Source organism: Acidipropionibacterium virtanenii (genome assembly GCF_003325455.1).
In the GTDB taxonomy this organism is placed as follows: Bacteria; Actinomycetota; Actinomycetes; order Propionibacteriales; family Propionibacteriaceae; genus Acidipropionibacterium; species Acidipropionibacterium virtanenii.
In genome coordinates this window covers 2919646-2977316 of the sequence record NZ_CP025198.1, presented here as the reverse complement: position 1 = coordinate 2977316, position 57671 = coordinate 2919646, and the positions used below count along the sequence as shown (strand labels likewise).

Below are 57671 nucleotides of genomic sequence, written 5' to 3'. Positions count from 1 at the left end.
TGTGACAGTGATCTCGAGGCGCCGGGCCCCGGCGATGGAGGTGACGACGCCCAGCGGACGGCCGGCGGCCTCCAACTCCGGGCCCTGCTCGATATGGGCCTCCAGATAGCCGACGACGCCGCGCGGGCCGGCATCGGCACTGGGCCCGGGCTCCGCGGCGACGCGCGCCGCATCACCGACCCGCGCCGGATCCAGTCCGAAGTCGGTGAAGGCCCGACGCAGCGAGACCCCGTCGGCGTCGCGCAGACTCCACAGGTCGTCGGTCCAGGTGCCGGCCAGCGCCCGGGAGCACAGCAGGGTGGCGCCGAAGCGGACCCCCTCCTCCTCGGCGAAGGCGTAGGTCTCCAGGGCGAAGGGGAGATGACGTCCCGACTCTGCGATCCGCCTGGCGACCTCGATGGCCAGCAGGACGCCGAGCGGCCCGTCGTAGCGCCCGGCGTCGGGGACGGTGTCGAGATGGGAGCCGAGGATCAGCGCCGGCAACCCGGGGCGCTCACCCTCCAACCGCCCGACCCGCGCCCCGGAGGCGTCCTGCCAGGTGGTCAGCCCGGCCTCGCGCATCCAGCCGGCGGCCAGGGCGTCCACCTCGGCGTGCTCGGGGCTCAGGTAGGTCCGTTCGATGCCGCCCTCCATGGCGGAGTGGCGCGCCAGTTCGTCGGCCCGCTCCATGATTCGCCGGGCGGCCGTCATATCGCGCTGGACGTCGGCGCGTGCGGCCCGGCCGCTCTGCGGCCCCGATCCGTTCAGCGTGGTTCCTGCGATCATGACTCCTGCTCCTGGTAGTGGTTCATCGCGGCCTCGACGCCGCCGGAGGCCGGGGTGGGGTGGCCGAACCGGCGTAGTTCGGCCTCCAGCGCGGCCAGGGTGGCCAGGACGGCGTCGCGGCGGGCGTTGTATCCCATCACTCCGACCCGCCACACCACCCCGGCCAGGGGCCCGAAGGAGGTGCCGATCTCCACCGCGAAGTCCTCCAGCAGGGCGGCGCGCAGCCGGTCTCCGTCGACGTCGTCGGGGATCTTCACCCCGATGACGTTGTTCATCCGGTGGGTCTGGTCGCCGAAGAGCTCCAGCCCCAGGCCCTCCAGCCCGGCGGCCATCGCTGCGCCGTGCAGCCGATGCCGTGCGACCGTCCCGGCGATGCCCTCGTCGGCGATGATGCGGGCGCACTCGCGGGCGGCGTAGAGCATCGGCCCGGACTCGGTGTGGTGGTTGAGGCGCTCGGGGCCCCAGTAGTCCATCAGCATCGCCAGATCCAGGTAGTTCGAGCGGATCCGCTCCCCGGGACCGTCAGCCCCCTCGCTGATCCCGGCCTCCACGTGACGCCGCGAGTAGATCACCTCGCGGGCCCGCTCGGAGATGGTGATGGGAGCCGACCCCGACGGCCCGGCCAGGCACTTCTGCAGCCCGGCTGAGACGACGTCGAGCTCCCACTCGTCGACCAGCAGGGCGTTGCCGGCCACCGACGCCGTGGCGTCGACGTAGCACAGCGCGCCGTAGCGGTGGCACAGCTGCCCCAGCCCCTCCAGCGGCTGGTTCATGGTGGTGGCGGTGTCGCCCTGGACGGTGGCGAACAGCGCCGGACGGTGGGTACGCAGCCCCTCTTCGATCTCGTCGAGGGTGAAGACGGTGCCCCAGGGCCGCTCGATGGTGATCACCTGTGCCCCGGCCCGCTCGGCGATCTCTTCGAGCAGCAGCCCGAAGCGTCCCATCACGGCCACCAGGACCTTCTGCCCGGGCGACAGCAGGGACACCAGGGCGGCCTCGATGGCGGCCCGGGAGGTGCCGTCGACCAGGAGGGTCTGCTCGTTGGCGGTGGAGAAGACCGACCGGTACAGCCCCATGGTCTCGTTCATGGTCGCCGTCATCCACGGGTCGAACTGGCCGGTGAGGGCCGAGGCGGTGGCGCGGGCGACGCGGGGGTCGGCGTTGATCGGCCCGGGCCCCATGAGGAGCCGGGTCGGGGGGTTCAGCTGGTCGAGTGTCATCTCTCTCCTGGGATTCACGCGCGGAAGATCTCGCGGCCGTTCGGCTCGGGCTCCTGGCCGAGGAGTGCTCCCCGGAGCCGGACATCGGTGACGGTGCCGCCGAAGGTGTGCCCGTGCCACGCCGAGACGGGGTTGCGGTGTTTCAGCGCGGCGGCGTCGACGGTCTGGGGGCGGGCCGACCAGACGGCCAGGTCGGCGTCGTGGCCGACGGCGATGCCGCCCTTGGCGGGCACGCCCATGATCCGGGCCGGTCCCTCGGACATCCATTCGACGACCTTCTCCAGGCCGACGCCGTGGGCCGGCGCGGCGTCCAGCATGGCGGTGTAGCCCACCTGGACGCCGGCCACCCCGCCCCAGGCCGCCGACAGATCGCCGCCGGAGGCGTACTTGTTGGCGCGGGTGGTGGGGGAGTGGTCGGTGACGACGATGTCGATGAGGCCCTCGGCCAGGCCCTGCCACAGGGCCTCCTGGTTGCCGCGGTCGCGGATCGGCGGGCAGCACTTGTACTCCGGGGTGGCGTCGGGGATGGTCTCGGCGGCCAGGCACAGGTAGTGCGGGCAGGTCTCGACGGTCAGCGGCAGCCCCTCGGCCTTCGCGGCGGCCACCAGCTCCAGGCCGCGGGCGCTGGAGAGGTGGAGCAGGTGGACCCGGCATCCGGTCTCGCGCATGGTGTCGATGACCAGGGCGATGGCCTTCAGTTCGGCCTCGTCGGGTCTGCTGGCCAGGAAGTCCCGGTAGGCGGTCGAGTGGGGCGAGGTGGCGGCGTCGATGGTGCCGGCGTCCTCGGCGTGGACGATGAGCAGCCCGCCGAAGCCGGCGATCTCGGTCATCGCGGCCCGCAACTGGACGGCGTCGAGGGGTTCGAACTCGTCGACCCCACTGGGCAGGGTGAAGCATTTGAAGCCGAAGACGCCGGCCTCCCACAGCTCCTCGAGGTGTCCGAGGTTCTGGGGGACGGCGCCTCCCCAGTAGCCCAGATCCACCGACAGCTTCCCGGCGGCGGCCTCGCGCTTGGCGGCCAGGGCGTCGGGGGTGGTGGTCGGAGGGATCGAGTTCAGCGGCATGTCGAGCACGGTGGTGACGCCGCCCGCCGCGGCGGCGCGGGTGCCGGTGGCGAAGCCCTCCCACTGCGTGCGGCCGGGCTCGTTGAGGTGGACGTGGGTGTCGACCGCCCCGGGCAGCAGGATGTCGGCCGGATGGATGAGGACGTCGGCGCCGGGGGTCTGGTGGTCGTCAACGGCGGTGACGACGCCGTCGACGACGGTGAGGGTGGCCGGACCGACGCGCCCGTCGTGGACGGCGGCCGGGGCCGAGACCGTGAAGCTGTCTGCCATGGGATCCTCCGGGGTGGAGAGCTGAGCTTGATCTGAAACCTACAGGGCCAGTGTGAAATTCATGTTTCATCAGTCGCCTGGGGGGCTGCCTCTCGGGTGGGGAAGCTGCTCCCAACACGCCGTCACGCGTCCCTGACGGGCGCCACGACGGCGTGTTGGGAGCGGAATCCTCCCCGCGCACGGTGCTCGACCCCGCCGTCCTGCTCCGCGCTGAAACGCAACTGAAACCAAAATGCCCAGATCTGACACCCGTATGAAACATCGGTTTGGAAACCTCATCGTCAAGAAACGCGCGTTTCGCACCAGTCGGAGGTCGATCCCCCGGTCCGGCGGCCTGACGGTTCCGGTAGGAGGCGATCCGCAACGACCGTCGTCACCGTCCGCATCCGTCTCATGTCCGGCGCTGCGCCCGCCACCCGTCCCGATTCCGGCAATCATGATCCCTGGAGGTTCCCATGGCGACTACAGAACTCGAAGGCGGCGGGTCCTCGACGGGCTCGGCCACCACCGCCGCGACCGACGTCCATGTCGGCCCCGGTTACCACACCAGCCTGTACAACGACGACCTGGCCCCGCTGGTCAACAAGAAGTGGAACTGGTACAACGTCTTCGCCTTCTGGATGTCGGACGTCCACTCGGTCGGCGGATATGTCACCGCCGGCAGCCTCTTCGCCTTCGGGCTGGCCAGCTGGCAGGTCTTCGTCTGCCTCATCATCGGCATCGTCATCGTGATGCTGCTGGCCAACCTGGTGGCCAGGCCCTCCCAGAAGGCCGGCGCCCCCTTCCCGGTGATCGCCCGGGCCTCCTTCGGCGTCCGCGGGGCCAACGTCCCTGCCGTGCTTCGAGGCATCATCGCAGTGGCCTGGTACGGCATCCAGACCTACCTCGCCTCCGACGCCCTGGTCGTCGTCGCCCTCAAGCTGTGGCCCGGGCTGGTGCCCTGGGCCGACGCCGCCCAGCACGGCCTCGCCGGCCTGTCGACCGTCGGGTGGGGAGCCTTCATCGTGCTGTGGATCGGCCAGGCCCTCGTCTTCTGGAACGGCATGAACGCCATTCGCAGATTCATCGACTGGGCCGGCCCCGCCGTCTACGTCGTGATGATCGTGCTGACCGTCTACCTGGTCGCCAAGGCCGGGATGAGCCACATCGATCTCACCCTCGGCTCCGTCAAGTACTCCGGCTGGCAGGCCGTCGGCCAGATGGTCATCGCCACCTCCATCGTGGTGGCCTACTTCTCCGGACCGCTGCTCAACTTCGGAGACATCTCCCGCTACGGGCGCACCATGGGCGACGTCAGGCGCGGCAACTTCTGGGGGCTGCCCGTCAACTTCACCTTCTTCTCGATCCTCACCGTGGTCTGCGCCGCCGCCACCATCCCGGTCTACGGGCAGCTCATCACAGATCCCATCGAGACCGTCAGCAAGATCGACAACACCTTCGCCATCGTGCTGGGGGCCATGACCTTCGCCATCGCGACCGTGGGCATCAACATCGTCGCGAACTTCATCAGCCCCGCCTTCGACTTCTCCCACGTCGCCCCGCAGAAGATCTCCTGGCGCGCCGGCGGCATGATCGCCGCCGTCGGCTCGGTGCTCATCACCCCCTGGAACCTGTACTCCAGCGACGAGGTGATCCACTACACCCTCGACGTGCTGGCCAGCTTCACCGGCCCGCTCTTCGGCATCCTGGTCGCCGACTACTACCTGGTGCGCCACCAGCACATCGTCACCGACGACCTCTACACGATGAACCCGGACGGCCGCTACCACTACCGCAAGGGCGTCAACCCCACCGCGGTGTGGGCCACCGTCGTGGGCGGCGTCGTGGCGCTGAGCATTGTGCTCATCCCCGTCGAGCCCTTCAAGACCTTGGCGAACTTCTCCTGGTTCATCGGGGCGGCGGTCGGCGCGGCGGCCTACTTCCTCATGTCCAAGGGGCTGCGGGAGAAGTACCGGACCGACGCCGAGGCGAACGGTCACCTCGCCGGTCCCGGGACGGCGCCTGCCGGCGGCGTGGAAGCCCGATCCGTGGAAGCCTGAGCCCATGAGACTCCGGGTCATCAACCCCAACACCACCGCCGCCATGACGGCCACCATCGAAGCTTCCGCGATCGCCGCCGCGGCGCCGGGGACCATCATCGAGGCCGTCACTCCCGCCATGGGGCCGGCCAGCATCGAGGGTCACTACGACGAGGCGCTGGCCGTTCCCGGGGTGCTCACCGAGGTGGCGCGCGGGGTCGCCGACGAGGTCGACGGCTTCGTGCTGGCATGCTTCGGGGATCCGGGCATGGACGCCGCCCGGGAGCTGGCCCAGGGGCGCCCGGTGATCGGGATCGCCCAGGCGGCGATGCACCTGGCGGTGCTGGCCGCTCGCGGCTTCGCCGTCGTGACGACCCTCTCGCGCACCGCCGGGAGGGCCTGGGACCTGGCCAGGGCCTACGGCTTCGCGGACCGCTGCCGGGAGGTGCTGGCCTGCGAGGTGCCGGTCCTGGCGGTGGATTCCGCCGAGGACATGGTCGCCGGTCTGGCCCGTGAGGCGCTCACCCACGAGGGCGTCGAGGCGATCGTGCTCGGCTGTGCCGGAATGGCCGAGATGGCGTCCCGGGTGAGCGCTGAGACCGGGGCGCCGGTGATCGACGGCGTGGGGGCCGCCGTCGGGCTGGTGGAGGCCATGGTGCGCAACGGCGTGGGCGCCTGCTCCCGTGGGGAGTACGCCGCGCCGCTGCCCAAGAGATACATCGGCCTGCTGGAGCCCTTCACCGTCTCCTGAGGCGCCGAGCCCTCGAAGCACTGTCGAGTTGATGCTGGTCATTTCGCATCAACTCGACAGTGCTTCAGGCGTCAGGCCTCCTCGGCGAGTTTGACCGCCGTCCCGTAGGCGCAGATCTCAGACGCCCCGTCGCTGATCGCCGAGGTGTCGAATCGCAGTCCCAGTACGGCGTCCGCGCCGGCCCGCAGAGCCAGGGTGACCATCGCATCCACGGCGTCCTGCCTGGTCAGCATGAGGATCTCCGACAGGTCGGCGCGCGGTTCCAGCTCCCGTGAACGGGTCACGCAGCCCTCCACCGACCCGAGGACCGCGGCGATCCGCCGGCCCGGGAAGTCCGCCAGAGTGAGCACCGGGATGTCATGGCGGGGGAAGGACGCCGTCACCGCGGGCGGCTCGGGCATCCTCACCGGCGGCACCGGGGCCGGCGGGGCGACCTGCCTCTCCTCGGGGGAGGGGCCCTGGGCCGAGCGCGACGACTGGGACTGCTGACTGTGCTGGGTCGGCGGCTGCACCGGTGGCTGAGGGGGCAGCTGTCCGGGCTGGGGCACCGGCGGGGTCGGATATCCGGCGCTGGAGTACCGGTTCGGCCACGGACCCTGGGGCGGATACTGCACCGGATAGCCGGGCGGCGGGCCCTGCGGCGGTTGCTGGGACTGGCCCTGGGGAGGCTGACCCTGGGGAGGCTGCTGGCCCTGCCTGGGCGGCTGCCACCCGGGCTGCGGCTGTGAGGGAGGCAGGGATGAGCTCATGGGCTCATCGTATCGAGGCCGGATAGGCTGTGACGGTGAGTGACGAGCAGAATCCCGCGCAGACTTCCCAGGCGTCGACGGCCCCCGACATGTCCGAACAGATGAAGGTCCGGCTGGACAAGCGGGCACGGATCCTCGACGACGGCGGGCAGGCCTACCCGGTCGACCTGAGGCGCGACCACACCCTCTCGCAGATCCGCTCCCAGTACACCGGCGCCGACGGCGAACCCGTCCTCGCCGACGGCGAGGAGACCGACGACGTCGTGGCCATCGGCGGACGCGTCGTCTTCGTCCGCAACACCGGCAGACTGTGCTTCGCGACCCTTCAGGACGGCTTCACCGACGCCTCCGACGGCGAGCGCCTCCAGGTGATGCTGTCGAAGGCCGAGGTCGGGGCCGACGCCCTGGCCGCGTGGAAGGCCGACGTCGACCTGGGCGATTTCGTCTGGGTGAAGGGCCGCGTCGTCCGATCCCGCCGCGGCGAGCTGTCCGTGATGGCCGCCGAGTGGCGAATGGCGTCGAAGGCTCTGCGGCCCCTGCCGAACCTTCACACCGACCTGTCGGAGGAGGCCCGGGTGCGGCGCCGCTACGCCGACCTGGTGGTCCGCGAGGAGTCCCGTCAGATGGTGCGCACCCGCGCCGCGATCACCCGGGCGATCCGCACCTCCCTGGAGAATGACGGCTTCCTCGAGGTGGAGACGCCGACCCTCCAGCTGGTACACGGCGGCGCGGCGGCACGGCCCTTCAACACCCACCTCAACGCCTTCGGCATCGACATGAGCCTGAGGATCGCCCTGGAGCTCTACCTCAAGCGGGCCATGGTCGGCGGCGTCGACCGGGTCTACGAGATGGGACGGGTGTTCCGCAACGAGGGCATCGACTCCACCCACTCGGCCGAGTTCTCCATGCTCGAGGCCTACATGAGCTGGGGCGATCAGTTCACCATCGCCGGGGTGATCAAGCAGATCATCATGGAGACCGCCGACGCCGTGGGAATGCACCGGATCACCACCGACGCCGGGGTCATCGACCTGGACGGCGAGTGGACGTGGGTCAAGGTGTATCCGGGCCTCTCGGAGGCCCTCGGCGAGGAGATCACCCTCGACACCCCCGTGGGGCGGCTCCGGGAGATCGCCGATGCCAGGCAGATCCCGGTTGACGACGGCTGGAGCGCCGGCAAGATCGTCATGGAGCTGTTCGGCGAGCTCGTCGAGCCCACCCTGATGCAGCCCACCTTCGTGTGCGACTACCCGGCCATCGCCCAGCCGCTGGCCCGCCCCCACCGCGACGACCCGCGGATGGTCGAGGCCTGGGACCTCATCATCGGCGGCATGGAGCGGGGCACCGGCTTCTCCGAGCTGGTCGATCCGGTGATCCAGCGCCGGGTGCTCACCGAGCAGTCCCTGGCTGCGGCCGCGGGCGATCCGGAGGCCATGCAGCTCGACGAGGACTTCCTGGAGGCCCTGGAGTTCGGCTGTCCCCCGATGGGTGGCCTGGGCCTGGGCGTCGACCGCCTGGTGATGCTCTTCACCAACGCGGGAATCCGCGAGACCATCCTCTTCCCGCTGCTGAAGCCAAGCCTGTAAGAGTGGGGACCCCTCTACGTCGCTTCGCTCCTGCCACCTCGGGCGGCGCTTCTTCCGGGCGGACGCTACTTCCAGAGGGTGGCGATCGCGAAGGCGGCGGCCATGGCCCCCATCCCGATGAGGATGTTCCAGTCTCCGAGGGCCAGCATGAACGGGATCTGCGCCCCGGCGATGTAGTAGACCACCAGCCACAGCACCCCGAGGACGCCGACCGGGATGAAGACCCACGGCACCCAGGACCGGTCCATCGTGAGACGGCGCCGACGCTCCTCGGCGGCCTCCTCCTTCGCCGCGGCGGCCTTGCCCTCGGGGGACTCGGCCTCGGCCTTCCTGGCCTCCTCGGCCTCCTTCTCGGCGGCCGCCTTCTTCACACTGGGTGCCTTCCTGGAGTTCTTGTTCTGTCCCTTCTTGGCGGACTTGCGAACCTTGGACTCGGGCACGATGACTACTCCTGGCGCTGACGTGACGGAACCTCGACGCGGGTGCGACCCGGCCGGACGTACCCGGGTAGCCTAGTTGACGCCGCCCAACCGATGCATTCCGGCCGGGCACCGAACAACGCCTCGGGGGGTGAGGATGGCCAACGACGAGGACCGGTCGTCCCCGCGGCACGCGAGACGCCGATTCGGCCGCGGGCGGATGGCGACCTCCGGCGTCTTGGTGCTCGCCGGATTCATGGTGGCCTCGGCCGCCACCACCTCCGGCGGCCGGGATCTGCGCCCCGATCAGGACAAGGACCTCGCCACCGTCGTCCGTGGACAGGCCGATCACAACGCCGGACAGGCCGCCAAGATCGCCAGGCTCCGGGCTGACGTCGACCGCCTCGCCGCCTCCCGCAACACCGGCACCGGCTCCTCCTCGCGATCATTCGAGTCCGCGGCCCCGAGAGCCGGCATGGAGGCCGTGAGAGGCCCCGCGGTCCGCGTCACCCTCGACGACGCCCCCCTCGACGTCAACCCCGGCGGGGTCGATCAGAACATGCTCGTGGTCCACCAGCAGGACATCCAGATGGTGGTCAACGTGATGTGGTCGGCGGGTGCGGAGGCGATGACCATCCAGGGCCAGCGGGTCACCTCGCTGACCGGGGTGAAATGCGTCGGCAACACCGTCGTCCTGCACGGCGTGCCCTACGCCCCGCCCTACCGGATCGAGGCCATCGGCGACGTCGACGCCATCCATCGGGCCCTGGACTCCAACGAGTCGGTGAAGATCTACAAGGAGTACGCCACTGCCTACCGTCTGGGCTGGAAGGTTCAGGACGCCGGCCGGGTCACCATGCCCGCGTACCAGGGGCCGGTGCCCAGCGAGGCGACGCCCAGTTGACCTCTAGAATTCCGGGCATGTCAGAGCGCCGGATCCTCGTCATCGACAATTACGACTCGTTCGTGTGGAATATCGTCTCCTACCTGGGACAGATCGGTGCCCGGGTCGATGTCTGGCGCAATGACGACCCGCGCTTCGACTCCGAGTCCTGGGCCGAGAGCTACGACGGCATCCTGCTCTCCCCGGGCCCCGGGCGCCCCGAGGACGCCGGGGTCTGCATCGACGTGCTGCGCAACCACTGCGGCACCGTCCCGATCTTCGGCGTCTGCCTGGGCATGCAGGCCATGGCCGTGGCCTGGGGAGGAACCGTCTCGCGGGCCCCCGAGCAGCTCCACGGGAAGGTCTCGCAGGTCGTCCACAACGGCACCGGAGTCTTCGAGGGGCTCCCCTCACCCCTGACCGTGACCCGCTACCACTCCCTGGCCGCCGACCCTGACACCCTTCCGGACTGCCTGGAGATCACCGCCACCGCGGATTCCGCGGCTGGGCCCGTCATCATGGGGCTGCGGCACAAGGAGCTGCCCGTCGAGGCGGTCCAGTTCCACCCCGAGTCGGTGCTCAGCGAGCACGGCCATCAGATGCTGGCCCACTGGCTGGCAGACTGCGGCGACGCCGGGGCACCGGGGCGCGCCGTCTCCATGACACCGCTCATGACGGCGTCCTGACACCCTGCGGGCAGTACGTCCTGGCACCCTGCGGGCAGTACATCCTGGGACCCCGTCGGGTCCGTCACTCTCCGGGAACCGGTCCGGCCCCACCCCGCCCGACGGCAGCCCTCAGGTCAGCGACCTGAGGGCCACCACGGCGGCGGGGTGATGGTGGGCCTTCAAGGAGTCGAGCCGCTGGTGGGCTTGTCGCCGCCCCCGGTATCGCCACCGGTGTTCGTCGGGCCACCGGTCGGTGTGTCGTTGCCGTCGCCACCGCCGTCTCCCCCGCCATCGCCGCCGTCTCCCCCGCCATTGCCGCCGGTCGGTTGGGGTGCCGGCACCGTCTTGGTCTGGGTGGGCTGGGGCGCCGGCGCGGTCGCCACGGTCAGCGTCACCGACGTCCCCTCGTCCACCTCGGAGCCTTCGCTGGGGCTCACCCCGGTGACGGTCCCGGCGTCCGAGGAGGACGACTCCTCGTACTTCACGGCGATATCCCCCGAGGAGAACCCGGCCGCGGTGAGGGCCTTCTTGGCGGTCGATTCGCTCATCCCCTCCAGCCCGGTCGGGACCGTCAGCTTCTTCGGCCCCTGATTCACGGTGATCGTGACGGTGCTGCCCGAGGCGACCGACTTGCCGTCAGCGGGATCCTGGCCGATGACCTGTCCGGCGGTGTCGTCGTCCTTCCGGACGGTCGTCACCTTCGTCTTGAGTCCGGCGTTGGTGAGCGTGGAGGTGGCGCCCCCCTGACTCATCCCGGTCACCGCCGGGACCTTGACCATCTTCACGGACGGCGTCGGGGTGGAGCCGGATCCGGCGCCGAAGACCTGGTAGAGGCCCACGCCTCCGACCCCCAGGGCGAGCACCACCAGCACCACCACGAGAATGATCGGCCAGCGCTTGCGCTTCTTGGCCGGTTCCTTCCCGTCGCCGGACTCCAGCTCGCCCTCACCGGGAACCACCGGCGTCATACCGGAGGTGGCCGTGCTGTATCCGGTGTTGCCGTAGCCGGCGGTGTTGCCGGTCGCGTATCCGGCCGATTCCGGCGAGACCGGAGTGCCGCCGACCGCCGTCCCGGTGATCGCCGCGGGGGAGATCACCTGGGTGGCCGCGGTGGACTCGGCATCGCCGGCGGCTCCGGTCACCAGCGGTGCGAGCGGCGGCTGGCCGGCCAGCACCCGGGCGATGTCGTCGTGCATCTCCTTGGCCGTCTGGTACCGGTCGGACGGCGCCTTGGCCAGGGCCTTGAGGGTGATGGCGTCCATCGCCGGGGTGATCTCGGGATCCAGGCTCGACGGCGGGGCCGGGATCTCCCGGACGTGCTGGTAGGCCACCGAGACCGGGGAGTCGCCCAGGAAGGGCGGGCGCCCCACCAGCAGCTCGTAGAGCAGGCAGCCGGTGGCGTAGATGTCGGCGCGGTTGTCGACCACCTCGCCGCGGGCCTGCTCGGGGGACAGGTACTGGGCGGTGCCGATCACCGCGGCCGTCTGGGTCATCGTCGCCGACGTGTCGGAGACCGCCCGGGCGATGCCGAAATCCATCACCTTGACCTGGCCGGTCTCGGTGAGCATCACATTGGCCGGCTTGATATCGCGGTGCACGATCCCGGCGGCGTGGGAGTAGCTCAGCGCATCCAGCACGCCCTGGGTGAACTCGAGGGCCCGCGCGGGCAGGATCTTGCGGTCGTCGCGCAGCACGTCGCGCAGGGTGTGGCCCTGCACCAGCTCCATGACGATGTAGGGCACCGACAGCCCGGAGTTCGGGTCGGGGCCCTCGCCGGTGTCGTAGACGGACACGATATTGGGGTGGTTCAGCCCGGCGGCCGACTGCGCCTCCCGCTGGAAGCGCGCCTGGAAGGTCTCGTCGGAGGCCAGATCGGCGCGCAGCCGCTTGATGGCGACGTCGCGTCCCAGCCGGTGATCGCGCGCCTTCCACACCTCGGCCATGCCGCCACGGCCGATCACATTCAGCAGCTCGTAGCGCCCGCCCAGCCAACTTCCGGCTTCGCTCATCGCGGGTCTCCTTCGTCAACAAGAGGTGCGGTCTGATGGCTCATGGGTGATGGTGTGCGCGTCATCTCATCGCACCGCTTCGATGACGCTCTTGGCGATGGGGCCGGCGAGGCTGCCGCCGGCTATCTCGCTGCGTTCGGTGTCCGAGGACTCGATGAACACCGCGACGGCGACGTGCGGGTTCTCGGAGTAGCCGACGAACCACGCGTAGGGGGATGCGTCCTTGGTGGTCTGCGCGGTACCGGTCTTGCCGCCGACGGTGACCCCGTCGATCTGCGCGGGGGAGCCGGTTCCGTTCTCGACCACCGAGACCATCATCTTCTGAAGCTGGTCGGCGTTGGCGCGGCTCATCGGCTGGGACAGCTTGGAGTTGTGGTGACGCCACACGGTCTGCAGATTCGACGCCCGCACCGACTGCGTGAGGTACGGCGTCATGAGCTTGCCGTTGTTGGCGATACCGGCGGACACCATCGCCATCTGCAGCGGCGAGGCCGCCACGTCGTACTGACCGATGGAGCTCAGCGCCACCTGGGCCTGATTCATCGTCGAGGGGAACCGCGAGGCGACGATCGGGACGTCGGAGTCGAAGGTCGAGTCGAATCCGAACTTCTTCGCCTGTTCGCGCACCTTGTCCTGGCCCAGCGACATGCCGATCTTGGCGAATGCGGTGTTGCAGGAGTTCTCCAGGGCCTCGGTGAGGCTCACCGTGCCGTTGCCGCAGTCGATCTCGTTGCCGAGCTGGTTGGAGGTCTGCGGCAGGGTGATCGAGCTGGGGGTGGAGACCTGCGTGTCGGCGGAGTACTCGCCGGTCTGAAGGGCCGCGGCGGCCGTCACCAGCTTGAAGGTGGAACCGGGCGGGTAGATCTCCTTGGAGGCCCGGTTGGACATCGGCCTCGAGGAGTCGGCCAGCAGCGACTTCCAGGACGACTGGGTGGACTTGAGGTTGTGGCTGGCCAGCAGGTTCGGGTTGTAGGAGGGGTAGGTGGCCATCGCCAGCACCGCGCCGGTGGTGTAGTCCAGGGCGACGACGCCGCCCTTCTTGCCGGCCAGACCCCTCCAGGCCGCACGCTGGGCCTTCGCATTGATGGTGGTCTGCACGGATCCGCCCTGGGGCTTCTTGCCCGACAGGGTTCCGGTGATGCGCTGCAGCACCTGGGAGTCGGAGGTGCCGGTGAGCTGCGCGTTCTGGCTCTGCTCCAGGGCGCTGCGCCCGAAGTAGTACGAGTAGTACCCCGTGATCGGGGCGTACTGGGCGCCCTGCGGGTAGGTGCGCAGGTACTTGTACTGCCCGTCGGTGGAGACGGTGTGGGCCACCGCGGTGTTGCCCACCAGGATGTCGCCGCGGTTCTGGGAGAATTCGGCGTCGCGCACCCGCAGGTTGCGGGAGTCCTGGTTGAGACTCGCCTGCCGGAAGACCGAGGAGTAGGTGACGTTGAGCAGCAGGGCGAAGAAGAGGAAGGCGGAGAAGACCGAGACCCATCGGATCGGCTTGTTCATCGGGCTCCCCCTCCTGCATGTCGAGGTATCACATCGGTCGCCTGGTCGTCGAGCACGGGGGGTGCCTCCGAGTCCACATTGGCGGCCAGCTGGTCGGCGGGCTGCCTGGCCTGGTGGGAGACCAGCATGATGACTCCCACGATGGCCCAGTTCGCCACTTCCGAGGAGCCTCCCTGGCTCATGAACGGGGTGGTCAGGCCGGTCAGCGGCAGCATCCGGGTGACGCCGCCGATGATGGCGGTCACCTGGATCGCCATGACGGTGGCCAGGCCGGTGGCCAGCATCTTCCCGAAGGCGTCACGGCAGGCCAGCGCGGCCCGCAGGCCGCGGGTGACCAGCAGGGCGTAGAGCACGATGATCCCCATCAGGCCGGTGACGCCGAGCTCCTCGCCGACGCTGGCGGCGATGAAGTCGCTCCACGAGAAGGTAGTGAGGCCGGGGCGTCCCAGCCCCCAGCCGCGCCCGGCCAGCCCTCCCCAGGCCATCCCGTACTGGGCCTTGATGATCTGGTCGTTCTGGTCGAAGTTCGAGAAGGGGTCCAGCCAGGCGTCGAAGCGGATCCGGATGTGGCCGAATGCGAAATATGCGGCCACCGCGCCGAGGATGAATCCGAGCACGCCCAGCACCACCCAGCCGACGCGTTCGGTGGCGACGTAGAGCATCACCACGATCAGCCCGAAGAACAGCATTGCCGTGCCGATGTCCTTCTGGTAGACGATGACGAGCATCGCGGCGATCCACATGATGACGATCGGGCCCAGATCGCGTGCCCTCGGGAAGGTGACGGGCCCGATCTTCTTGCCGGCCAGCGACAGCACGTCGCGCTTGTCCACCAGATAGGCGGCGAAGGCCAGCACCAGCAGCACCTTGGCGATCTCAGCGGGCTGGAAGGTGAAACCGGCCAGCGAGATCCACAGCCTGGCTCCGTTGATCTCGGTGCCCAGTCCCGGCACCAGCGGCATCAGCATCATCACCAGGCCGGCGAGGAAGAGCACATAGGGGAAGCGCTGGAGCTTGCGGTGGTCCTTGAGGAGGACGACGATGACGGCCCACAGGATCACCCCGCCCAGGGTCCAGATGGACTGGTTGATCGCCCGCTCCGGGCTCTTGGCCGGGATGAGATCGATCCGGTGGATCATCGCCAGCCCGATGCCGTTGAGGGTGAAGACGATCGGCAGGATCATCGGGTCGGCGTAGGGGATGAATATCCGCACCACGATGTGGCAGGCCATGATGAGCCCGAGCCACAGCCCGCCGACGAGCCTCCAGTCGGGGGGGATGACGCCGTCGATGTTCAGCCCGGTGAGCACATAGCCGGAGAATCCCAGCCCCCAGGCGACGATCAGCAGGAAGAACTCGACCCAGCGCCGCTTGCTCTGGACGACGACGGTGCCGGGGGCGGAGTCGTCCCACTGGCCCCGGGCGGACATCTGTGCGGCACTCATGAGCAGTCGTCCTCCGAGACCTTCGGCAGGGTGCTCCCGGACGGCGAGGGGGAGGCCGCCGACGCCGACGCCGAGGCGGACGGTGGAGCGGCGCTCGAGCTGGGCGAGCCGGAGGCCTCCGGGCTCGTGCTGGGCTCCGGGGTGGCCTTGAGGGCCTTGCACCTCTGGGCCCCGGACCTCAGCTCGGCGACGGTGGCGCGGGCCGAGTCGATGGAGTCGACGGAGATGGTGCTCTCGACCTTCGTCCGGTAGTAGATCGGCAGGTCGGAGGTCGAGATGTCGGTGGTCTCGGCGACTCTCGACAGCTGCACCCAGGCGAGACTGTCGGGGATGCCCTGGTAGATGGCCACCGTGCCGTCCTGGTCGCCGACGTAGTACTGGTCGCCCAGATAGACGTGGGCGCCGAAGAATGCGACCAGCGCGATCAGGAGCACCCCGAGCACCGAGAACAACCAGGCGCGCCCGCGACGGCGCTCCGGATCGATGGGGGCGTAGCGAATCGACTCCTCGGCCTCGGAGTCGAAGAGCAGCGGCGCCTCGGCCGATCTCCTCGCCGAACCCTTGGACTCGGGGGTGGGGGTGGCCGGTACGACGGGGATCGGGGCGGTCGCCTCGTGCTCGGGCACCGCGGTGAAGGCGGCGGCACCGATGATCTTCGGCTCGGTGGCGTCCAGGGCGTCGTCCTGGGCGACGACGTCTGCCAGGACGATCGTGATGTTGTCCGAGCCGCCGGCGGCGTGCGCCTCGGTGATGAGCAGCGCCATGGCGTCGTCGAGGGAGTCCTGGCCGAGGATCTCGGAGATGACGTGATCGGGCACGAAACCGCACAGGCCGTCGGAGCAGAACAGCAGCCGGTCGCCCTGGTGGGCGTCGACCAGCTTGGTGTCGGGGGTGTGCTGGGGCTGGCCGTTGAGCACCTTGAGCAGCAGCGAGCGGTGGGGGTGGACGGCGGCCTCGGACTCGGTGATCCGGCCCTCGTCGACCAGGGACTGCACCCACGAGTGGTCGTGGGTCATCCGCTCCAGGTCGCCGTCGCGGTACATGTATCCGCGGGAGTCGCCGATGTGTACCAGGCCGAGCTGGGCGCCGTCGAACATCACCCCGCAGAAGGTGGTTCCCATGCCTTCCAGGGAATGGTCCCAGGTGACCAGATCGGCCAGTTCGTCATTGGCCGAGGAGACGGCGCCGGCGAGCACCTCGAGCATCTCCTCGCCCTCGCGGCGGGAGTCGGCGCGGGCGACCTGCCGGACGGCGACCGTGGAGGCCAGGTCGCCGGCCGCGGCGCCCCCCATGCCGTCGGCGACCACGAGCATGGTGGGTGAGACGTAACCGGAGTCCTGGTTGTTCTTGCGGACCAGACCGATCTCGGAATGGCTGCGGATGTCAAGCGACAGGACCATTTTCACCCCCGTCCGTCGGCCTCGACCGCCATGGTCGTCCGGCCGATGCGGACCTCGTCGCCGATGGACAGCCGGGTCGGGTCCTCGATCCGCTGGCCGTTGACGTAGGTGCCGTTCGTGGAGCGCAGGTCCTCGACGAACCAGGCGCCGTCGACCCCCTGTGTGAACTCGGCGTGGTGGGTGGAGGCGTAGTCGTCCTCGATCGGGAGGTTGGAGTCCCCGCCGCGCCCGACCAGGATCCGGTCGTTCATCGGGATCACCAGCCCGGCCCGGGATCCGGAGATGATCCGCAGGGCACCGGGTATCGCCTCCCGGCCTGCGGCCCTGCGCCGGGACTTCCGGTCGAGCCGTGGAGGTGCGGACCCGGCGGCCGGGGCACCGGTGCGGGCGACGACCCGTCGACCGAACATGTCGGTGCGCACAGTCCGGGCGACGAGGAGTATAAGAACCCACAGCAGCGCCAGGTAGGCGATGCGCAGGACGGAGACGAGGAATTCGCTCACGATCACATCCCTGAGGGGGAGTGGACCAGCATCCGCGTCGAACCGATCTCGATCCGGGATCCGTCGCGCAGTTCGGTGCTGGTGACCTTGACCCCGTCAACGGTGATGCCGTTGGTGGAGCCGAGGTCCTCTATGGACACGCCGACACCTTCCCCCTTCTGCCACACATGTACCTGGGCATGACGCCGGGAGATCCCGGGATCGTTGATCCTCAGATCCGCCTCCGACCCGCGGCCGATGACCAGGCCGGGGGGCAGCAGGGGATGACGCACCCCGTTGACCTCCAGAACCAGGGGGGTGCGGCGCACCGCCGTGGTCTCGGACTCCTCACCGCTGACCGATCCGCTGGTGACCTCGAAGCGGCCGGTCGGCAGCTCGGCGTTCAGCTCGTACCGGATGTGGATCGGCCCGTTGAAGACGTAGCGGCGTTCGGTGGCGTGATCGCGCAGGGCGGGCACGATCTCGGCGTTGAGGGTCTTGGTGTAGGGCACCAGGTGTTCGTAGTCGTGGCTGGACAGGGTGATGGTGAAGTCGTTGGGGACCAGCTTCTTGTCCCGGGTCAGGATCTGGGCCTCGGAGTCGAGCTCGCGCTGCAGACGCCCCGCGATCTCCACGGGCTCGACCTCGCCCCGGAAGGCTCGGGCGAAGACGCCGTTGACGGCTCCCTCGATCGATTTCTCGACCTTGTCCAGGAATCCCACAGGTGCCTCCTCTCGGGCTTGCCATGAACCGGTCAGTGTGCGGCGCAGGAAGGCGCCACCGCTCGGAGTCTACCGACGTGGCCGGATATGGCACAGAACCGGGCCGGTGTGGTTGAGAGTTTCCGGGCGCTGCCCGGGTGCTGCGACGGTCAGATCGAGGCCAGGTACTCCCGCAGACGCAGGTCGGCGTCGGGCGGTGTGAATCCGGTCTCCCGGATCCGCGACAGGTCCAGGGTGGAGTGCACCGGGCGTGGGGCGGTGACCTTCCCGGAGTTGTACTCGGCGGTGGATACGGGGGTGACGGTGCCCGGGGCGTCGCGCAGCTCGAAGACCCGGCGGGCGACGTCGTACCAGGAGCAGGTGGGGCCCTCGCCGGAGATGTTGTAGGTGCCGTACGGGGAGCCGGTGGACAGCAGGTGGCGGATGGCCGCCGCGATGTCGTCGGAGAAGGTGAGCCGGCCGAACTGGTCGTCGACCACCTTCGGGCTGATCCCCCTGGCGGCCAGATCGGCCATGGTCGCGACGAAGTTGCGGCCCCGTCCGACCACCCAGGAGGTGCGCAGCAGGTAGTGGCGGGGCCAGGTGGCGACGATCTCGTCGGCGGCGGCCTTGGTGGTGCCGTAGACGCCCAGCGGGGCGAAGGGCTCCTCCTCGGTGTGGACCTCGCGGGTGCCGTCGAAGACGTAGTCGCTGGAGACGTGCACCAGCGTCATGCGGTGGCGCCTGGCGATCTCGGTGAGATGCCTCACAGCGGTGACGTTGATCGCCCAGGCGGTGGCGAGGTTCTCGGGCTGCTCGGCGGCGTCGACGGCGGTGAAGGCGGCGGCGTTGATGAGGGTCTCCACGCCCCCCCAGTCGTAGCCGTCGATGGTCTCGGGCCGGGTGAGATCGATCTCGTCGAGTCCGGGGAACTCCGCGCCCCCCGGGTAGTCGGGGGAGGTCAGCAGCGGTCGCAGCGAGTTGCCGAGCTGTCCGGCCGAGCCGATGACGACGGTGCGCGGCGGGGCGAAGGGGGTCACCTCGGCCAGCGGCGGGTGATGCAGGTCGGCCTCGGAGCGCTGCGAGCGCTCCGGGGGGATCGGCCAGTCGACGCCGATGGCGGGATCGGCGAGGTTGGCGAAGGTGTACGAGTTCTTCGCGGCGGCCGACCAGTGCTCGTTGACGAGGTAGGTGTAGACGGTGCCGTCGGCCAGCGCCTGATAGCCGTTGCCCACCCCGCGGGGCACGTAGACGGCGGTCTGCGGCCCCATCTCCACGGTGACGACCCTCCCGAAGGTCTCACCCGCACGAAGATCCACCCAGGCCCCGAGGATCTTGCCGCAGGCCACCGAGACGAGCTTGTCCCAGGGTTCGGCGTGGAACCCGCGGGTGGCCCCGGCGGAGGCGTTGAAGGACATGTTGTTCTGCACCGGGGCGAAATCGGGCAGGCCCAGGGCGGTCATCTTCGCGCGCTGCCAGTTCTCCTTGAACCAGCCGCGGTTGTCCTGGTGGAGGGGCATGCGGAGGATCAGCAGGCCGGGGATGGCGGTCTGTTCGACGCGCAGCTCGTCGGGGACGGCGGTTGCGGGGGCGATGTCGGTCATCACTGCCCCTTCCTGGCGTACTTGGCCTCGGTGGCCTGTTTGATCGGTCTCCACCAGTCCTCGTGGCCGCGGTACCAGTCGATGGTGGCGTCCAGGCCGTCGCGGAAGCTCGTGTAGCGGGGCTCCCAGCCGAGCTCGGTGCGCAGCTTCGAGGAGTCGATGGCGTAGCGCAGGTCGTGGCCGGGTCGGTCGTTGACGTGGTCGAAGCCGTCGACGGGCTCGCCCATCAGCTCCAGGATCATCGCGATGACGTCGCGGTTGTTCATCTCCCCGTCGGCGCCGATGAGGTAGGTCTCGCCGGGGACGCCGTGCTCCAGGATCGTCCACACCGCCGCATTGTGGTCGTCGACGTGGATCCAGTCGCGGACGTTGAGCCCGGCCCCGTAGAGCTTGGGGCGGACGCCGTCGATGACGTTGGTGATCTGGCGGGGGATGAACTTCTCGACGTGCTGACGGGGGCCGTAGTTGTTCGAGCAGTTCGAGATGGTGGCCGCCACCCCGAAGGACCGTGCCCAGGCGCGCACCAGCATGTCGGAGGAGGCCTTGGACGCCGAGTAGGGCGAGGACGGGTTGTAGCGGGTGGTCGGCGTGAACTTCGCCGGGTCGTCGAGGGCCAGGTCGCCGTAGACCTCGTCGGTGGAGATGTGGTGCAGCCGGGTGCCGTGCCGACGGACCGCCTGGAGGAGCGTGAAGGTGCCGACGATGTTCGTGTCGACAAATGGATAAGGATCCTCCAGCGAGTTGTCGTTGTGGGACTCGGCGGCGAAGTGGACGACGGCGTCGGCGTCGGCGACCAGCCCATCGACGAGGTCGGCGTCGCACACCGATCCGCGCACCAGCCGGAACCGGTCGGCCGGCAGGCCGGTCAGGCTGGCCTCGTTGGCGGCGTAGGTCATGGCGTCCAGGACGGTGACCGAGGCGGCCGTGTGGTCGATCAGCCAGTGGACGAAGTTGCTGCCGATGAATCCGGCTCCGCCGGTGACAAGAAGGGAGGGCACGGCCTCAGTGTAAGGGAGGGCGCCTCGGTCGGGACGGCCGTCCACAAGGAGACCGCTGTCCTCCATGGAGGGGACAATTGTGGAGCCGCTATGGGTATGCGAAGGGATTTCGGAGCCGGAATCACTGCCGCTCTGACAGGATGTCGACATGCGAGGCATCATCCTGGCCGGGGGATCCGGCTCCCGTCTTCATCCCATCACTCTGGGCGCCAGCAAGCAGCTGATGCCCGTCTACGACAAGCCGATGATCTACTACCCGCTCAGCACGCTGATCTTCGCCGGCGTCCAGGACGTGCTGGTGATCACCACGCCGGAGGAGGCCGGGGCCTTCCGCAGGCTGCTGGGAGACGGTTCGCAGTTCGGCATCTCCATCGAGTTCGCCGTCCAGCCGGAGCCGAAGGGGCTTGCGCAGGCCTTCACCATCGGGGCGGATTTCCTCGACGGCGGGCCGAGCTGCCTGGTGCTGGGCGACAACATCTTCTCCGGTCCGGGGTTGGGCGCCCGGCTGTCGCGCACGGTCGCCGATCTGGACGGGGCGCTGATCTTCGGCTATCAGGTCGCCGATCCGCACGCCTACGGCGTCGTGGAGGTCGACGACGAGGGCATGGCGGTCTCCATCGAGGAGAAGCCCGCCCGTCCCAGATCGCACTGGGCGGTGCCGGGACTGTACTTCTACGACGCCGACGTCGTGGAGATCGCCCGCGCCCTGACGCCCTCGGCCCGCGGCGAGTACGAGATCACCGACGTCAACCGGGTCTATCTGGAGCAGCGGCGGCTCCATGTCGACCTGCTCCCGCGCGGCACCGCCTGGCTGGACACCGGCACCTTCGAATCCCTCAACGATGCCGGGAACTACGTGCGCACCATCCAGGCCCGTCAGGGGCTCCAGGTCGGCTGCCCGGAGGAGGCCGCCTGGCGTCGCGGGCTGCTGAGCGCCGAGGACCTGTTGGAGAGGGCGGCACGGTTCGAGAAGTCCGGCTACGGGGCTTACCTCAGGGGGCTGGTCTCGAAGATCTGACGAGAGCCCCGGGGCGTGTCGGATCCTGGTGAGCAGACGCACCAGGATCCGACCGGCTCACTCGCAGGCGACCCCGTCGCCGTCCCGGTCGAGCTTGGTGCTGTATCCCGGGTCCCCGCGGTGAAGCGGCGCGACGCCGGCGGCCCGGGCCGCCGAGCAGTTCTGGTAGTAGGCGTCGGAGCCGGACCCGGCATCGGTGGTCGCCTCGGTGCTGGTGGTGCGCGGTGCGGCCGCACGTCGCGGGGCGGAGGTCCTGGCCCTGGTCGGCGCCGCCGTGGCGGCAGTCGTGGCCGCCTTCGTGGGCTTCGGGGCTGGGGCTTTCGGGACGGTGGCCTTCGGGGGAGTGGCCTTCGGCGTCCAGGTGACCTGCGGGCTGGTCGCGGTGGGCACCTTCTGCCCCGTGCAGCCCGACAGGACTTCTGCGATGGCCGACTTCTCGCCGGGGGTCACCCACAGCTTGTAGGCGTGCTTGACCGCCACCTGGCGGGCGACGTACTGGCAGCGGAAGGCCTTGTTGGCCGGCAGCCAGGTGGCCGCGTCGCCGTCGGACTTCTGCTCATTGGCGGGGCCGTCGGCGGCCAGCAGGTTCAGCGGATCGTTGGCCAGCTCCCGGCGCCGCTCGGCGCCGAGCTGCTGGGCACCGGTCTGCCAGGCGTCCGAGAGCGCCACCACGTGGTCGATCTGCACCGCCGTCGAGGTCTTCTCGCCGCGGACGAAACGGATCGTCGTGGCGGTGTACGGGTCCTGCAGTGTGCCGCTGGTGACGATGCAGTCACGGGTGCCCGGTCGGGTGGTGACGGCGGTGAGGTCGCGGTGCAGGATGTCGTTGCGGGTGTCGCAGCCGTTGTGGTCGACGTCGGCCCAGGCCTGCCCGAAGTTGTCGCGGTCGTAGCCGGTCTTCGGGGCCCGGCCCTTCACCCGGAGAGTCTCCAGCATGGCCGCGGCGGTGCCCTGGGTCGCGGTGCCGGAGCTGGTGCTCCTGGCCGTTTCAGGGGTTGCGGTCAGCGTCCGCGGCGTCGCCCTCGGCGTGGAGGGGGCGGGGGAGGAGCTGGAGGCCGCCGAGCAGGCGGCCATGCCTCCGGCGGTCAGCAGCACCATCACCCCCGCTCCCGCGCGCCGGCAGAGGTCTGTGGGTCCGTATCGTCGAGTCACGACCTATGTTCTAGCGCATGGCTCCGACAGTCGTGCCTCCGGCCGCTCAGAGATCGAGCAGATCACTGGCGTCGGCAGCGGCGGCGGTGCGCAGCAGGATCTTGCCGCGCAGGTGCCCGTCGGCCAGCCGCCGGTATGCCGAGGAGACGTCATCCAGGGAGAAGACGGAGTCGATCGGCGCCACGATCGCGCCGCCGGCGATGGCCGCTGCGACATGGGCCAGGTCGTCGGGGCGGGCGGCGGCCGAGCCGTCGGTCCGGGCTCCAAGATCGGCTGCGGCCTTCCCGGTGGCGATCGAATCGATCCGTCCGGCCGGCACGCCCAGTTCGATGAGTCCCTTCACCTCGTCGAGGTCCCGGGTGGCCAGGGCGGAGTCGATGCCGTCCGGGGCCAGCAGACGCAGCCGTTCCCACAGGCCCTCGCCGTACTCCACCGGCTCGATGCCGATCGCACGCAGGAAGTCGTGATTGGCGGGTCCGGCGCTGCCGATCACCCGGGCCCCGGTGGCGCGGGCGATCTGGGCGGCCAGCACCCCCACTCCGCCTGCCGCCCCGCCGACGAAGACGGTGTCGGCAGCCGTCGGTGCGATCGCGCGGATCGCGGCGATCGCCGTGGTGGCCGCGATCGACAGGCCACCGGCGACGTCGAGTCCCAGGCCGGCCGGCACCGGGGTGAGGGAATCGGGATCGACGACGACGTGATCGGCCTGGGCGAAGAATCGCCGGCCGCCGAGGACGGGATCGCCGACCGAGAAGCCCTCGACGCCCTCGCCGGTCTCGTCAACGATCCCCGAGAAGTCGTTGCCGTTGCCCGAGGGCAGCCCGGGACGCATGAACTGGCCGCCGGCGAGGATCTTGAGATCGACCGGGTTGAGGCCCGCATAGGCCACTCTCACCCGGACCCGACCCGGACCGGCGTGGATCTCCTCGTCGGTCTCCACCCGGAGCCTGCTGAAATCGCCGAACTCGCTGAACACCACGCGTCGTGACATCTCGTCCTCCTTGAAACGGGTACCTCATTCGAGGTTAGCCGCGGAGGAATCGCCAAGTAGGCCGGCCCAGGCTGCGCGTGCCGAGGAGCAGCCGTCTAATAGGCGCCCGAGGAGGAGAAGACCGCCTTGACGGTCCGCTTGAGAATGGAGAGGTCCTGGAGCATCGACCAGTTGTCGACGTAGTAGAGGTCCAGGCGCACCGCGTCGTCCCAGGAGAGATCCGAGCGTCCCGAGACCTGCCACAGGCCGGTGATGCCGGGGCGCACGTCCAGCCGGCGGCGCACATGCGACTTGTACTGGGCGACCTCGTTCTCCAGGGCGGGGCGAGGACCCACCAGGCTCATGTCGCCGCGCAGCACGTTGACGAACTGGGGCATCTCGTCGATGGAGAACTTCCGGATGATCTCGCCCACCCGGGTGACCCGCGGATCGCGCGACATCTTGAACAGCACGCCGCCGTTGTCGGAGAGCAGCTTCGCCTTGATCTCCTCGGCGTTGGTCACCATGCTGCGCAGCTTGAGGCACTCGAAGATCTCGCCCTTCATGCCCACCCGGCGCTGCTTGAAGAGGATCGGGCCGCCGTCCTCCCGCTTGATGGCGAGAGCGGCGATGGCGACGATCGGGGAGGTGACGATGATGAGCAGGAGGGATCCGACGATGTCGAAGGATCGCTTCAGCCAGGTGGTCGCACGTTCGGCCTGGGGCTTGTCGATGTGTACCAGGGGGATGCCGCCGACCGGGCGGATCGTCATCCTTGCGGCCGCGACGTCGGTGAGGGTGGGGACGACGATCAGCTCGGCGCTCTCGCTCTCGAGCTGGCGGGCCAGCCGGTTGAAGTCTCTGCCGCGGGAGTAGGCGCCCTCGGCGAAGATGACGCCGTCGGCGCCGGTGAGGCGGGCGGCGGTGACCACGTGTTCGGGGCTGTCGACGGTGGGGACGGTGAGCTCCTCCGGTTTCGGCGAGGGGTCGTCGGTGAGCAGGCCCACCACGTCGTAGCCCAGCCAGCGCTCCCGGTGGAGGATGGCGACCAGATCGCTGATGTGGCCGTAGTCCCCGGCGACGAGCACGCGCCGGCGGAAGCGCCCGCGGACCCTGGCCTGCTGCAGGTGCCGGCGCATCAGGTAGCGCCCGGCCAGCACGAGGGGGATTCCGATGCTGAACATGAGGAAGTAGAAGGCCCTCGACATCGGGTACTGCAACAGGTAGGCGGAGATGCCCAGCAGTCCCGCTGCCAGCAGGGAGGCGTTGAGCACCCGCCGGTACTCGATCGTCCCGACTCCCAGATGCTTGTGTTGGTAGCCGCCGAACAGGGCGATGATGATCAGCCAGGCGGGCACCATCACCAGTGCGATCGGGGCGAGGATGGGCTCGGTGACCGCGTCCTCCTCGAACACCGGAATGTCGGTGCGGGCGCGGATCAGCAGCGCGCAGACCGTCGATACCGTCACGGTGGTGAGATCGGTGAGCAGGACGCCGAGGATGCTGACATGTCGGTTCCGGGGCTTCCGGGGTTGCTGCGGAGCGTCAGAGGTATTCCGGAGGCGGAAGGAGAGGATCCCGGTGGGGGCCCGACGGGCGGGGACGGCCCGTCCTGTGATCTCGCGAAGGGCCGGGCCCGGGCTGGCCAGCGAACTCTCCTGTGTCACCGTGTGACTCCTCCCACCGGTCGTACCGGCTACAGCGCCGTGCGGAACCACTCAGCGAACTGATGTGACCAATGTGTACATTACACCCGAATAGCCAAAAGTTGTGCTCGTCCTCATAGATCTGGCCATTTGGCCATGTATCCGGCGTGAACCGCCGGTGATCCCGGTGAACACCTGGCGAGAAGGATGGCGCGGGCCGAGGTGTGCATATCGACGACATCGTACAACGTGGGGGTTTCAGACGACGTATCGGGCCCTCGCATGTGGATGCACGTTCCCAGATCAGGTGAGGTCAGCCGGTCGGGGGTGCTCTGCCGGGACGGCCCGGCGGGATGTGACAGGTTCCGGCGTCGCGCCAGGGCCGCGCGGGTAGCCTCGGAACTGGCGGTGCGGGTCGGGGATCCGCACCACGGCGTCCGGGAGAGGGCGTCCGGGAAGGAGCACGGTGGAGCGTCCTGTCGCACTCGTCTGTTCGGGAGATCCCCCCGAGGGGAACGCCGAGGTGCTGCACCTGGCCCGGGCACTGCGGTCGGTGGGCCGTCCGGCGGTGATCTGGGTGGCCGACGATCGGCCGAGCAGGGTGATCAGGTCACTCGACGGGCTGGTGCTGAGGCATCTTCCGGCCCCGCTGCCGGGACGTTCGATGACGTCCCGGCTCGTCCACGCCGGATCTCGCGCCTCGGCGACGCAGGCGTGGAAGCACGCCTTCGAGCAGGATCATCCCGGGGTGATCGACGTTCACGGGTTCGGCCCTGCGGGGGTGCAGGCCCTGTCGTTGGCGAGGCGGACCGGTACTCCGTTGGTGATCAGCAGCAGGGGTGAGACCTTGGCGCAAGGGGCCCGGAGCATCTCCCGCCATCCCGGGCTGGCCAAGGCCTACGCCGAGGCGCTGCGCCGGGCCTCGTGCGTCGTGGCGACCGACTCCGAGGTGGCCGCCGACCTGCGCTCCCGGTTCGGGGCGACGGTGGAGGTGATCCCCGATGGAATCGATCCGGTGGCAACCTCCTTCGACTGGTCCGACATCCCGTGGCAGATCGACGGCCGCCCGGTGGTCTTCGCCTGCGGGGAGATCGATGAGATGTCCGGCTTCGACCTGCTGGTCGAGGCCTCGGCGCGTCTGTCGGCCGGCCATCAGCTGGTGATCGGTGGGCAGGGGCACGGCCTGGAAGGGCTGAAGCGGTGGGCCCGCAGCCGCGGCGGAACCGGCTCGGTGAGCTTCCCGGGCCGGCTGAGCGCCAGCCAGAAGGCGGCCGGGCTGGATCACGCCGATGTGGTGGTGCTGCCTGGGCGGGTGAGCACGTCCAGGGCCGAGATCGTGGATGCCTGGCGTTCGGGCACGCCGTTGGTGGCCACCGCGACGCGCACGGCGGCGGCGACCGTTCATCACGGGATGGATGCGCTCCTGGTTCCGCCCGGGGAGTCGGCGCCGTTGGCCGAGTGCGTGGGACGGCTCCTCATCGACCAACGGCTGTCGGCCGATCTGGCGGCCGAGGGGCGACGCCGGGTCGACGAGTTCAGTTGGGAGACGGCGGCTCGCCGCTACGGCGAGGTGCTCGACCGATCGGCGGCGGCCAGTTGAGGATCTCTGCGGGGCCGTCCGGTAGGAGTCGTCGGGGTGTGGAGGGCCGCAGGAGGACGGGGCGTGGCGCTCGGGTCGTATGGAGAGCCTCGAGGATGAGTCTCACGGCCGCCCCGATCTGGTTCATCGCCCGGTCATAGCCCGCGGCGGGTCCCCGATAGGGATCCTCGATGACGACGTCGGGGCCCGGACGCAACAGCCCGTGCCGTCGTCCGGCGCGTTCGGTGAGACTGCGGAACCGTGACTCCTGGGAGCTCCGGGCCGGCCATGACGAGTCACCGGCCTGGAGAAGGCTCTGGCAGATCAGCGCGAACTCGCGGAGGGTGAAGGTGCGGTGCAGGGCCTCCGGAGCCAGTTCCAGGACCCTTCTTCGCTGGACCTGATCCATGGTGAGTACCAGGTCTGCGACCTCCAGGAGCCAGGAGTTGAGCCGGCGGGCGCGATGGGGCCGGGGCGCTGCACCGGCCCGGCGCATGGCATCTGCCATCGCGGGATCCAGGCTGAGACCCACCAGAGCGTCCGTGCCGGCGCTGGAGACGTCCACGTCGGATTCGACCGCTGCATCGAGCAGCTGTGCCGCAGCAGGGGAGCGACAGATATTCCCCGTACACACGACAAGGATCCGGAAAGTCATCGATGGCCTACTGAGGGTGGTTGGCGACGTAGTCCGCCATTGTGTCATTCTTCAGCGCGGCCGACAGCGCCTTCATCCCCGCCTCGTCGACGATGTCGTAGGCCTGACCGTCGGCCGACTTGCCGAAGCCCGAGATCGGCGCCTGGACTGGGACCACGCCGGCTCCGGAGCGGAACTTGAGGCTGGTGGCGATCTTCCGGATGTTGGCGTTGGTCAGACCCGAGTCCACCGTCATGGTCTGGGAGGCCGATGCCATCACGTCATTGAACTTCTTCGGATTCGCCAGTACCCCTCCCGACAGGGTCTTGTCGATGATCGCGGTGACCACCGCACGCTGCCGGGCGGCGCGGTCCAGATCACCATTGGCGAGGTTGTAGCGCTGGCGGACGTAGGCCAGGGCCTGCTCGCCCTTGAGGGTGATGGTGCCCTTCTTGAAGGTGTAGCCGAGATTCGTGGAGGCCTGGGGATTGTTGACGGTGACCCCGCCGAGCTCGTCGGTGAGCTTGATGAATCCCTCGAAGTCGATGATGGCGGCGTGGTCCATCGTTACCCCGGTGAGATTCTGCAGGGTCTTGATGGTCAGGGCCGGGCCGCCCCAGGAGTAGGCGGCGTTGATCTTGGCCTTCGAATCGTGGGGGACGGACTTGTTCGCGGGGATGGTGACCCACATGTCACGCAGGAAGGTCACCAGGTAGAGGGTCTCCCGGTCCCCCGAGAGGTGGGCGACCATCAGCGAGTCGGAGCGTCCCTGGTCCGAGCCGCGGGAGTCCGAACCCATCAGCACGAAGTCGATCGGCTGCCCGGGGGAACAGGGGTCGCCGAGGTGTCGGGAATCAGGCCGGGATCCCGGTCGATGTTGCTGATGGCGCTGCTCACGCTCTTGAGGTAGAAACCCAGGGCCGCGACGACGATCAGGATGAAGGCCAGCGCGACGGCCAGGAAGATCTTCGGTCCTCGGCGGTGTCCGCCCTTGCCGCCGGCCCGTCTCGCCGATGCGCCCGAGGCCTTCTCGGCCTCCTCCTCCGAGTCGAGCAGATCGTCCAGGCTGGATGTGTCGGCACGACGGGGGGTGTCCCCCGAATCGGGCGTGTGCTTGGCCATGGCGTGTCTCGCTTCGTGATCGGTGCTCGGGCCGGCCGGGCGGCTGTCTACTTCAGTATGCGCCACTCGGCTTCAAGACGGTGGTGACGGTCTTGGCGACGATGGTGAGATCGGTGATCGGCGACCAGTTCTCAACATAGCGGAGGTCCAGGCGCATGCCCTCCTCCGGGGACAGGTCGGATCGTCCGCAGACCTGCCACAGGCCGGTGATTCCAGGCTTGGCGAGGAGACGCCGCTTGTAGGCGGGCAGATACTCGGCCACCTCGCGGGCCATCTGCGGTCGGGGGCCGACGACGCTCATGTCACCCTTGAGCACGGTCCAGAACTGCGGCAGCTCGTCGATGGAGTACTTGCGCATGGTGGCGCCGATCTTCGTCATCCGGGGGTCGTGATCGATCTTGAAGAAGAGGGCCTGACCGCCGGCGTCGTCGATGAGCTTCTGGATCTTCGACTCCGCGTTGATGCTCATGCTGCGGAACTTGTGGATGGTGAAGGGTTCGCCGAAGCGCCCGACGCGTTCCTGGCGGAAGATCACCGGGCCATGATCCTCCCGCTTGATGAGGATCGCGGCGACCAGGAACACCGGGGAGAGCACGATGAGCGCCAGAATCGAGAAGATGATGTCGAAGGCGCGCTTGAGCGCGTACTTCCAGCCGGTGAACTGAGGGATCTCGACGTGCATCAGCGAAACGCCGGGCGTGTCGGTGTAATGCATGCGAGGGCCCACGATATCCATCACGCGCGGGGTGACTACCAATGACGTCGGGGAACCTTCAAGATTCCAGGCCAGGGCGCGCAGGTAACTGCCGGGGAGCCCCTCCGTGGCGACGACCGCTTCGAACTTGTCGAAGACACCGAGAAGGTCGTCGGCGCTGTGTACGGGAACGCCGCGTAATTCAGATGGCGTCTCCTTCGCGCTGCCGCCGATCAGGCAGGCACCGCGAGGGGAGAATCCGGCATCTACATGGTGGCGCAGATCGGTGATCACCCGCGCCACCTGGTCCTCGGGACCGACGACGGCACAGGTGGTCAGATATTTTCCGCGGACTCGGGCATGATTGAGCCATGCCCTTGCGGACCACCGCTCGAGGAGGAGCAGCAAGATGCCAAGAGGCAGCAGGAGGATGAACAGGGATCGTGCGAACTGAGCCTTCAGGATGTAGGAGAAGATCGCCACTCCGCCGAAGACGTACAGGCTGATTCTGATGACCCGTCGGTACTCCTCGACTCCCGCGCCGGTGATCCATGCGTTCCGGGAGCCGCCTGCCGCTAGGGAGACGAGCCATATGAGCCCCAGCGTCGGAGCGGCGATTGTGTAGGGCACCCCGGTGAGGCCGACAAGGGCGTCTTCCCCGGTGGAGGCCAACGTCATCGAGATCAGTACCGCGATGCTGATAGCGAGCAGATCGCAACCCACGAGGACAAGGCGATACGTGCGCCCCCAGCTCGGCTCGCGTGAGCCGCGGCGAACATATTCCGAACGTCCCGTCCGACCAGGAAGGGTAACTGTTCAGGTGGTGGCCGGGGTCCAGGCCTGTCCGTTGAACAGGTCGATGAGGGCCTGGTAGGTGTTGCGGGCCTGCTTGGCGGTGGTGGCCAGGTAGGAGCGCAGCCGGAGGAAGCCCTCGGCGCCGGTCAGGGTGCGGTGGGTGCCTGAGACCTTGTGGTGGACCTTGACCATGCGGATCTCGCGTTCAGCCGCATTGTTGTCGGGTTCCAGGCCCGGTGTGGTGGCGAAGCGCAGGTAGTCATCGATCCGGGCACCGATCCGCCGGGCCAGGGCCCGATGCTTCGCCCCGACCTTCCCCGGCACCTCCGAGGCGGCGCCCAGCAGTGCCGCATCGGTGACCAGCCGCCGCTGGCGGGCCAGGAACTGGGGGTCGGCCTTTCCGGCGGCGGCGTGGGGGTCGCGGATGAGGACCAGGAGGGCGTCGAGGACCTGACGGGCCCAGCAGAACGCCCCGGGCGGGTCGTGGGCGTCGTGGTAGTCGGCCACCGCGACCAGTTCGCGGAGCAGGTGGGCGCAGCACAACTGGTGGGCCGGTCCGGTGAGCGTGTCGTAGGGGGCCCAGGCGTCATGAACCAGAATCCCGGAGAAGCCCGGCAGGATGCCGGCGGCATCCATGCCCTTCCGGCCGCGTTTGGGATGGACGCTGATGTGGGAGTATCGGCCGGTGGAGGCCGAGTGGACCCAGTGCAGCTTCCCGGCGACCCGCAGCCCCGTCTCGTCGGCATGGACGATCGGGGATGCGGCGATCCCGGCGGCCACCTGGTCGGTGAACTCGTCCAAGTGCTCACCGCCCGCCTGTTCGACGGCGGAGGCCACCGTCCCGGTCGCCACCGGCATCCCCAGCAGATCGGCCAGCGTCGAAGCCACCCGCCTGATCGGTATGTACTGGCCGGCGGCCAGATAGGCCATCGCCGCACGGGCACGCGGCCCGTAGGAGACCGGTGCGTTGACACCGGCCGGCGCCGTCCCGGCGGCCAGGGCTCCGCAGGCGCACCGGCGCGTGAGGATCCGATGCTCGGTGACGGTCACACGCACCTGGGGCAGTTCGACCACCTGCCGGGCCACCACACCCCCATCACAGGAGCCGTCCAGCACCCCGCCACAGGCCGGACACCGGCCGGGGGCATGCACCACCACATGATCGGGATGATCGACCTGGCGCAGTGTGGTGCCCGGATGGCCGGGCTGGCCGCCTGGCTTCTTGCCCGAGGGACGCCGCAAGGATTTCGGGGCGGGCTTGGCCAGCCCGTCGGTCGAGGGTGGCTTCGAAGAGTTCCGCGAGGTCGACCCGAGTTGGCGTTCCAACTCGGCGATCCGGGCCTTCAACTCCGCGATCTGGGCCGCCTGGGCGGCCACCAGCGCGACCAACTCGTCATAGGTGGGTTTACGCGACCGCGGCATGCCCCGAATCCTCCACCCCTCAGCCCCCAGACCAGCCACGCGACACGCCGCAGGCCCCCTCAGATCAGGCCGTCAGACCCGAAGCCACCACCTGAACAGTTACCAGGAAGGGTGCTCGCCGATTCCGTCAGCTCATCGATTGTCAATTCGCGTCCACCCCCCCGACGAGATCGTCCGCGCGGCCCGGGGACTGTCTCAGCCCGTCCCGCAGGAAACCTCAGCCAGAGAAGACTCGCGCTCTCGCGTATCGCAGGTAAGTTTATGGTGTGAATCGGGCGAGGGGCAAGCTCTTTTTGTCACCCTGACGGGGTATATGTGGCCGCGGTGCACACCTCTTCCGTGACGGACACGGCGCGGAAAACTACTGTGTGTCGGCCTCGGTTGCAATGCAGAGCCGGGGGGAATTTTCGCCATCGGCATATATGCACTGCCACTTTGACAGCACCTCATCAGAGCAGATCCTCGGACTCGGCGCGCTTGAGGCGGTGGCTTGCGGGGTGCCTGGCGGCCACGGTGCGCTGCACGGGTTGCGCGGCCGCGTGCGAGAAGGCCTCTTCGTCATCTGAGGAGATCACGGGCATTCGGCGGGTCTCCGAGAGTTCCTCGGAGTGGGACTGTGGCCGTGGCGTGCTGGAAGGCGGTGTGGGGCGCCCCTGCCGGGCGTACTCGGATTGGGAGTATGCGTAGTTGTACTCCGCGTCCCCATAGCGCATCCGGGCGAGCCTGGAGGAGGCGGCGCGGTTGAGCACGACGCCGGCGACGGCTCCCTCGCCGTGCTCGATGGCTTCGAGCGTCTGATCCAGCTGCTCGGCCCTGGTGTGCCCTGCGGAGGCCACCACGACGACGGAGTCTGCGAGATGGGCGAGTACGACGGCATCGGTCACAGGCAGCACCGGGGGGGCGTCGAGGACGACGACGCGGTCACGTGAGAGGTATCTCACGAGCTCGGCCATCCGGTCGGAGCCGAGCAGCTCGGAGGGGTTCGGCGGAGTCTCGAACGCGGGCAGAACGGAGAGGCCGTGACGGATGGTGTTCTCGATGTCGACCGATCCGACGAGCACCTGGAGCAGGCCGAGCGGGCCTCTCAGGCTGTAGGTGTCGGCGACGCTGGGTCTGCGCAGGTCGGCGTCGATGAGTACGACGTCGTCGCCCGCGGCCGCCATCACCTTGGCGAGGTTGGCCGCCACTGACGACTTTCCGTCGCCCTGCAATGGCGAGGTGACGAGGATGACGCGGGCCTGCTTGTCGACGTTGGCGTAGCGCAGGTTGGTACGCAGCTTGCGTACGGACTCCGCGGACTGAAAGTCGCTGTCGGCGGCGGCCTCGGTGCGGGCGATCGATTTCGACTGCGGCAGGACCGCCAGGATCGGCACCTCGAAACGATCGGTGATGTCGGCGGCCGTGCGCAGTCGCGTGTCGAAGTGCTGGCGGGTGAACGCGAAGGCATAGCCGAGGAGCAGACCGGCGAGGACACCGGCCGCCATGTACTTGAGCGGGGAGGGGGACTTCTCAACCTGGGAGAGACTCGCAGGCGCCATCATCACCACCTGGACGGGAGAACTCGCCCCCTCGAGCCGTCTCACCTGGACGGCTGCCTGGTTGACGACAGCGTCGGCGATCTGTCGGGACCGCTCAGGACTGTCCCCCGTTGCGGTGACATTGATGGTGAGCGAGTTGGCTGCGTTCGAGGCGCTGAGATCGGCCGCGAGCTCGGTGGGGCTTACAGATAGGTTGAGCTGCGTGATAACCGCTTGGGCGACGGACTCGGATGTGAACAGGGGCACGAAGGCCTTGACCTTCTGGGCAGCCAGTTGGGAGGCGTTGAAGTAGACGTTCGAGTCGGTCGAACCGCTGGCCGACTTGGGTACGGACACACGAACGTAGGCGGTGGCCTGACTGGTGTAGTGGGTGGGGAGCAGCACGAGCAGCCCGGCTGCCGCTGCGGCTCCGAGCAGGGTGGAGGCGATGATGGTTCCCAGCCGACGTCTGGTCAGTCTGAGGAAGTCACGAAGGGTCATCGTGCGGGGTCCTCGTCCACTAAGAAAATACTCTGCGACCGCCGTACAGAAGCACGACGAGCTAGATATTACAGGTGCTCGTGGCGATCCTGTAGCGCAAGTGTCAACCTGGAATTGACGGTGATGACGAGTGGCGCGCAACCGGTTATCCTGTTGCGGTCTGTGAGTGGCCTGATTGGAGGGAGAGCCGGTGGATCAACCAGGAGCGGCACTCCGCGACGGACTCGGGCGGGGCGACATCAATGACTCCCAGATGACGAGGATCCTCTTTGTGTGTACTGGCAACATCTGTCGTTCCGCGTTCGCGGAGGCTTGTCTAAAGAGCATGCTGAAAGTTGAGGATCGCACTGGGGTGAGTTCCGCAGGGATCGCGGCGTTGGTGGGCAATGAGATGGATCCGCTGATGGCCCACGAGGCCGCACTGCGTGGCATCGATGCCCGGAAGCACCGCGCCCGCCAGCTCACTGGCCGCATCCTTAAGGATGCTGACGTCGTGCTCGTCTTCGGGCCAGAGCATGTGGAGTGGATCGCGAACGAGTACCCGGAGCACCTGGCGAAGGCCGTGAGTCTCGGACAGGCGGCCCGCGCGCTGCAGTCTCGGCCGAGACTCGCGTCTTCCTCTTGGAGAACACTCCTCGACGATGTGCAGGCACTGTCCGTGGAACCTTGCGAGGCAGATGAGATCAAGGACCCGTACAGACGCGGCGAAGGTATTGCTAAATGTGCCGCCGGACGGATATGCGCGGACCTGGATGTGCTGTCTGCAGCTCTGTCAAGATAATAGGCGCGAGGAGAAATGGATGGAACTGGATGAGGCCCGATCCGCCGAAAGGCTACGCGTGCTGCACGTGGTGGAATGCTTTGCCGCGGGGGTGAAGACGGCGCTGTTGCAATACATCGCTTCCACTCCGATGGTTGAACATATCGTAGTGGCGAATAACCGTGGTGAGCCGCTGCCCGATGTTGATCCTGGCTACCGGCTAATTTCTATGGAGAGCGGACACTATGCACGAATTAGGCAGATTGAGAGACTCTGCAAGAAGCTTAGTCCATCACTGGTTCATGCACACTCGAGTTACGCCGGCATATATACGCGGCTGAGCCGCATCGGCGTGCCTGTTGTGTACACCCCGCACTGTTTCGCATTTGAGCGTCGAGACGTTGCAGCCCCTGTGAGAGCGATGCTCTGGTTGATTGAGCGAGGACTCGCCGTCAAGACCTCGGTGGTAGCCGCATGCTCATATCGTGAAGCCCGGCTTGCTCGTCAGATGTCGAAGAGCGTGGAACTTGTCCCCAATGTCGGACGTTTCGAATCAGTGGATTTTACACGTTCTGGAGAAGAACCGCATGAGACGGCAGCGAGGGTCGTCTTCCTGGGCCGACTGTCTGCACAGAAGGATCCACGGTTCGCGATGGAGATGGTGCGTGATCTACGCCGGATTGTGGCTGACGGGGTTGATGCTGAATGGATCGGGGACGGTCGACAGGAGATCCGTCACGAGCTTGCGGATGCTGGGATTAGAGTGAGCGGATGGATGGATGCAGACGATGTTTCCGCGGAGCTGGCCAGCTGTTCGATCTATGTACATACTGGTGCATGGGAGGGTTTCCCGATGGCGATTCTCGAGGCGTCCCAGCTTGGACGGCCCATCGCAGCCCGGGCCATCCCCGCAATGGAGCGGATGCCTCAGGACTATCTTGGAGACTCGCCGTCGCAACTCGCCAGGATCGTGGCCGCGACGCTGCGATCGTCCGAACGACGCGAGGAGTGTTCTGCCCGGTGGGCGAACGTCTTGGCCGTGAACACTCGGGAAAACCAGCGTGAGGCACTGTTGGGCGTCTATGACCGCGTCGCCGATTGCCGGACGAGAGGAAGCATGAGATGGAGATAGCCCTGTCGGGACGATTCATCGAGCGCAACGTCGGTGGCAACTCCACTTACGGACGGGCGCTCCGAAAAGGTCTGGAGGCCAGAGGGGAGCATACCGTGCTCATCCCATACGGCTCGTCGGCCATGGCCACCGCCCTCGCCGAGACCAGGTACGGGCGTAGCCATCCCGCGAGCGTCGACGTGGTCCATTTCCTGGCTGATACAGGCCCACTCATGACGCCACGAGGCCCCAGTGTGGTAACCGTTCACGGTGTCGCGTCCAGGTGGACGACCGTATCGAGGAGCCGCGCTGCGGACCGCCTCTGGCGGACGAGGGTCGCCAGAGCCGTGCGCCTGTGCGACCGGATCATCACCGTCTCTCACTCGAGCGCCTCCGATGTCGCCGAGGTCTTTGGCGTGCCCACCGACCGGATCACCGTCATCTATCACGGTCTGGAGGCCAACGTCATCCACCCGCCGGAAGAGACGCCGGCCAGGTTGCGGGGCTTGGTCGACGAGGGATTCGTGCTTTACCTGGGCAACGTCGAACCCAGGAAGAACCTGGTGAACCTGGCCGGGGCCTTCTCGACCGATGCACTGCGATCGACCCGCCTGGTTGTCGCCGGCCGGCCCGCATGGGACTACAAGGAGTCGCTGGCCGCCTTCGAGCAGGCCGACAACGTCGACTACCTCGGGTTCGTGAGTGACGAAGAACGGTCCTGGCTCTACAGCCACTGCCGGCTGTTCGTCTTCCCGAGCCACTACGAGGGTTTCGGCCTGCCTGTCCTGGAGGCCCTGGGAGCAGGAGTGCCGGTCGCGTGCTCCGACCGTGGATCGCTGGCCGAGGTGGCCGGGCCTGCGAAGGTTCTGCCAGGTATCGATGTGGCAGGCATCTCCGAGGGAATCAGTGATGCGCTGTCCGACGAAGGGTGGCGCAGCCGGATTGGCACCCTCGGCCCGCAATGGGCCTCGAGGTTCACCTGGCAGAAATCGGTGGACCGGCACCTCGACCTCTACCAGGAGCTGGTCGGATGAGACGCATCGCCCTGCTGCACGCCTACAGCCCTTTCAATGCGGGAGACGGGCTGCTTGTCGAACAAGCCATTGACCTGATTCATGAGGCGCTCGGCGCCGAAGTCCGCATCGACATCTTCGCATCCAGGCCCGATGGCTTCGCCCGGACCTCGGCGCCCGGCACCCATATCGTCGGGACTCGGCCGGGGTTGCGCGGGTATTCACGGGACTATCTGCGCCGGCTGGCCCGCCTCGACGAGTACGGCCTGGTGGTCGGGGTGGGCGGCGGCTACCTGCGCTTCGGCAAGCCCGTCGAGGCGATCAAGGCATGGCTGGTCCACATGCCCCAGCTCGCCGGGGCCGCCCGTGCCGGGAATGCCGTCTATCTGCCTCAGAGCTGCGGTCCCCTCGGCCCGGTGTCGGGCCCGGTGGTTCGGCGGTTGTTCGGAAGAATGGGCACCGTCATGCTGCGCGACGACCGCTCGGTCTCGGACTGCCTGGGTGTGGAGGTCGTGAGGGCTCCCGACTGCGGCCTGTTGGGACTGAGCCGGGCCGAGCTGCCGTTTGACACTGATGCCCCGGTGGTCGTGGGTACCCGTGCCCTCAGTCGCGGTGCGGCCTGCGACGTCGAGGAGATCGCGCGGCGCCTGGCTCCGGTGGACGGTCTCGTCCAGAGCAGTGTGGGTGCGAACAACGACGAGGAGTGGACCCGCCGGCTCGGCGCGAGCAGGTTGTACTCCCAGGCGGACCTCGGGGCCATGGACAGGGCACGGGTGGTGATATCGGTGCGACTTCACGGGGCACTCATGGCCCTGGCGGCCGGCCACTATGTGATTCATCTGTCCTATGAGCGCAAGGGGTTCGGGGCCTTCGGGGACCTGGGTCTCGAGGACCACGTCCACAACGTCTACTCGATGCCGGTGGACCGGGTGGTGGCCCAGGCCGAGGCTCTGGCCCATGATCAGGCCGTCAGGGACCGCTTCGACGCCAGGGTTGCCGCGGCGTTGCCGCGGCTCGACTGCAGCCGCCGGAGGACTATCAGCCGTATAGCGGCTGCGGCGGGGACCTGGCAATGCTCTTGAGACGACCTCCGGCGCGCAACGTCATCCTGAATCTGGCTTCAGGGGGGTCACGCCCATGAGCTGTTCTGGAATTGTCGTGGTCATTCCGACACTGGGGCGCTCGCCACATTACCGGAGGCTGTTCGAGAGCCTTTCGGAACAGACAATCGCGCCAGACCATGTGGTAGTCGTCGTTCAGGGCGATCACGACGCCGTCGAGCGGAGCGCAGCGGGTACGCCTGACCTGCCGATAGAGATCGTTCATCACAGTCCGGGGCTGTCCGCGTCCAGGAACTATGGAATCGAATGCTGTGGCACCCACTGGCGTGGAGTCTTGATTCCCGATGACGATCTGTGGCTTGCGGACACGACGATCGAGCATGCCGCGACGCTGGCCAACGCACCATCGGAACGAATCATGGTGTATGCCGGACGAGTGTCGAGGCCAGCATCGTCCAGAGATCGCGTTCAGTATCTGAACGAGGCTCAGGAACTGGATCGGAGAACCGTCTGGAAGAGCGCGCTCGAGGGAGGACTCCTGATATCACGAGAAGCGTTCATGGCGACGGGAGGGTTTGACGAGGCGCTCGGTCTGGGCTCACCGGGACCGTATCAGTCCGGAGAGGGTACCGACCTGCTTCTGCGAGTGATGGATGCGGGCGGTTCCGTCGAGTTCGAGCCGCAGCTCCAGTTCTATGAGGACGAGCCAGGCCTCCCCCGGTCTGAGATGCTCACGAAGGTGCGGTCATACGCCCGCGGTACCGGCCGTGTGTACCGGATGCGGTATGGCGCCGCCGGCAGGTCGGGACTGGTGCTGAGAACGGTCGCGAAGCTCACTCTGTGTCTTGCCAGGCGTGACGGACTCGGAGTCGCGAGGAGCTGGAATGAGCTTCTCGGACGGGTCGAGGGGCTCACCGGGTGGGTAGCGTCACCGAAGACGGGACGCACCGCATGATGGCTCGGTCCGGCTCGGGGCTTGCCGATTCCCTGGGGAGCATCGTCTCGGCCGGTCTGGCGGCCGTGATCCCGATCGGCGTCCTCAGCGGTTCCGGCTCGGTGTACGGCATCCGGCGCGCCGGCATCATCTCTGTCTGCCTGGCGCTCGCCGCTTATCTGGCCCAAGTGCTCACCGCCGTATGCATCGAGGCGCCCCTCTACGGTGGCGGCCGGCGCGGCGAGCTCCCCACCGTGGTCTTCGCGGCCGGCTTTCTGGGCTGCGTGCTCTGGGGAGCCGGCGTCACAGGCTCGGTGATCGCCGTGGCCGGCCTGTTCCTCATGATCCCGGCCCTGGAATGCGCCAGAGCCTCGGCGGTGCTCCAGGGAGGCTGGCGGCGGGAGCTCATCGTCGGCGCACTGCTGGCGGCCGGGGTCGCCTGGACCCTGATCTCCAGAGGCCCCGTCGCCCTGCACATCGGAGTCGCCGTCGCGGTGGCCGGCGCGATGCTCATCCGGATGCCTCCCCGGTGGGCGGGCTTCCCGCTTCCCCGGGGCGGCCAGTGGTGGGTGGTCGCCGAGACCGCTCTGGTGGGCTCGGTGCAGCCCATTGCCCTGTCGGTGGCCTACGGGGGCCTGGGGGCCGAGGCCGCGACCGGGCTCAAGTTCGTGCTGTCATCTGCCAACATCGTCTCGCCGGTGCTGTATTTCCTGCGGCTGAGACTGCTCTCGCGCCGGTCCGTGCGTGACATCGGGCTGGCGTGCGTTCTCCTGGTTCTGGGATGCGGCGCCATTCTCGCCTTCCAGGCGGCCGGTGCGTTCGATCTCGCCTTCGGACCGACTTGGTCGGCGGTGAGCCTGGGCATGCTGGTGGCCGGAATCGTGTGGAAGGGTCTGTCGGCCGGCACCACCATCCCCTTCACGGCCCTGCGCCGCTCGGGTGAGGGCGCCGTGGTCATCACGGTTCGCCTCATCGCGACCGCTCTGTTCATCGCCGCATCAGTGATCGCCGTCAATGCCGTCGGCACCGTCATCGGCGTCCTGACCGGATTCGTGATCAGCGAGGCGCTGTCCTGGATCCTGTTCGCAGTCGCGGCACGCCGCTTCGGCGTAGGGGCGAACGTCTCCCGGAAGGGGAAGGCGTCGTGACCCGCAAAGGGCCGGCCCCGTTCCGGAACTGGCCGGCATGGCTGAACCCCGCGGTCGTCATCGTGGCATTCACCGGTTCGCTGTCCCTCATCACGGTGATGCTCCCGGATTCGTTGTTCGAGGAGTGGGGCGTCGCCAAGATATTCGATCGCACCCACGCGCTGCTCACCTGGATCGGTATCGGAGCGCTACTGGTCGGGATAATGTTCGGAAATGGCTCATCCGATCGTGGTGGAGACATGCATGGCCATGGAGATCATGATGATCTCCTGAACAAGTGGTATAAGGGAGCTGGGATTCTGGTGTGCCTAGGCTATATCGCCTGGGGTATTATAGCGCTCACCCGTGGCCTCGACGTCTCATTGTTTCAGGCGGTTCTGGATCGGGATCTGGGAGCGATCTCGAATCTCAAGGGTTACCTCACCCCGGTTGGTGGCGTGACCACTGTCACTCAGCTGGCCGGCATCGTCTCGGCTGTCGGTGCTCATCGCTTCGTCCGGACCCGACGGGTTGGTCGCCTGTGGATCCTCGTGGTGGTCGCCGGGTTGCTTCGGGCGCTCTTCTACGCCGAGCGACTTGCTCTCATGGAGGTGCTCATCCCAGCCGCTCTGGTGCTCGTCCTCGAATCAAGCTTCTTCACGGCGCGCCGCGGCCTTACCCGGTGGCTCCCGGCGGTCGGTTTAGTGGGCATGGTTGTCGTTTTCGCGGTCTCGGAGTACTTCCGGAGCTGGATCTTCTACTCCGACGTGACTGACCTCCCGTTCGTCGTGTGGGTTCTGCTCCGGCTCGTCGGCTATTACGCGACCGCGTTCAACAACAATGCGCTATTCTATGATCTTGGATCAGCTGTACGACATGACCCGTATTACACATTTCCGTTCGCCTACGATTTCCCTGGGATATCTCTGATATTCGGGCGTCCGAAGGTTCACGGCGCCGACGTCAGTGATTGGTGGATAGGTCAGTTGCAGCTATATGCCAATGAGGAGTTCAACAACAGTGGATCATTCCTGGTTCCGATGGCTGATCTTGGGGTCGTCGGGGGAGTGCTGTTCTGGGTGCTCGTCGGCATCGCCATTGGAAAGGTGTACCGCCGTGCATGCTCAGGATGCGAGGTCGGCGTCGTCGCCTACTCGGTGCTCTTCCTCGGCCTGCTGGAACTGCCCCGATTCACCTACTGGACGCTGGGGCGGTTCTTCCCGGTGATCGTGGCAGTCATCCTGATGTTCGGTTATGACCGTGTGGCGGCCCGGCGAAGGTCGGCCGGTGTCAGGAAAGCAGTTTCGGCGTCCGGCGGTCCGACCGACAGGCACGTGTGAGACTCGCCAAGAGCGCGCCAATCCAAGCTCCAATGCTGTTCTCGATCACGTTCCAGATGTCCGGGCGTCGGGAGAGTTCCGGTAGTAGATACTGCGCGGTCTCAGCTCCCACGCTGGCCAGCATCCCGACAAGTCCCCACACCCATACTGGGACTCGTCGCCATGCCATTCCAAGCAGGAAGGTCAACGGGATGAAGGCGATGATGTTGCTCGCAATGTCACCTAGGGCCGTGGGGGAGACATGGGAGATCCGGTTGGCGATCCGCTGGATTTGCATGCCGACGTTGTACTTGAACGTGCCGATCGCTTGGGGATCGGGAAGCAGAACTGCGGCCGCGATGGCGATCAGGTAGAGCGGCACGGCCAGCCGGGCGATCACTGTCCCGGAGCCCACACGCGGATTCTCGTGTCCCTCGTTCGGGGGATACTCTGGGGTCAGTGGACTTCTCGGAGTCTGGACGGCGTGCTCCCAGAACCCTGTGCCCTGTTCGGGGGACGGGCGGGAATCGGTATAGCCGCTGCGCGGAGAAGTCACATGTTCACGGTACGGGGCTGCTTCAACAGTGATGCGAACAGCGGGTCAGGCGGCTCGCACCACCACGACCCCCGGACCCTCAAGTGACACCCTGGTGTCCGTCACTGCGAGCTCGCCCCAGGCGGCCAGCGTCGTCATGCCGTGAAACGCCGTCGTGAGTGCTACGTCCACCTTGACGGTGCCGGTGGCCCGGGTGGTGATGATGGCCAGACTGCCTCGCACCATGATCACCGTGTCGTCGTCCGGGCATGTCACCTCAACAAGTGACAGATCTGGTGAGTGCAGCAGCGCCAGCTGGCGGGCAGCTTGCACGCGTCGATGCCAGCCCGAGGAACGGGGGCACCGGCTCTGGATACCGCGGTTAGCAAGTCGCCGAGCCCTCGTAAAGACCTAAAGACCGTAGCCGTCGCGTGACAGCACTTTGAGAGCCTCTCTGACGGTTCGCGCGAACGATGGGCGGCCGGATTTTATCAGCGCATCATCAAGCTGAATATGTTTGGGTTGGCTCTTCCAGTAGGAAAGTTGTTCTCCCGTGACGATACCTACGCAGTGTGGATCCGACTGGCCGATGAGTTCGAAAAAATCGTCTGGTGTATAAACGTTGTAGTGGGCATCGTCGGCGTTGAAGTCTTCAGCGTCGTTGCTTGTCAAGAGGATGTCTGCGCGGCAGGCGACGGCGGCTGCATGGACGTGGTAGTCGCCCTCGTCTTTTCCTGTGAAGGTAAGATTGTCTGGAAATTCATCGAGCCACCGTCTATAAAGTACCTGTCTGCGTGGCCACCCGTGGCTCAGCCCAGGTCGTCGAACTCCTCGATGTGCTCCAGGTCGAGCGACCGCAGCTCATCGAACGCGGAGCGTCGTTCCTCGTCGCGCGTCTTCTTGAAAGTCATAACGTCCTCGCGATGGAAGCGGGTGTGGGTGCCCACCTTGAAGGAGGCCAGCCGTCCGTCCTTGGCCCACTTCGTCACCGTGGGTCGTGACACGTTGAGGAGTTCGGCTGCGGTTGTCGTCGTCAGTTCCTCGGGAAAGCGCTCAATACGAACGGATCCCGTCTCCGCCAATGAGCTGAGGGCTTGGTGCAACACACGTTCGACAGATAGCGGGAGCTCATGGAGGGTGCCGTCGGCAGCCTCTAAGGTAAGTCGGAGCTGCTGGGCGTCGGCGTCATGCACTGACGACTTCGCGTCCTGCACGGTCGCCTCATCCACGTCGATGCGTCTGGTCATCTGCACAGCCGTTGTCATGGCTCCTCCTCTCGCGCTGTTGTATGAAGGTATCACATTTTCACTTGCAAGTGTAAGAGCGGAGTCGCGAACGTGGGCGGCCTTGGGGGTGCGGAGGCACTGCCGGCCCAGGGTGAGGCTACGGCGGAGTGAGTCTTTAGGCTCGCCGTGCCCGGATCACCACAGCCCCGGGTCCGTCGAAGGCGACAAGGGTGTCCTCCAGCTCCGCGGTGTCCCAGCTCGCCAGGTTCTCCAGGCCGCCGGGGCCGAGCACCTTGGCCACGTCCACCTCGACCGTGTCGGTAGCCCGGGTGGAGATCACCGCCAGGCTGCCTCGGACCATGACCACCGTGTCGTCGTCCGGGCATGTCACCTCAACAAGGGACAGATCAGGCGACCTCAGCTCCGGGTACTCGGTGCGCAACCGCAGCAAGGTCCGGTACCAGGCGAGCATCCGGGTGTGGCCGTCGTCCTCCCGCTCGTCCCATCGCAGCTTCGCCGATTCGAACGTCTCCGGATCCTCCGGGTCGGGGATGTCTCCGGCCCAGCCGGTGTCGGCGAACTCCTCGCGGCGTCCCCTGGTCACCAGGGGCGCCAGGTCGGGCCCCATGTCGCAGAAGTAGGGGAATGGCGTCGAGGTGGCCCACTCTTCGCCCATGAACAGCATCGGGGTGAAGGGGCCCAGCAGATACAGCGCCGCCGCTGCGGCCTGGAACCCATCGTTCGCCCCGTGATTGACGCGGTCGCCGACCGCCCGGTTGCCGACCTGGTCGTGGTCCTGGATGAAGACCACGAAGGAATGCCCGTCGTAGTGCTCGCCGCGCGGATCCACCGGCGCGCCCCAGGGCTTCTCGCGGAAGGTCGACCAGCCGCCGTCGTGGACGAATGCCCGGGTCAGCGCCTTGGCCAGCACCTCCGCGGAGCCGAAGTCGACGTAGTAGCCCTGAGTCTCACCGGTGAAGAAGGCGTGCAGCGCATGGTGGACGTCATCGGCCCACTGCATCCCCATCCCTCTGGCCCCCGGCACCGAACCCACTGGCGACACGGTGGCCGGCTGGTTGACGTCGGACTCGGCGATCAGCGTCAGCGGCCACCCTGTCTCCTCGCTCCAGAGCGCCGCATTGCGGGACAACTCGGCCAGGAAGTGCTCCGGGGAGTCATCGGTAAGGGCATGGACGGCGTCCAGCCTCAGCCCGTCCATGCCGAAATCGACCAGCCACTGGCGGGCGTTGGCCAGCAGGAAATCGCGCACCGGCCGGGCGTGCTCCCCGTCCAGGTTGACCGCTTCGCCCCACGGCGTCTCATGGGCCGGATTGAAGTACGGCCCGAACTGCGCCAGATAGTTTCCCTCGGGCCCCAGATGGTTGTAGACGACGTCGAGCACCACCCCGAGCCCGCGCTCATGGGCGGCGTCGATGAAGCGCAGGAAGGCCGCCGGGCCGCCGTAGTTCGCGTTCGTCGCGAACAGGTCGACGCCGTCGTAGCCCCAGTTGCGGAAGCCGGGGGTCTGGGCGACCGGCATCACCTCCACCGCCTCGACGCCCAACCCGACCAGGCTGTCGAGGTGCTCGATCGCCGCATCGAAGGTGCCCTCGCTGGTGAAGGCGCCCACATGCAGTTCGTAGAGCACCTTCCCGCGCAGGTCCATGCCCGTCCACGGCGGGCGGGGCGACGCCGTGGGGTCGAAGACCTCCGAGGGGCCATGCACCCCCTCGGGCTGGAGGAGGGACCGCGGGTCGGGGAGCGGATCGCCGCCGTCCAGACTGAACGCGTACCGCTGACCGGGATGCACCCGTCGGTCGAGCACCCACCAGTCGGCGTCGTGGGTCAGCGGAATCCGCTCTCCGTCCAGGATCACGTCGACGCGGGAGGGTTTCGGGGCCCAGACGCTGATCTGCCCGTAGTCGCGAGGAGTCACGCCCCCACGGTAGCCGGGCGATGATCGACAGATCACCACAAGTGCCCCTTGATATGGAAAACAGCCGGGGCTAGTATTACGACGTGGTCAGGCCGCAGACGTACCGAGTGGTATCGCGGTTCCTGGCCGCCAGAGGGTGGAGAAGGATTCGGACGCGAGGAAGCCATGAGATCTGGGAGTCGCCCGATGGGCGGGCCAAAGTGACTGTTGTGGCTCATGAGGGAATCGTGTCGGCCGGCGTGGTGCGGCAGATTCAGGCGCACTTCCCGGATGACACCGAAGCAGCTGGATGGAGGTAGGAGCCGTAATGACGGTGCATCAGGCCAGAACATGGGTCGATACGGATGGAGTGTGGACGATCGAGGTGCCATCGTTGACGTCGCCGGCTCCTGATGGGACGTCCGTTCCCGCCACAGGAGCGGCGACGAGTTGGAGCGGAGTCGAGTCGTCCGCCCGCGATCTCATCGCTGCATGGATCGACGCGGAACCGGGTGACGTACAGGTCGAGGTGCATGTCGTGGTGCCTGACATCGTGATCGAGCTCTGGCACGAGGGCCACGACCTCGAGGAGCAGGCGCGCAGAGATCTGGACCGGGCCGCCCGGATCCGCCGTCATGCCGCGAGCCTCGCCCGGGATGCCGGCTATCCGTCGGGGGCGACGGCGCTGGCCCTCGGGATCAGTCAGCAGCGTGTCGCTCAACTCGCTCCGGGGAGACGTGGCCGATCCGGAGCGGGAGGATGACCCGCGCCCGTCCTCAGTGGGAGAGCTGCTGAACGCGTTGCCGGGAGATTCCGAGCACGGCCGCGGCGTCGGCCTGGGACAATCCCTCCTCGCGGAGCGCATGAACTGCGCGCCGACGCAGGGTGGCGGCGTCCTCCAGAGCGGCCCGGCCCTCCTCCTCGCGTGCCCGGGCGCCGATCACGTCGTCCTCGACTTCCTGTGGGGGTTCGTGGCGGATCTTCGTGCGAACTCACACGAAGATCCGCCACGAATGTGGTGAGCCTCGGAGTTGTCCACAGATCTGGCCGCAGACCCTGGCCACATCGGGATGTGTTAGCGCATGCTCAGTGCCATGCACCCCATGACGCGAGTGCCCGATGCCGTCGTCTGGCTGCTCAACGAGCAGGAGGGCGTCATCAGCCGCGCCCAGGCTCTGCGGCACGGGCTGACCGACGCCGGCATCCGCCACTTCACGGCGTCAGGAACGTGGCGTGCCCTGAGCGCCGGCATTTACGCGGCGGGCCACCCGTCATGGCTCCAGCTCGCATGGGCCGGTGTGCTCATAGCCGGTCCGGGCGCCGCACTCGGAGGAGCTGCCGCCGTCCATCTGCTCGGTATCGCGGATCCGCCCGGCGTGATAGACGTCTGGTGCCCCGGCAAGGTCTCGAGCGTCTTACGCCGAGAGCCGTACTGGCGATTCCACCGCGGCGCTCGGCGATCGCTCGGATCACCGCCCCGCACCACCGCCGAGGAAGCGATCCTCACCCTCTGCTCACAAGGGTCGCTGGACGACATCGGCGGGTGGCTCTCCAAAGCCCTGTTCAAGCGGATCACCACACCCGATCGGCTGCGCCGGGCCGTCGTCCAGAAACCGAAACTCCGCCAGCGCGCGCTGATCCTGGAAACTCTCACGGTGGTGGCGGGAGGCTCCGAGAGCCCGATGGAGGTGCGGTTCAAGCGGGACGTCGAGAAGGCCCACGGCCTGCCCTCGCCGAGCCGCCAGAAGTGCTACTCGCGCGGCAGGAAGTCCGACCTGGGGTACACGGAGTACGGGCTGATCGCCGAACTCGACGGCATGATCGGCCACCGGGGAGCCGGGGAGATCCGCGACGCGCGCAGGGACGCCGAGCACCTCGTGGCAGGACTCGCCATCCTGCGGTTCGGGTGGAGTGACGTCGCGGGGCACCCCTGCGAGACGGCCGCCATCATGGCACGAGTGCTGCGGGCGAGGGGCTGGAGGGGAAAGCCCCATGACTGCCCACGATGTCAGAAGGGGCTCGCGTCGGATTGATGGCGAATCCTTGTCCGAGTTCTCACCAGGATTCGCCGCCAATGTGGCGATGACTCGGAAGGCGCCGTGGAGGCGAGGGATGACCCTTCTCACTCCTCGGGAACCAGCAGGGCCACCGGGAGCGACTCCAGCAGCTCGGCCAGATTCACCTCCCCGCCCGGCCAGCCCCGGCCCGTCAACAGGTCGCGGAAGGAGCCCTCGGGCAGCACCACCTGATGGTCCTTCCAGCCGCCCCGCTCGGCCAGCACACCGGCCAGTCGGGTCGCCACGGTGATCGACGTCATCCGCTCGGCCCCGGCGGTCGACCGGGAGAACGCCACCGCATGGCCGGTGGTCGCGGCCACCGGGCGGTAGACGGCGTCCTGCCCCCGGAAGGCCTCCGGATGCTGCCGTCGAATCCTCAGCGCCGACGCCGTCACCAGCAGCTTCTCGGCATCCAGCCTTTCGGCCTCCGGGATCCCGGCCAGCGGATCCTCCGACCCGAAACGGATCCGCCCCAGCAGGTCGTCGCGGTAGTCCAGATCGACCGGGCGGCGGTTGTCCGGATCGACCAGGGACAGATCGACCACCTCGCAGCCCTGGTAGACGTCGGGCACCCCCGGCATGGTGAGCTGCACCAGCTTGCGGCCCAGGATCGCGGCCCGGGTGGCCTGACAGGTGGTCCCGGTGAAGCCGTCGAGCAGCTCGCCCACCGACGGATCCGTGAGACAGCCGGTGGCCAGATCCAGCACCGCCTGCTCGTAGTCGGCGTCCACCTCGGTCCAGGTGGTGCGGGTCTTGGCCTCGCGCATCGCCTTGGTGAGATAGCCCGACAGCCGTTCGGCGCTGATCGGTTCGGCCCCCGCGGCGGTCCCCGCGAGCCGCCAGGTGCCCGCCAGGGTCTGCCAGACCAGATTGGCCGTGGCGCCGTCGACCAGATCCGAGCGCGGCTCCTCGGCGTACTTCTCCAGGTCGGCGACCAGCTGCTCCCAGTCCCGCGGGAACTCCAGCAGTACCCCCAGCCGGGCGCGCACGTCCGAGGACCGCTTCGTGTCGTGGGTGCTCATCGTCGTCATCGTGGTGGGCCAGTCGCGGGCCAGGTCGGCGGCGAAACTGTGGAAGTCGTCGGGGGAGACGCCCACCAGCCCGGGATCCGATCCCACCTCGTTGACGCCGGTGAACCGGGTGTAGCGGTAGAAGGCGGTGTCCTCCTTGGCCTTGGCCATCACCGGCCCGCAGGTCTGGGCGAACCGGGTGATGAACTCGTCGCGATCTGCCTGGGCGTAGGGGTCGCGGGCCGGACCGACGGTGCCGCAGGCCAGCGAGACGATGAGATCGAGGGTGTCGGACTCGTCGGCGTCCAGGCGCACCCGGGCCCGCTCGGCGGCCCTGGTGATCACGGCGACCTCGTCCTCATCGGCCTCGATGCCCGGCTCGATGTAGGCGCGGTAGCGGTCCATCGCGGCCAGCAGCTCGATGATCGCCCGCCCCAGCTGTCGGCGGGTGTGATCGCGCAGCATGATGTCGGAGGCGCAGATCGATACCGCCACCTCCGTCAGCCGGCTCACCTCGGCGAACAGCATGTCGCCGATCACCTCGTGCTTGGCCTTGTCCAGGGTCGACGAGAAGGACGGCGCCGGAGTGTCGGGAGTACTGGCCAGGCGCTCCCAGATGTCGTTCAGGCCCGGAAGACCGGCCGACTCGTTGAACAGCCCGTCGACCCGCAGCAGGGAGTCGTAGCCGGTGGTACCGGCGCAGGGGAAGTCTTTCGGCAGGGTCTCGGAAGGCTCCAGGATCTTCTCCACCACCACCCACGCCCCGCCGGTGGCCTCGCGCAGGTCGTCGAGGTATTTGCGCGGATTCGCCAGGCCGTCCGGGTGATCGATCCGGAAGCCGTCGACCATGCCGTCGGCGTGCAGTTCGAGGAGCTTGGCGTGGCTGATCCGGAAGACCTCCTCGTCCTCGACGCGGATCGCCGCCAGGGTGTCGACGTTGAAGAAGCGCCGGTAGTTCAGTTCGTCACTGGCGACCTTCCAGTAGGCCAGCCGGTACCACTGCTGATCGAGCAGGGAGGCCAGCGGCAGGTCGTCGGTGCCGGGGCGGACGGGGAAGACGTGGTCGTAGTAGACCACGACGCTCTGGCGCTCGGTGCCGCCGTCGATCCGCGGCACGTCACGAGTCTCCAGATGGATGTTTCCACTGGCCAGCTCCGTACCGATTCTCTCGCCCAGCACCGGCATGAGCACCGACAGGGAGTTCGACAGGTCGATGTCGAACCAGCCCGAGAAGGGGGAGGAGGGCCCCTCCCGCAGCGCGTTCCACAGCGGCAGGTTGTGCCACAGCGGGGTGGGCACGGCCATGTGATTGGGCACAACGTCGACCACCACGCCGATGCCGCGCTCGTGGGCGGCCGAGCACAGCCGCCTGAAGGCGTCCTCCCCGCCGCACTCGGCCGAGATGCGGGTGTGGTCGACGACGTCGTAGCCGTGGGTGGATCCGGGGGCGGCCTGGAGGATCGGGGAGCAGAACAGGTGGGAGACGCCCAGCGATGCGAGGTAGTCCAGCCGCCCCAGCGCGTCGTCGTAGGTGAAGTCCGCACTGAACTGCAATCGGTAGGTGCCGGACGGAGTGCTGAAGGAGGAGGACGTCACGATCACAGAGTACGGGCCGTGCCATGGCCCGGTGCGCGTCCGGGGGCACTCGAGCCGCACTCGGGCCGCACTCGGGAGCCGTCCGCCGGCCACGACGTCAACAACGGATGTCCACGATATGGATGGTGAGTGTCAGGTATCGAGACGAGGGGGAGAATTCACAGCTGTGAGTAACGCAATCGACACATCCCCGCAGCAGACGGCTACTGCGCCCTCCGGCAACACGAAGTTCCGGATCATCCTGTCGTCCCTGGTGGGGACGACGATTGAGTTCTACGACTTCTACGCCTACGCGACGGCCGCCATCTCCGTCTTCCCCTTCCTGTTCTTCCACTCCAGCTCCGAGACCGGCGCGCTGCTGGCCTCGCTGGCCACCTTCGGCGTCGCCTTCATCGCCCGCCCGGTGGGATCGGTGGTCTTCGGCCACTTCGGCGACCGCGCCGGGCGCAAGACCACCCTGGTGGCCTCCCTGCTCACCATGGGCGTGGCCACCGTCATCATCGGCCTGCTGCCGACCTTCTACCAGATCGGCCTCTGGGCGCCCGCGATGCTGTCGATCATGAGGTTCTGCCAGGGCATGGGCCTGGGCGGCGAATGGTCCGGCGCCTCCCTGCTGGCCGGCGAGAACGCCCGCAAGGGCAGGCGCGGATTCGACTCGATGTGGCCCCAGCTCGGCGCTCCCATCGGCTTCCTGCTGGCCAACGGGTTCTTCCTCGTCCTGACTCTGACGATGAACTACGACTCCACCACCGCCGGCACCAACCACACCTTCCTGGTGTGGGGCTGGCGGTTGCCCTTCCTGTTCTCCGCGGTGATCGTGGCTCTGGGTCTGTACGTCCGGTTCAAGCTGGAGGAGACCCCGGCCTTCCAGAGGACGAAGGACCGCGGCGAGGTGGTCAAGGCGCCGGTCGCCCAGGCCTTCCGCACCTCCTGGCGCCAGATCGTGCAGGGCACCTTCCTCATGCTGGCTACCTACACGCTGTTCTACCTGATGACCACCTGGATCCTGTCGTACGCCATCGGCAAGACGTCGGCCGGCTTCCTCGGCATCGGATACCAGCGGTTCCTGGTGGTCCAGCTCATCACCATCCTCGCCTTCGCCGCCACCATCCCGCTGTCGGGGTGGCTGGGCGATCGGATGGGGCGCAAGCGCTTCCTCACCTGGACCACCGTGGCCATCATGGTCTTCGGCTGCACCTTCAACCTCTTCCTCAACCCGAAGCGGATGGGCACCGGAGACAGCGCGAATATCGCCCTGATGGTGGTCTTCATGCTCATCGGCATGGCGCTGATGGGCCTGACCTTCGGCATCCAGTCGGCCCTGCTGCCCGAACTCTTCCCGACCAACGTCCGCTACACCGGATCGGCGATCGCCTACAACGTCGCCTCGATCCTCGGTGCCGCTGTGGCCCCCTTCATCGCCACCTGGCTGGCGAGCTCCTACGGTCCAGGCTGGGTGGGCGTCTACCTGCTGGCGATGGCGGCCCTGACCCTGGTGGCCTGCTTCTCCATCCCCGAGACCAAGGACCGCGACCTCGTCGACTTCGAGCCCGCCGCCGTGGAGGCGGAGGCCGAGACCGTCCCGGTGAGCTGAGACTCGACGGTCGGCCTTCCCGACTCGACGGCTGGTGGGAGACCTCTTTTGTTCGACAAGTAGCGATATATCGTTGATGTATCGCTGATCAGGGGCGCACCCGGCGTCCGCGATTCGAGGAGGAGAGATCATGTCACAGCATCCAGATGACCGGCCCGGCCCCTGCCACGGACCCCACCACAGTCGCGACCGGAACTACCCGCCGTCCCCCTGGGACGTCGTCGACGCGTTCCGCGACCTCGCCGCAGGGCGTTCCGAGCGCCACCCGCACCCGGGCCCGCGGATGGGCCGCGGCGACGTCCGCGCCGCGATCCTCGAGCTTCTCGCCGAGGAACCGATGCACGGATACCAGATCATCCGCGAGATCGAGAGCCGTAGCCACGGCGTCTGGAAGCCCAGCGCCGGATCGGTCTACCCGACCCTCCAGATGCTCGCCGACGAGGGACTGGTCGAGGTGGAGGAGTCCGAGGGCCGCAAGACCTACCGGCTCACGGACTCCGGCCGCGACGAGGCCGGGGAGGACCGGGAACGGCCCGCGCCCTGGGAGACTGCTGCGGCCCAGACCGTCGGCCGGGCGGTGGAACTGCCGAAGGCGGCCTCCAAGCTGGCCCAGGCCGTCGCCCAGGTGGTCCGCGGAGGCAGCCCTGAACAGATCGACGCCGCCGTCAGGGTGGTCGACGACGCCCGCCGTAAGCTCTACTCGATTCTTGCCGAGGAGTGAGGAACCGGCTGGTGAGCGACGACCACGCGCAGATTGAACGCGCCGGTGGGACGGTCCAGCAGGCCGATCCGCCGGCGCGTTCCAGCAGGAGGAGACGGCACGCGCTGAGGACCCGGTACAACCGGATCCTCCGCTTCGCCGCGTCGCAGATCATCCGTCTGTGGTGGTTCGACATCCTGCTGCCGCGGATCGGTCTGGGGAGGTTCTCGCAACGCGGTCAAGAGGCCCGGATGAGGGCCTCGGCGCGCACCTTCCATGACCTGGTCGCCGATCTCGGTGGACTGATGATCAAGCTCGGTCAGTTCATGTCCACCCGGATGGACGTGCTCCCGGCCGAGGTCACCGTCGAGCTGGCCGGGCTCCAGGACGAGGCCCCCGCGGTGCCCTTCGACGACGTCCGCCGGCTCGCTGAGGAGAGCCTGCGCGCACCGCTGGGCGACGTCTACGAGAGTTTCGAGGCCACACCCATGGCCGCCGCCTCCCTGGGACAGGTGCACCGGGCCAGGCTGGCTCCGGACAATGCCCGGATCGCCGGCTTCCGCGACGTCGTCGTCAAGGTGCAGCGGCCGGGGATCGGGGAGGTCGTCGACACCGATCTGTCGGCCCTTCGGAAGGTCGCCCGCTGGTTGATGCGGTTCCGGTTCATCGCCGACCGGGTCGACGCGTCGGCTCTGGTCGAGGAGTTCGGACGCATCAGCAGGCTTGAGATCGACTACCTCAATGAGGGTGCCAACGCCGAGCGCTTCGCCGAGGAGAGCGGAGGGGATTCGCGGATCGGGTATCCGCGCGTGGCGTGGGAGCAGACCACCCGGCGGGTACTGACCCTCTCCGACGTCAGCGCTGTCAAGATCAAGGATCTGGAGGGCATCCGGGCGGCCGGAATCGATCCCGGCCAGGTGGCCCGTGAGCTCGCGTCGGTGCTCTTCGACCAGCTCTTCGGCACCGGGTTCTTCCACGCGGACCCTCATCCGGGCAATCTCTTCGTCACTCCGCTGGACCCCGACGGTGCGAGGGCGGCCGGTCAGGGCTGGGTGCTCACCTTCGTCGACTTCGGGATGATGGGGCAGGTGCCCCCGGCTCTGAAGGGCGGCCTGCGCGAGGCCATGATCGCTATCGGGTCGCGGGACGGCCAGCGGCTCGTCAAGGCGATGAAGGACATGGATGTGCTGCTGCCCACCGCCGACATCGGGCAGCTGGAGAGGCTCGTCATCGAACTGTTCGAGCAATTCGGCGGGATGGGGTTCAACGAGCTGCGCCATGTGGACCCGTCCCGGTTCATCAGGCTCGGGAGGCGGTTCCGCGAACTCATGGAGGCGATGCCCTTCCAGCTGCCCCAGGACTTCCTGCTCATCATCCGGACCGTCTCGCTGCTCTCGGGTCTGTGCCAGTCGCTGGATCCGGACTACAACATCTGGGATGCGGTACAGCCCTACGCCGCCCGTCTCATCGAGGAGGAGGGCGGGGGGCCGACCGAGCAGGCGGCCCGTGAGGTCGTGGGCACGCTGCGGGTGCTGGCCGAACTGCCGAGGCGCGCCGACCACATCATCTCCCTGGTGGAACGGGGCCAGCTGTCGGTGGAGACCCCCGAGATCGATCGGCTGTTGAAGCGGATCGAGCGGGCCATCGGGCGGGTGATCTCCGCGATCGTCTTCGTCGGGCTGCTCCTCGGGGGGATCCTGCTCCATCCGGTCAATGCGCCGCTGGGAATCGTCCTGATGGCGGTCTCGGCGATCCCGCTGCTCCACGCGCTGTTCTTCGGCAACGGGCGGTAGCTGGTCGAAGAGGGATCGGCCCCGCCGGTCCCCTCTGCGCATTCTGCTAGCTGGAGGCGTGATTTCACACGAATCTTGTCGGAACCGCACCTCCAGCTAGTGATTCGCGCACACGAACCGAGTGCAACGGTGCTGCGACCAGTCATCCACAGGATCGGCGGTCTCGAAAAGTTCTCCACAGATTGCTCTGCGAAGTGCAGATCGGCCCTCGCGACAACGAGAACTGGGGTGTGAGGATCTTTGAACTGCTCGAGTCGCGCTCCGTCATCCGAATACCGACCGCCGGCCCGTTGCGACACCAGGCTCGCCGCGCTGTGATGGCCGGCCTGGCCATCCGGCCGTTACCGGGAATCGTGATGTCCACCCGGGTTGAGGGGGATCCCCGGGCATGGATCTACGCCAACTGGTTGTGGCGACCCACCTCGGTGATCACCGGGCGCGCCGCCCTGAGCCTTCAGATGCGGCCCCGGCTGAACATCCAGACAGTCGATGCGCTGCTCCCGTACCGATATGCAGATCGGGGTCTGTTCCGCTTCCACTACTCCTCGCTGCCCGGGGAACTCATCACAGACCTCGAGACGGGACTCGCGGCGGTGCCCGCGGCCGCAGCTCTTTTCCTGGGATCCCGCGACGACTGGGCACCGATCTGCGATGCGCTGCGCACCGGAGCGGTGACCGCCGAGGAGATCCGCGAGGCGCGGGATCTCCTGCCACGCCGGGCCGATGCCCGTCTGATGAACCGAACGGTGCGGTACATCGGCGAGTCGCCCTGGTCGGTACCCGAGCTGGAACTCCACGAGCTGTTCCGGCTGGTGGGGATCACCGGCTGGAAGGGGAATCTGCCGGTCCGGCTGAATGTGAACGAGGGGGGCAGAACCAGCCTCAAGGAGCGCTCTCCCGACGCCGCATTCGAGGCCGAGAAGCTGGCGGTGGAGGTGAACAGCGAGCAGTATCACAACAGCGCCGATGCCTTCGCCAAGGACACTTTGCGGGCGAGATGGTTCGCCTCGGCCGGCTGGAGGCAGTTCCCGGTGACTCCCGCTCAACTGCGGAGCAACCCCAACGACTTCCTGGCCGATCTGTGTTCCCGTCTGCATCGCGCGCACCGCCCGGCGAGCCTCTCGCGGGTCCGCTATCAGCCCGGGGCTCCCTTCTGGCGGATCCTGCCGTGAGGTGGTGCGCATTCTGCTAGCTGGAGAGGCTATCCCGGACGAATCCTGTCTGGATCCGGTCTCCAGCTAGCAGAATGCGCACGGGGTCAGGGCCGGGGCTGGCGGGTCAGGGCCGACGCTCCCGGACCACGAGCACCACCACCCCGATGACCAGCCAGACGGCCGCGATCGCCAGGGCCAGGTGGGCCGCCAGCGCCAGCACGACGGCGATGATGACCGCCCCGATCACCGGGATCGCGATGTGGCGGCCTCGCTGCTCGGTGCGCCGTCCGCGCACGTAGTAGCCGATGACCGCGGCGTGAAGGAACAGGAAGCCCACCAGGGCGCCCACCGTGACCATCGAGGACAGCACCTCCAGACCGTCGTCGCGCACGGCCGCGGCGACGGCGATGATGATGGTGAACACCGCCGAGACCAGCACCGCGGTACGCGGGGTGCGGGTGCGCGGGTCCACGGTCGCCAGGGCCTTCGGGAGGGCGCCGTCGCGGGCCATCCCGAACATCAGCCGGCTCACCGCCGCCTGGGCCACCAGAGCCGAGAAGACCGGGCCGATCGCCTTGGTGAGGGTGAGCGTGGTGCCGAACCAGCGGCCGATCTCGGTGTCGAGCATCTGGTAGAAGGCGGTGCCCTGCTCAGCCTGGTGGGCATTGAGGTAGTCGGGCGTCAACGGCGACAGCAGCGCGCCCAGGTAGGTCTGGACCACGAAGAGCGCCCCCGCCAGAATCAGGCAGAACTGCAGGGCCTTCGAGACCTGCCTGCTGGATCCGGTGGTCTCCTCGGCGAAGCTGGCAATGGCATCGAAACCGAGGAAGGCCAGCACGGCCACCGAGACGGCGCCGAGTACCCCGGCGACATCGAACCCGCCGACTCCGGTCAGCGGGGAGAGCCAGTCGCGTTGGGCCCCGTCGCCGGCCAGAACCACCAAGGCCGCCACGACGAAGATCGCCAGCACCACCACCTCGATGGCGAGCATCACGAATCCGACGACCGCTGCCGTCTTCACCCCGGCCAGATTCAGCCCGGTGATGAGCAGGATGCCGATGAGGGTGAACACCCAGACCGGAATCGCGGGAACCAGCTGGTGGGCGGCGATGCCGGTGAACAGGGAGGCCATCGACGGGATGAACAGGTAATCCAGACCGATCATCCAGCCGGCGACGAATCCGGGACGCGGCCCCAGCCCTGCCGAGGCGTAGGCGAAGACCGATCCGGCCAGCGGCACCGCCCGCGACATCCGCGCGTAGGACCACGCGGTGAAGGCCATCGCCAGAGTGGCGATCACGAAGACCAGGCCGATCGCCCCGCAGCTTCGGGCGTCGAGGACGCCGAAGGTGCCCATCGGGGCCGTCGGGCCGATGAACAGCAGGCCGTAGACGATCAGATCCCGCAGCGTCAGGCTGCGCCTCAGCCCGGGGCCGTCCTGCGTCATTGGTGCCGTGCCGGCCTCATCCTTCGCCATGTCAGCTCCTCGTCCGTGACAGTTCCGCCGGGAACAACGCCGCCGCCCCGCCCGGTCATTCCCGCCGGGCCCGGCCGACCCGGTGGCGGGGCGGCGCGAGGAACATCCAGGACAGGCCAGGGAATGGCTGTCAGACTGTTGGGCATGGATTCAATGGTTTAGTCCGGAGACTGCTCCGGCGGACGATCATCCCGATGGTGGAGATCGCGGCCTACGAATGCCTGACCGATTCCCGCATCCTCGACGCCCTCACCGACACCGACGACCCGAAGGCGGACCCGCACCATGAATGACGTGCCCCTCGACTGCCGGGGACTCGAGAAGTCCTTCGGCCGCACCCGAGCACTCGACGGATTCGACATGCGGGTGGAGGCCGGTGAGGTCGCCGGATTCCTGGGACCCAACGGAGCCGGCAAGTCCACCACCATCCGCATCCTGCTGGGCGTGCTGCGCGCCGATGCCGGTCGCGCCCGGGTGCTGGGCTCCGATCCCTGGTCCGACGCCGTGGCGCTGCACCGCCGGATGGCCTACGTGCCCGGCGACGTCAACCTGTGGCCGAACCTGTCGGGAGGCGAGATCATCGACTACCTCGTCGGGCTGCGCTCGGCGGCCTACCGGCGCTCCAAGCGGTACCGGGCACGGCGCCGGGAGCTTCTGGAGAGCTTCCGGCTGGACCCGACGAAGAAGGCCGCCGGCTACTCGAAGGGCAACCGGCAGAAGGTCGCCCTGGTCGCCGCCCTGGCCTGCGACGCCGAGCTGTACCTCTTCGACGAGCCCACCTCGGGCCTCGACCCCCTCATGGAAGCGCTGTTCACCGCCGAGCTGGCCCGCCTCAAGGCAGACGGCTGCACGGTGCTGCTGTCCAGCCACATCCTGGGGGAGGTGGAGAAGGCCTGCGACACCGTCACCATCATCCGCGACGGCCGCACCGCAGAGGCCGGACGCCTCGACGAGCTGCGTCACCTGCGAGGCGCCGAGGTGTCGGCGAGTGTCGACGGCGACTCCGCCAGACGGATCGGCTCTCTGCCCGGCGTCCATGGCGCCGCCGTCGACGGCGATCGGCTGTCCTTCACGGTCGAGGACGCCGGTGTGGTCGGGGTGCTGGGGGCCTTGGCCGACGCCGGGGCGCGAGGGGTGAGCGTCGAGCCGATCAGCCTGGAACGGCTCTTCCTGGATCACTACGAGGAGAGCTCCCCGCGGGAGCCTCAGGCGGCCCGACGATGACCGCGCTGACCGGGACCCTGCGGATCCTGAGGTGGGGGCTGCGCCGCGACCGGATCCGGATCCTGCTGTGGGGCCTCGGAGTCGCCGCGACCACCGCGGCCACCGTCCCGGCGGTGCGCGACGCCTACCCGGACGCGGCGGCGCGGATCGCCCGCGCCGAACTGTCGCGCACCCCTGGAACTGTGGTGATGACCGGCCCGTTCTTCGGGGCGGGCGCGCCCGGATCGGCCCACGACCCGGGTGTGGGCGCCGTGGTCGTCAACGAACTCGGCGTCTTCCTGCTGGTGGCGGTGGCCGTCATGAGCATCCTCGCGGCGGTGCGTCACACCCGCGCCGACGAGGAGGCCGGACGTACCGAGCTGGTGCGTGCCCTGCCCACCGGCCGGGCCGCCCCGGCGACGGCGGCGATGCTGCTGGTGGCGCTGATGAATGCGCTCCTCGGTGCGGTGATCGCGGGATGCCTGGCGGTCACCGGACTGGACGTCG

Annotated in this window: 52 protein-coding genes and 1 pseudogene (2 of these 53 only partly in view); 23 read left to right on the top strand and 30 right to left on the bottom strand. The window is 67.9% G+C overall.

From position 1 onward, the window contains the following. The 3 genes in view from JS278_RS13815 to allB are tightly spaced (at most 14 nt apart) and all read right to left on the bottom strand, a layout consistent with a single transcriptional unit that may run on beyond the window. On the bottom strand, positions 1–765 hold the 5' portion of the coding sequence (locus JS278_RS13815) for an allantoate amidohydrolase (protein WP_220149983.1). It extends 582 nt beyond the left edge of the window; 765 of the gene's 1347 nt are visible here — the first part of the coding sequence; the start codon lies at positions 763–765; its stop codon lies beyond the left edge, outside the window. Continuing rightward, positions 762–1985, bottom strand: a complete 1224-nt coding sequence (locus JS278_RS13810; protein ID WP_114045696.1) for a pyridoxal-phosphate-dependent aminotransferase family protein — start codon at positions 1983–1985, stop codon at positions 762–764. The genes JS278_RS13815 and JS278_RS13810 overlap by 4 nt, the downstream gene beginning before the upstream one ends. A 14-nt stretch (positions 1986–1999) precedes the next feature. Next, positions 2000–3319, bottom strand: a complete 1320-nt coding sequence (allB, locus tag JS278_RS13805; protein WP_114045695.1) for an allantoinase AllB — start codon at positions 3317–3319, stop codon at positions 2000–2002. 455 nt (positions 3320–3774) lie between these two features. On the opposite strand from allB, the gene JS278_RS13800 reads away from it, so the two are divergent. Together JS278_RS13800 and JS278_RS13795 are read left to right on the top strand one after the other, a co-directional pair. Then, a complete protein-coding gene (locus tag JS278_RS13800; RefSeq protein WP_245935121.1) occupies positions 3775–5358 on the top strand; it encodes an NCS1 family nucleobase:cation symporter-1 in 1584 nt (527 codons plus the stop codon). 4 nt (positions 5359–5362) lie between these two features. Beyond that, positions 5363–6088, top strand: coding sequence for an aspartate/glutamate racemase family protein (locus JS278_RS13795; RefSeq protein WP_114045694.1), 726 nt, complete (start codon positions 5363–5365; stop codon positions 6086–6088). Between the two features lie 71 nt (positions 6089–6159). Here JS278_RS13795 and JS278_RS13790 read toward each other — a convergent pair whose 3' ends face one another. Then, complete coding sequence (locus JS278_RS13790; protein ID WP_114045693.1) at positions 6160–6837, bottom strand: heavy metal-binding domain-containing protein; 678 nt, start codon at positions 6835–6837, stop codon at positions 6160–6162. A gap of 89 nt (positions 6838–6926) precedes the next feature. Here JS278_RS13790 and lysS point away from each other — a divergent pair, with 89 nt between their 5' ends. Continuing rightward, positions 6927–8423 (top strand): lysine--tRNA ligase, encoded by a 1497-nt coding sequence (gene lysS, locus JS278_RS13785; RefSeq protein ID WP_342767039.1) that lies wholly within the window; start codon positions 6927–6929, stop codon positions 8421–8423. A 65-nt stretch (positions 8424–8488) separates the two neighbouring features. Here lysS and JS278_RS13780 read toward each other — a convergent pair. After that, a pseudogene (locus tag JS278_RS13780) lies at positions 8489–8725 on the bottom strand (cell division protein CrgA); the annotation flags it as partial. A 274-nt stretch (positions 8726–8999) separates the two neighbouring features. On the opposite strand from JS278_RS13780, the gene JS278_RS13775 reads away from it, so the two are divergent. Both JS278_RS13775 and JS278_RS13770 read left to right on the top strand, forming a co-directional pair. Beyond that, the gene (locus JS278_RS13775; RefSeq protein WP_114045691.1) at positions 9000–9746 is read left to right on the top strand and encodes a DUF881 domain-containing protein; all 747 of its coding nucleotides are present in this window, start codon (positions 9000–9002) and stop codon (positions 9744–9746) included. Between the two features lie 17 nt (positions 9747–9763). After that, the gene (locus tag JS278_RS13770) at positions 9764–10411 is read left to right on the top strand and encodes an anthranilate synthase component II (RefSeq protein ID WP_114045690.1); all 648 of its coding nucleotides are present in this window, start codon (positions 9764–9766) and stop codon (positions 10409–10411) included. Positions 10412–10572: 161 nt separating this feature from the next. Here the strand turns inward: JS278_RS13770 and pknB are convergent, their stop codons facing one another. The 8 genes from pknB to rfbB form a co-directional block, all read right to left on the bottom strand. Further along, positions 10573–12402, bottom strand: coding sequence for a Stk1 family PASTA domain-containing Ser/Thr kinase (gene pknB / locus JS278_RS13765; RefSeq protein WP_342767024.1), 1830 nt, complete (start codon positions 12400–12402; stop codon positions 10573–10575). A gap of 66 nt (positions 12403–12468) precedes the next feature. Continuing rightward, entirely contained in the window at positions 12469–13899 is a 1431-nt protein-coding gene (locus tag JS278_RS13760; protein ID WP_114045689.1) for a peptidoglycan D,D-transpeptidase FtsI family protein, read from the bottom strand. Continuing rightward, positions 13896–15329, bottom strand: a complete 1434-nt coding sequence (locus JS278_RS13755; protein ID WP_114045688.1) for an FtsW/RodA/SpoVE family cell cycle protein — start codon at positions 15327–15329, stop codon at positions 13896–13898. Before JS278_RS13755 ends, JS278_RS13760 begins: the two co-directional genes overlap by 4 nt. Positions 15330–15340: 11 nt before the next feature. After that, positions 15341–16744: a PP2C family protein-serine/threonine phosphatase gene (locus JS278_RS13750; protein WP_114045687.1), complete on the bottom strand. Its 1404-nt coding sequence runs from the start codon at positions 16742–16744 to the stop codon at positions 15341–15343. A gap of 2 nt (positions 16745–16746) precedes the next feature. Beyond that, a complete protein-coding gene (locus tag JS278_RS13745) occupies positions 16747–17247 on the bottom strand; it encodes an FHA domain-containing protein FhaB/FipA (RefSeq protein WP_114046347.1) in 501 nt (166 codons plus the stop codon). 2 nt (positions 17248–17249) lie between these two features. After that, on the bottom strand, positions 17250–17948 hold the full coding sequence (locus tag JS278_RS13740) for an FHA domain-containing protein (RefSeq protein WP_114045686.1): 699 nt from the start codon (positions 17946–17948) through the stop codon (positions 17250–17252). A 149-nt stretch (positions 17949–18097) separates the two neighbouring features. Beyond that, complete coding sequence (locus tag JS278_RS13735; RefSeq protein ID WP_114045685.1) at positions 18098–19531, bottom strand: sugar nucleotide-binding protein; 1434 nt, start codon at positions 19529–19531, stop codon at positions 18098–18100. Further along, positions 19531–20529, bottom strand: coding sequence for a dTDP-glucose 4,6-dehydratase (rfbB, locus tag JS278_RS13730; RefSeq protein ID WP_114046346.1), 999 nt, complete (start codon positions 20527–20529; stop codon positions 19531–19533). The genes JS278_RS13735 and rfbB overlap by 1 nt, the downstream gene beginning before the upstream one ends. Positions 20530–20677: 148 nt before the next feature. Here rfbB and rfbA point away from each other — a divergent pair, with 148 nt between their 5' ends. Then, positions 20678–21547, top strand: a complete 870-nt coding sequence (gene rfbA / locus JS278_RS13725; protein WP_114045684.1) for a glucose-1-phosphate thymidylyltransferase RfbA — start codon at positions 20678–20680, stop codon at positions 21545–21547. A gap of 57 nt (positions 21548–21604) precedes the next feature. On the opposite strand, the gene JS278_RS16815 is transcribed toward rfbA, so the two are convergent. From JS278_RS16815 to JS278_RS13710, 3 genes are all read right to left on the bottom strand, one after another. Beyond that, positions 21605–22699: a GmrSD restriction endonuclease domain-containing protein gene (locus JS278_RS16815; RefSeq protein WP_425451445.1), complete on the bottom strand. Its 1095-nt coding sequence runs from the start codon at positions 22697–22699 to the stop codon at positions 21605–21607. Between the two features lie 46 nt (positions 22700–22745). Continuing rightward, a complete protein-coding gene (locus JS278_RS13715) occupies positions 22746–23690 on the bottom strand; it encodes an alcohol dehydrogenase catalytic domain-containing protein (RefSeq protein WP_114045683.1) in 945 nt (314 codons plus the stop codon). 95 nt (positions 23691–23785) lie between these two features. Beyond that, the gene (locus JS278_RS13710; protein ID WP_114045682.1) at positions 23786–25336 is read right to left on the bottom strand and encodes a sugar transferase; all 1551 of its coding nucleotides are present in this window, start codon (positions 25334–25336) and stop codon (positions 23786–23788) included. Between the two features lie 445 nt (positions 25337–25781). On the opposite strand from JS278_RS13710, the gene JS278_RS13705 reads away from it, so the two are divergent. Then, positions 25782–26915, top strand: coding sequence for a glycosyltransferase family 4 protein (locus JS278_RS13705; RefSeq protein WP_114045681.1), 1134 nt, complete (start codon positions 25782–25784; stop codon positions 26913–26915). Here the strand turns inward: JS278_RS13705 and JS278_RS13700 are convergent. From JS278_RS13700 to JS278_RS13675, 6 genes are all read right to left on the bottom strand, one after another. Beyond that, a complete protein-coding gene (locus JS278_RS13700) occupies positions 26851–27549 on the bottom strand; it encodes an arsenate reductase/protein-tyrosine-phosphatase family protein (protein WP_181833745.1) in 699 nt (232 codons plus the stop codon). The genes JS278_RS13705 and JS278_RS13700 overlap by 65 nt on opposite strands. 7 nt (positions 27550–27556) lie before the next feature. Continuing rightward, the gene (locus tag JS278_RS13695; protein ID WP_147243226.1) at positions 27557–28327 is read right to left on the bottom strand and encodes an LCP family protein; all 771 of its coding nucleotides are present in this window, start codon (positions 28325–28327) and stop codon (positions 27557–27559) included. Then, the gene (locus JS278_RS13690; RefSeq protein ID WP_114045678.1) at positions 28327–28650 is read right to left on the bottom strand and encodes a hypothetical protein; all 324 of its coding nucleotides are present in this window, start codon (positions 28648–28650) and stop codon (positions 28327–28329) included. Before JS278_RS13690 ends, JS278_RS13695 begins: the two co-directional genes overlap by 1 nt. Positions 28651–28702: 52 nt before the next feature. After that, positions 28703–30067, bottom strand: a complete 1365-nt coding sequence (locus tag JS278_RS13685) for a sugar transferase (protein WP_114045677.1) — start codon at positions 30065–30067, stop codon at positions 28703–28705. Positions 30068–30160: 93 nt separating this feature from the next. Further along, positions 30161–31561: an IS66 family transposase gene (gene tnpC / locus JS278_RS13680; RefSeq protein WP_114045676.1), complete on the bottom strand. Its 1401-nt coding sequence runs from the start codon at positions 31559–31561 to the stop codon at positions 30161–30163. A 449-nt stretch (positions 31562–32010) separates the two neighbouring features. After that, the gene (locus JS278_RS13675; RefSeq protein WP_114045675.1) at positions 32011–33579 is read right to left on the bottom strand and encodes a tyrosine-protein kinase domain-containing protein; all 1569 of its coding nucleotides are present in this window, start codon (positions 33577–33579) and stop codon (positions 32011–32013) included. A 253-nt stretch (positions 33580–33832) separates the two neighbouring features. Between JS278_RS13675 and JS278_RS13670 the strand changes: the two genes are divergently transcribed. The 7 genes from JS278_RS13670 (at position 33833) to JS278_RS13640 (ending at position 40925) form a co-directional block, all read left to right on the top strand. Further along, on the top strand, positions 33833–34360 hold the full coding sequence (locus JS278_RS13670; RefSeq protein ID WP_114045674.1) for an arsenate reductase/protein-tyrosine-phosphatase family protein: 528 nt from the start codon (positions 33833–33835) through the stop codon (positions 34358–34360). A gap of 19 nt (positions 34361–34379) precedes the next feature. Further along, the gene (locus JS278_RS13665) at positions 34380–35471 is read left to right on the top strand and encodes a glycosyltransferase (protein WP_181833744.1); all 1092 of its coding nucleotides are present in this window, start codon (positions 34380–34382) and stop codon (positions 35469–35471) included. Next, positions 35462–36484, top strand: coding sequence for a glycosyltransferase family 4 protein (locus JS278_RS13660; protein ID WP_114045672.1), 1023 nt, complete (start codon positions 35462–35464; stop codon positions 36482–36484). The genes JS278_RS13665 and JS278_RS13660 overlap by 10 nt, the downstream gene beginning before the upstream one ends. Beyond that, positions 36481–37545 carry a polysaccharide pyruvyl transferase family protein gene (locus JS278_RS13655; RefSeq protein ID WP_181833743.1) on the top strand — a complete coding sequence of 355 codons (1065 nt, stop codon included), beginning with the start codon at positions 36481–36483 and terminating at the stop codon, positions 37543–37545. Before JS278_RS13660 ends, JS278_RS13655 begins: the two co-directional genes overlap by 4 nt. Positions 37546–37621: 76 nt before the next feature. After that, entirely contained in the window at positions 37622–38479 is an 858-nt protein-coding gene (locus tag JS278_RS13650) for a glycosyltransferase family 2 protein (protein ID WP_181833742.1), read from the top strand. After that, on the top strand, positions 38476–39606 hold the full coding sequence (locus tag JS278_RS13645) for a hypothetical protein (protein ID WP_114045669.1): 1131 nt from the start codon (positions 38476–38478) through the stop codon (positions 39604–39606). The genes JS278_RS13650 and JS278_RS13645 overlap by 4 nt, the downstream gene beginning before the upstream one ends. Beyond that, complete coding sequence (locus tag JS278_RS13640; protein WP_114045668.1) at positions 39603–40925, top strand: O-antigen polymerase; 1323 nt, start codon at positions 39603–39605, stop codon at positions 40923–40925. Before JS278_RS13645 ends, JS278_RS13640 begins: the two co-directional genes overlap by 4 nt. On the opposite strand, the gene JS278_RS13635 is transcribed toward JS278_RS13640, so the two are convergent. The 5 genes from JS278_RS13635 to treZ form a co-directional block, all read right to left on the bottom strand. Further along, complete coding sequence (locus JS278_RS13635; protein WP_181833741.1) at positions 40876–41319, bottom strand: VanZ family protein; 444 nt, start codon at positions 41317–41319, stop codon at positions 40876–40878. The two genes, JS278_RS13640 and JS278_RS13635, sit on opposite strands and share 50 nt — an antisense overlap. 186 nt (positions 41320–41505) lie before the next feature. Continuing rightward, entirely contained in the window at positions 41506–41685 is a 180-nt protein-coding gene (locus JS278_RS13630) for a hypothetical protein (RefSeq protein ID WP_220149981.1), read from the bottom strand. A gap of 165 nt (positions 41686–41850) precedes the next feature. Further along, positions 41851–42111, bottom strand: a complete 261-nt coding sequence (locus tag JS278_RS15900) for a hypothetical protein (protein ID WP_147243223.1) — start codon at positions 42109–42111, stop codon at positions 41851–41853. 137 nt (positions 42112–42248) lie between these two features. Then, positions 42249–42704 (bottom strand): excisionase family DNA-binding protein, encoded by a 456-nt coding sequence (locus JS278_RS13625; protein ID WP_114045665.1) that lies wholly within the window; start codon positions 42702–42704, stop codon positions 42249–42251. Positions 42705–42840: 136 nt separating this feature from the next. Beyond that, positions 42841–44601 carry a malto-oligosyltrehalose trehalohydrolase gene (treZ, locus tag JS278_RS13620; protein ID WP_114045664.1) on the bottom strand — a complete coding sequence of 587 codons (1761 nt, stop codon included), beginning with the start codon at positions 44599–44601 and terminating at the stop codon, positions 42841–42843. An 83-nt stretch (positions 44602–44684) separates the two neighbouring features. Here treZ and JS278_RS16810 point away from each other — a divergent pair, with 83 nt between their 5' ends. Further along, complete coding sequence (locus tag JS278_RS16810) at positions 44685–44900, top strand: type II toxin-antitoxin system HicA family toxin (protein WP_114045663.1); 216 nt, start codon at positions 44685–44687, stop codon at positions 44898–44900. A gap of 218 nt (positions 44901–45118) precedes the next feature. Next, the gene (locus JS278_RS15895) at positions 45119–45343 is read left to right on the top strand and encodes a hypothetical protein (protein WP_147243222.1); all 225 of its coding nucleotides are present in this window, start codon (positions 45119–45121) and stop codon (positions 45341–45343) included. A gap of 13 nt (positions 45344–45356) precedes the next feature. Here the strand turns inward: JS278_RS15895 and JS278_RS13605 are convergent, their stop codons facing one another. Beyond that, a complete protein-coding gene (locus JS278_RS13605; protein ID WP_220149980.1) occupies positions 45357–45524 on the bottom strand; it encodes a helix-turn-helix domain-containing protein in 168 nt (55 codons plus the stop codon). A gap of 150 nt (positions 45525–45674) precedes the next feature. Between JS278_RS13605 and JS278_RS13600 the strand changes: the two genes are divergently transcribed. Continuing rightward, positions 45675–46613 (top strand): PDDEXK family nuclease, encoded by a 939-nt coding sequence (locus tag JS278_RS13600; protein ID WP_114046344.1) that lies wholly within the window; start codon positions 45675–45677, stop codon positions 46611–46613. Between the two features lie 89 nt (positions 46614–46702). Here JS278_RS13600 and treY read toward each other — a convergent pair whose 3' ends face one another. Continuing rightward, the gene (gene treY / locus JS278_RS13595; RefSeq protein WP_114045660.1) at positions 46703–49249 is read right to left on the bottom strand and encodes a malto-oligosyltrehalose synthase; all 2547 of its coding nucleotides are present in this window, start codon (positions 49247–49249) and stop codon (positions 46703–46705) included. 160 nt (positions 49250–49409) lie between these two features. Between treY and JS278_RS13590 the strand changes: the two genes are divergently transcribed. From JS278_RS13590 to JS278_RS13575, 4 genes are all read left to right on the top strand, one after another. Beyond that, on the top strand, positions 49410–50837 hold the full coding sequence (locus tag JS278_RS13590) for an MFS transporter (RefSeq protein WP_114045659.1): 1428 nt from the start codon (positions 49410–49412) through the stop codon (positions 50835–50837). A 130-nt stretch (positions 50838–50967) separates the two neighbouring features. Then, positions 50968–51558 (top strand): PadR family transcriptional regulator, encoded by a 591-nt coding sequence (locus tag JS278_RS13585; protein ID WP_114045658.1) that lies wholly within the window; start codon positions 50968–50970, stop codon positions 51556–51558. 11 nt (positions 51559–51569) lie between these two features. Then, the gene (locus JS278_RS13580; RefSeq protein ID WP_114045657.1) at positions 51570–53330 is read left to right on the top strand and encodes an ABC1 kinase family protein; all 1761 of its coding nucleotides are present in this window, start codon (positions 51570–51572) and stop codon (positions 53328–53330) included. 230 nt (positions 53331–53560) lie between these two features. Next, positions 53561–54502 (top strand): hypothetical protein, encoded by a 942-nt coding sequence (locus JS278_RS13575; protein ID WP_147243221.1) that lies wholly within the window; start codon positions 53561–53563, stop codon positions 54500–54502. Positions 54503–54608: 106 nt separating this feature from the next. Here the strand turns inward: JS278_RS13575 and JS278_RS13570 are convergent, their stop codons facing one another. Continuing rightward, complete coding sequence (locus JS278_RS13570) at positions 54609–55961, bottom strand: APC family permease (RefSeq protein ID WP_114045655.1); 1353 nt, start codon at positions 55959–55961, stop codon at positions 54609–54611. Positions 55962–56246: 285 nt separating this feature from the next. Here JS278_RS13570 and JS278_RS13565 point away from each other — a divergent pair, with 285 nt between their 5' ends. Beyond that, a complete protein-coding gene (locus tag JS278_RS13565; RefSeq protein ID WP_114045654.1) occupies positions 56247–57185 on the top strand; it encodes an ABC transporter ATP-binding protein in 939 nt (312 codons plus the stop codon). Further along, positions 57182–57671: the start of an ABC transporter permease gene (locus JS278_RS13560; RefSeq protein ID WP_114045653.1), read on the top strand. The gene runs 1127 nt beyond the window's last position; 490 of the gene's 1617 nt are visible here — the first part of the coding sequence; the start codon lies at positions 57182–57184; the stop codon falls past the right edge of the window. The genes JS278_RS13565 and JS278_RS13560 overlap by 4 nt, the downstream gene beginning before the upstream one ends.

Bases quoted from the DNA above. Each gene is read 5' to 3' on its own strand.
- JS278_RS13810 (WP_114045696.1), bottom strand. From the start codon at position 1,985: ATGACACTCGACCAGCTGAACCCCCCGACCCGGCTCCTCATGGGGCCC.
- allB (WP_114045695.1), bottom strand. From the start codon at position 3,319: ATGGCAGACAGCTTCACGGTCTCGGCCCCGGCCGCCGTCCACGACGGG.
- JS278_RS13800 (WP_245935121.1), top strand. From the start codon at position 3,775: ATGGCGACTACAGAACTCGAAGGCGGCGGGTCCTCGACGGGCTCGGCC.
- JS278_RS13795 (WP_114045694.1), top strand. From the start codon at position 5,363: ATGAGACTCCGGGTCATCAACCCCAACACCACCGCCGCCATGACGGCC.
- JS278_RS13790 (WP_114045693.1), bottom strand. From the start codon at position 6,837: ATGAGCTCATCCCTGCCTCCCTCACAGCCGCAGCCCGGGTGGCAGCCG.
- lysS (WP_342767039.1), top strand. From the start codon at position 6,927: ATGTCCGAACAGATGAAGGTCCGGCTGGACAAGCGGGCACGGATCCTC.
- JS278_RS13775 (WP_114045691.1), top strand. From the start codon at position 9,000: ATGGCCAACGACGAGGACCGGTCGTCCCCGCGGCACGCGAGACGCCGA.
- JS278_RS13770 (WP_114045690.1), top strand. From the start codon at position 9,764: ATGTCAGAGCGCCGGATCCTCGTCATCGACAATTACGACTCGTTCGTG.
- pknB (WP_342767024.1), bottom strand. From the start codon at position 12,402: ATGAGCGAAGCCGGAAGTTGGCTGGGCGGGCGCTACGAGCTGCTGAAT.
- JS278_RS13760 (WP_114045689.1), bottom strand. From the start codon at position 13,899: ATGAACAAGCCGATCCGATGGGTCTCGGTCTTCTCCGCCTTCCTCTTC.
- JS278_RS13755 (WP_114045688.1), bottom strand. From the start codon at position 15,329: ATGTCCGCCCGGGGCCAGTGGGACGACTCCGCCCCCGGCACCGTCGTC.
- JS278_RS13750 (WP_114045687.1), bottom strand. From the start codon at position 16,744: ATGGTCCTGTCGCTTGACATCCGCAGCCATTCCGAGATCGGTCTGGTC.
- JS278_RS13735 (WP_114045685.1), bottom strand. From the start codon at position 19,531: ATGACCGACATCGCCCCCGCAACCGCCGTCCCCGACGAGCTGCGCGTC.
- rfbA (WP_114045684.1), top strand. From the start codon at position 20,678: ATGCGAGGCATCATCCTGGCCGGGGGATCCGGCTCCCGTCTTCATCCC.
- JS278_RS13715 (WP_114045683.1), bottom strand. From the start codon at position 23,690: ATGTCACGACGCGTGGTGTTCAGCGAGTTCGGCGATTTCAGCAGGCTC.
- JS278_RS13700 (WP_181833745.1), bottom strand. From the start codon at position 27,549: ATGACTTTCCGGATCCTTGTCGTGTGTACGGGGAATATCTGTCGCTCC.
- JS278_RS13695 (WP_147243226.1), bottom strand. From the start codon at position 28,327: ATGGGTTCGGACTCCCGCGGCTCGGACCAGGGACGCTCCGACTCGCTG.
- JS278_RS13690 (WP_114045678.1), bottom strand. From the start codon at position 28,650: ATGGCCAAGCACACGCCCGATTCGGGGGACACCCCCCGTCGTGCCGAC.
- tnpC (WP_114045676.1), bottom strand. From the start codon at position 31,561: ATGCCGCGGTCGCGTAAACCCACCTATGACGAGTTGGTCGCGCTGGTG.
- JS278_RS13675 (WP_114045675.1), bottom strand. From the start codon at position 33,579: ATGACCCTTCGTGACTTCCTCAGACTGACCAGACGTCGGCTGGGAACC.
- JS278_RS13670 (WP_114045674.1), top strand. From the start codon at position 33,833: ATGACGAGGATCCTCTTTGTGTGTACTGGCAACATCTGTCGTTCCGCG.
- JS278_RS13665 (WP_181833744.1), top strand. From the start codon at position 34,380: ATGGAACTGGATGAGGCCCGATCCGCCGAAAGGCTACGCGTGCTGCAC.
- JS278_RS13660 (WP_114045672.1), top strand. From the start codon at position 35,462: ATGGAGATAGCCCTGTCGGGACGATTCATCGAGCGCAACGTCGGTGGC.
- JS278_RS13655 (WP_181833743.1), top strand. From the start codon at position 36,481: ATGAGACGCATCGCCCTGCTGCACGCCTACAGCCCTTTCAATGCGGGA.
- JS278_RS13645 (WP_114045669.1), top strand. From the start codon at position 38,476: ATGATGGCTCGGTCCGGCTCGGGGCTTGCCGATTCCCTGGGGAGCATC.
- JS278_RS13630 (WP_220149981.1), bottom strand. From the start codon at position 41,685: ATGGTGCGAGGCAGTCTGGCCATCATCACCACCCGGGCCACCGGCACC.
- JS278_RS13625 (WP_114045665.1), bottom strand. From the start codon at position 42,704: ATGACAACGGCTGTGCAGATGACCAGACGCATCGACGTGGATGAGGCG.
- JS278_RS13600 (WP_114046344.1), top strand. From the start codon at position 45,675: ATGCACCCCATGACGCGAGTGCCCGATGCCGTCGTCTGGCTGCTCAAC.
- JS278_RS13585 (WP_114045658.1), top strand. From the start codon at position 50,968: ATGTCACAGCATCCAGATGACCGGCCCGGCCCCTGCCACGGACCCCAC.
- JS278_RS13570 (WP_114045655.1), bottom strand. From the start codon at position 55,961: ATGGCGAAGGATGAGGCCGGCACGGCACCAATGACGCAGGACGGCCCC.
- JS278_RS13565 (WP_114045654.1), top strand. From the start codon at position 56,247: ATGAATGACGTGCCCCTCGACTGCCGGGGACTCGAGAAGTCCTTCGGC.